The organism is Methylotuvimicrobium sp. (genome assembly GCF_050611805.1).
In the GTDB taxonomy this organism is placed as follows: Bacteria; Pseudomonadota; Gammaproteobacteria; order Methylococcales; family Methylomonadaceae; genus Methylotuvimicrobium.
This window is the reverse complement of the sequence record NZ_JBNGHF010000004.1, coordinates 57,672-115,342: the sequence shown is the minus strand read 5'-3', so window position 1 is coordinate 115,342 and position 57,671 is coordinate 57,672. Positions and strand designations below refer to the sequence as shown.

Here is a 57,671-nt window from a genome sequence, read left to right as displayed (position 1 = left end):
TCTGTCGCGCTTCGGTAAGAATGATGCGAACCATTCTTTACCAATGATTTCGTGCAACCGATAACCGGTTAACTCTTCGAAATAGCGATTGACATGCAGAATGAATCCATGCGGATCGAGGAGTAGTACGATGACCGGTGCAGTGTTGATCAAGCTGTTAGTGAAATCGCGTTCCTGCAATAGTTCTTGTTCCGCCTGTTTGCGACCGCTGATGTCGAGAAACGAGGCCATCATGCACAAAGGCGCGCCGTCTGGGTCGTTTACCATGCAGGCCGATAGTTGTACTTCAACCGTCGAACCGTCGAAGCGCTTGGCGATTAAGTCGCCTTGCCATTGGCCCTTAACGGACAGATTATCGATGACCGCTTCCGCCTCGCCGGGATCTTCCCAGAATTCGAGCGCCGAGCGGCCTATGGCCGATCGAGTGTCCGGCAAATTCCATAGCTCGGCGAAAGCCGGATTGACATAGGAAAGCTTGGCGTCCGGTCCGGCGATTGCGATCGGGGTTATGGAGGCGTCGACTGCTGCATTCTTGATATGTAAGCCGGCCTCGGCTTGCCGTCGAGCGGTATTGTCGGTAATTCGGCCTTCGATAAAAAGTAGCTTACCGTTTCTGCCGAAGACACCTCTTCCGTATTCGCAGACCCAACGAATTTCTCCGTTTCGAGTCAAAATTCGATAATCGATTTCAAATTCGCGGCGCTCGCTAATGGCGGTCTGAACTTCGTTCCAAACGCGCTCGGTGTCGTCCGCGTGAATCAGTTCGTTATAATTCAGGCTTCTCGGCGGTAGAAAGGCCTCTGGAGAATATCCGGTAAGCTGTTCGACGCCGCCGGTCATGAAATCGAGAGTCCAAGCCCGGTCGTTGCGGCAGCGGTAGACGAAGCCGTTGAGCGTATCGAGCACGCGCGATAGCGTATCGTTGGTCAATCGACCGGTCGTGCGTATCAACCACGCAAACGAAAGTGCGATCAAGATCGCGCATAGCGCTTTCGGCAATTGCAACGGCAGTCCTGTTATTTCGGCAAAGTGTTTCGCGGTCGGTATCCAGGGCAGCAAAGACAAACCGGTTGATAAGAATAAGGTCAAGAAACCGTAAACGGCGAATGCCGCGGCTCCTGCAAATAACCAACGAATGTTTATTTCGGCTTTGCCGCCGTACGCGGGATCTTGCCGGCTTGCCAATAGTACATAACTTGCCAAAAATGCTCCCGGAGCACCGGCAAAATAGCGCAGACTCAGTTCAATTCCCGCGAAAGGGTCGTTTGAATTAACGGCGAAAGCCGCGCTAACGACCGTTAATATGCCGTACAGCGGTAATGCCGGTAGGCGTATTGCAGCGGATATCGAATTCAATCCGCGCCGTCCGAATTCAAAGAGCGCGCAAAATGAGCCGGTTAAGAGTAAAGAGCTTGCGATAGTTAGCCAGTTCGCATCGTTGTGTAAGCGTTCCCCTTCGATGAGTTCCAGAAAACCGTGCAAAAAACCGAACCCCGCCAACCAATTTAAATGCCGGAAAACAAACAAGGCGTTGTTTGGTTTCGGTAATACGGAAACCACCGCGCCCAAGCAAAAAAAAGCCAAAGCGTAAATTTGAAAGATCAGGCCAAGATAGGTTTCGCTCCATGCGTTCATGATGAACCCCGGTCCTTTTTAATACGGTTGAGCAAACCGTCCAATATGCCGTTGAATTGCGCGATGTCCAACGGCTTGGTTAAATAGTCGGCGAATCCGGCCGCTTTACCCCGTTCAATATCGCGCGGCATCGCATTGGCGGTGATCGCGACGACCGGTGCGGACTTAACGATAGGGTCGTTTTGAAAAATGGATAATACCTGAAAACCGTTCAAATTCGGCATGTTGATGTCGAGTAAAATGAGGTCGGGGCGGTGCGCTCGGGCTAACTCGATGCCCAGTTCCGGCGTATGGGCCGTGATGAGACGAATGTGCCGTTGTCTTTCGAGTATTTGAGAGACGAGCCGGATATTGGACGGATTGTCTTCGATATAGAGCACGAGCTGTTGCCTCGAGCGACTCTGGAATGTCGGTGTTTCGATGGCTGCGGCTGTTTTAGGCGATTCCAATAAGGCCGGGTTCGAGGCCGCCGGAAGCGTGATCATGAAACGGCTGCCCACGCCGACTTCGCTTTCGACCTCGATCGCACCGCCCATCATTTCAACGATACGACGAGAGATGGTCAATCCGATGCCGGTACCTTCGATCGCGCTGTTTTCAGCGTCGAGACGGTTGAACGGTTGAAAGAGTTCATGTAAACGTTCCTTCGGGATACCGCGTCCGGTATCGGTTATGTGTATTGACAAGTATTCGCTGTCTTTAGGCATGGCCTCTACGGCCACTAAGCCGCCTTCGCGATTATATTTGATTGCATTGGAAATCAAATTGAGTAGCGTTTGTTTGAGCCGTGTTTGGTCGGCCTGGACAGTAAAGTCTTCTTGCGTATGGCTGCGGAGGCTTATTCGGCGTTTATCCGCTTGTGTGGATACCAGGCTCAGGCATTCCTCGATAATCGGTGCGACCCTAACGGGCTCTATGGATAGCGAAATCCGACCGGACTCGATCTTGGCTAAATCCAATATTTCGTTGATTAAATCGAGCAAGTGCCTGCCGGCCTTGAGAATTTCTTCCACATCCTCTTTTTGCGCATCGCTCAAGGTTTCGTCGTATTGCATCAGTTGGCCGAAACCGAGAATTGCGTTCATCGGCGTGCGCAGTTCATGGCTCATGCTGGAAAGGAAGTCGGATTTGGCCTGGCTGGCACGATCGGCTGCGTCTCTAGCGGTAATTAATTCCTGTTCGGCTTGTTTGCGCTCGGTAATGTCTCGCGCGAGGCCGACGAAGAGGAGGTCATCGGATAGTTTGACTTCGCTGACGGCAATCTCAAGCGGAAACTCGGAACCGTTGGCTCTGCGACCGATCAATTCCAGCTGACGATTGATAATTTTACCGGTTCCGGTCGCGTAATAACGCTGGAGATAGTTGTCGTGTTCGGATCGATGAGGTTCCGGCATCAGTTCATTGATTTTGCGGCCGACGATATCCGATTCTCGATATCCGAAGATAGCGCATGCCGCCGGGTTAAACGAGCGGATAATGCCGTCGGCGCCGATCGTGATGACGCCGTCGACGACCGAGTCGACAATATGCTGAAAGATGCGCAAATACTTTTCGCGTTCGGCTAGCGCCAGTTCCGCGCGTTTGCGGTCGTCGATGTCTTGTACCACACCAAGCATTTGCGTGGGCTTGCCCTGGTCGTCGCGTACTACGGCTCCGCGTTCGAGCAGCCAGCGTTCGGTGCCGTCCGGCCAGATGACGCGGTGTTCGATGATATAGGGCGAATCGCGTTTCAGGCAGGCGTCGACGGCATCGACGACCGATTGTCGGTCGTCGGGGTGTATCGCGTTAAGGAAGTTTTCATAGGAGGTTTCTAAATTCCCGTCCGGGTAGCCGAACAGCGGCGCGATGCGTTCGGACCAAAAGAGATCGCCGGATTGTATATTCCATTCCCAGGTGCCGATGTTCGCGAAAATTTGTCCGCGGCGCAGTCTTTCTTTGTGATATTCCACGGCGCGTTCGGCGCGTTTGATTTCGGTGATGTCGTGAAAGCTCCATACCCGACCGCCGATTTTTCCTTCCGAAACGAGCGGTTTTGAATGGCGTTCGACTATTCTGCCGTCTGCAAATTCCAATAGGTCTTGCGAATCTTGGCCGAATCGATAAATGTCTTGTACAGTCTTGCGGAACTCAAGCGGGTCGGCCAATTGATGCTCAACAGTATCCAGTAGGCGTTGGTCCGGTTGCCCGGGTAAGGCGAGTTCTTCCGGTATGCGCCACAGATCGATAAATTGCCGGTTAGCGAAAAGGATCGAGCCGGCATCGTCGACGGCCAAAATGCCGTCTTGTGTGGATTCGAGCGTCGCCCGTAGTTTTTCCTCGCCTTTTTTTAGCGCTTCGTTGCTGCGCACGCGTTCGCTAACATCCTTGATAATACCGATAAAATGCGTCAGATCGCCTTGTTCGTCATGGACCGGCGCAATCCGCAACTCGTTCCAAAACATCGATCCGTCTTTGCGGTAATTGCGTAATATGCCTTCGACTTTTTCGCCCTTTGATAAAGCCGAGCGCACATGATCCAGTCCGGGTTGATGGCGGTCATTGCTGTTGAGGAATCGACAGTTTTTGCCCAATATTTCCTCGCGTGAGTAGCCTGTAATACACTCGAACGCCTTATTAGTGAAAATGAGAGGCATATCGTGTTGGTTGGCATCGGCGATTACGATACCGCTGGTGCTGGCTTCGACCGCACGTTCCAGTAGTTTTAGTTGTTGTATCGACTTTTTGACATGACTGATGTCGGTACGGATCGAGACGTATTGATAAGGTTTTCCGTTGCTGCCGAGAAAGGGAGTAATCGTGGACTCGACCCAATATAGACTGCCGTCCTTGCGCCGGTTGCAAATTTCACCCTGCCAGACCTTGCCGCCGGCGATGGTTTCCCATAAGCCTCGGTAAAATTCGGGCGGATGTTCGCCGGATTTGACAATGCGATGGTTTTGTCCGATCAACTCTTCGCGCCGGTAGCCGCTGATCTCGCAAAACCTGTCGTTGACGTAGGTGATATTGCCGGAGCGGTCGGCGATGCTGACGATCGCGTGATGATTGATTGCCAGATGTTCTTGCTCGCGTTCGTACAGAGTGGTTTCGAGCCGTAGACGTAATGCGCTGTTTTGTCGAGCCCTGCGCGCTCTTGCCGAAACAGCGGCGACCAAATGCCGTGGCTGTACGGGCTTCACTAGAAAGTCGTCGCCGCCCAGGCTGAGCGCAATCAATTGTTGGGTCATATCGGTTTCGCCGGATAGAAATAGAATCGGCAAATGCAGATACTCGTCGCGCTCGCGTATGATAGCGGCCAATTCCGGACCGCTGGCTTCGGGCATGTAAACATCGAGCACCGCGACATCGGGCGAAAAAATGTCCAGTATATTCAATATGTCGAGGGGTTGGGTCGAGGTTTTGACTTCCATCCCGGCCGCTTGCAATTCAGCCGCGTGCGCATTGACTATGAGCGGATCGTCATCCATCAATAACACTCGGTAAGGCTTGGATGGTTGGCGTCCGGTCAGCGTATCCAAAATATCGACGATGCGTTCGGAATTGACCGGTTTTACAAGATATCGGGAGGCGCCGGCGCGAAATGCGGCGAGACGCCCAGCGATATCGTCGCGTACCGAGACGATAATGACCGGTATTTCGGATTCTTTGCCAAGATTGAGATTGCTGATGGCTTCCGCGCCTGCAAGGTCCCCGTCGGGGAATATCAGATCCATGATCACTGCGGCCGGCGGCTCAGCGTTTGGTTCCAGGAACAGGGTTTGAAATTGCGAGGGTTCGGAGAATACGCGTGTACGAAAACCGTTTTGCTGTAAAACGTTTTGCAAATGTAGCGCTTGGCCTGCATCGTCTTCAATCAAGTCGATCAAAGGCGAGCGGTTGGCGCGTTTCGGTGTTGGCGGCGGAGAAAGAGTAGGGGCGTTGGTTTGCAACCCTATGCTGACGAGACGGCTTAACCTGTCGAGCGCTATGCCAACGGCTTGCCATTCTGTTTCGACCGGGGGGAGGCCGGATCTCAGTAAATCCGACAAGCGTATTTCCATGTCGCGCGCGGCATCCGAGAGCGACTGCATGCCGAATGTCCCGGTCGAGCCACTTAGGCCATGAATCAGCCGATGCAAGATTTCCGCTTCTTCGGGGCGCCATGCGGACGGGTCTATGTGCTGAAACTGCGAACGGATAGCGTCGATTCGCTCTGGTAATCGGTCGATGAATTCAGTTCGTAATTCTTGCAGGGCGTCTGAAAATTCGGATTGCATGGCTTGATTTTAGAGATACTTTTGAAAATGTTATACCCATCGTAGATCAAAATTCGGCGCCTGGGTGTCCGCTAAAGGACGCCGTGAATACGTCCATGTAGGCTCTATGCCAGCTCCATGCTGGCAAAGCCTTTATCGGACACCCAGGTGCCTCCTCAGGCACTGCCGAAATTTGAAATGCGAAAGGTATATAAAGCATCAGGGTGCGCATCACCCACTTGGGTCGGAATCTGTTGTCGAGTTAGGCGCCATGGAAAGGTGTGCGATGCGCACCCTACTGGGTTTTCGGCTTAAACGGCTATGCCGACTTCCAGGCCTTCGAACCAATCCAAAAAGCGATTAACGTTATCGCCTTTAAAAATACGCCCGTGTTGCGGCGCCATGATTTCGATATCGAGTTTGCGAACGCGCTCGATCCAGTCTCTTTTTGCTTGATTCGATGGCATCCAGCGTTGATGAAAGAAGCGCATGTGATCGATGTGGCTATCGAAATTGTCGACATAAATCGGCGCGCCGGACGCTTCGAGTGCCGCGCCGACATCGCCGGACATCAGGATTTTCGCTTCCGCGTCGTAAATATGAAAATTGGCCGATGAATGTAGGTAATGTGCTGGGATTATTTTCAGCTCGGTAGAATCTAGCTTGATCTTGCCGCCGTTATCGGGAATGCCGACATAGTCGATCGATTCGCAACCGAAGTGGCGGATGAAACCTTCCCAAAGCGATGAGGCATGGAGTTTCGCTTTCGGCAGGGCTTGGTCCCATAAACCCAGAGAGGAAATAATGTCGGGGTCTTGATGCGATGCGAATAAGTCGGTGATTTCCTCGACCGGCGCATGATGCAAGACGGCTGCCAGCATCGGTGCGAACAGTTCGATACCCCCGGGATCCATTAATAAACAACGGTTCGCCGTTCGGACAATATATTGATTGGTATCGATAATGTTGGCGGGTTTATTGGTATCCCGGCCAAACATGATCCAGCGGTGCGCTCCCTCGTATATTTGGGTCATCTTCATGGTTTGCTCGCCTTAATTTTACTTGATTACGTATAAGCTTCAGTCTAATTGAAGTCCGAAGAAGGTTTTGTGTCGCTATCGCGACGCTTATGTGTAGTCGGTTCGCGGACCGACAACCGCGATACTTTTCTTTGCTTGTCCAAAGAAAAGTATCCAAAAGAAAAGACACCCGGAGGCCGCTGCATCCTGCGCGCTGACGATTTTGCCGAGGGTTTTCGGAAGGGCTATCCTTAGCCCTCCGAAAACGAGCGGCATCCCTGCCGCTCCCCTAGCGGGCTGTTCTCGGCAAAATCGTCAGTGCTCGGCGCGGCCTAACGGGACCCAGGCGGGCACCCTTAGCCAAATCAAATAGGCTGAATGTTCTAAGTAATCAGGTAATTTTATGCGGTTATTCGGTAATGTTAATGACATTTAACGCGCTACGGCAGCGCTGTACGTTATTGTGAATGATTTGCGCGGCGCGATCGACGCTTTCGGCAACCGCCTGTAAGCTAAGTAGGTATTCCCCCGCTTGCGACGCTTCTATTCGGGAATTGGCGGCAATGACGCGCGCGGCTCGGGCCGGATGCATGACTTCTTGTAATTGATCGAGCAATTGCCCGACATGCCGCTTAAATTGTTTTCGGCACTCCAGCATTCTTTGTTCGACAGCTTCTGTCGAAGTTTGCAGTGAGGATTGATATTGCGCGCCTTCCGCCATTTTTGTCGCGGCTTGGAATTTGTCGAATGCGGTCGAGGTCCGATATTCATTGACGGTCAAACGGTAAAGCAATAAGGCGTGTTCGTTGATGGCATTGACCAATGTAATCGTTTCCTTGGCCAATTCGTTGATGAAATCGGTGATTGGCTGAAATCCTCTGGCTTTTTCTCCTGCTCGGAAGGCGATGGCCTTGGCGTTTGCGGCGGCCAGCGAGATTTCTTTCGCAACTTCCATCACTGCGCTCAACTCCGCGGCAATGGATGCAACGGCAACGAATTGGGATTTGGTTTGTTGAACTGTATCGGTCATGGCGCTTGAACTGATTGATGGTGTTGGGAATAAAAAGAAATCGGTTTTGTTTTACGATGGTCGCACACTCGTTGTTTTATACTCATCGTAGATCAAAATTCGGCACCGGGGGCCCGTCAAAGGACGCCGTGAATACATCCATGTAGGCTCTATGCCAGCATCCATGCTGGCAAAGCCTTTGCCGAGCACCCCGGCGCCTCCTTAGGCACTGCCGAAATTTGAAGTGCCAATTGAGGAAGCCTGGGTGTCACCTAACGCTAGGTGAGGGATCGGACACCCAGGCGCCGAATTTTGATCTACGACGGGTATAAATCGCATAATCAAGCACATAAGTTGCCTTGGTTTTTTTTCTTATGATACCAATCATAGACTGCTTTGACTCGATTGCCGCAAGCGTTAAATTCGATGGTGCTGCACAATTGCGTGACTAATTGAATGCCCCGGCCGAAAAAACTTTGGTTGTTCTCGAGATCGGAAAAGATGTTGTCAATATTGAATCCTTCACCGCTATCTTGGACGTCAACGATGAATTGGCCGCCGTTCGATTTAGGAATAGAGTCGATCGCTATTTCTATCGTGCCGGACGTGGCGTTGTTCAACCGTTCTTGGCGAAGCTCGTAGAAATGTAAAAAGTCTTCGGCCGTTTGTTTTTGCAGGGAATCCATTCGAAGTAGTCCATGGTCCAGCGCATTGGAAAATAACTCGCTGACAATAGTGAAGATCATTTCTCGTTGCCCCTGCAATCCCTGTAGGTCCGTCAATCCGTCGACAATAGCCGGAATCGGATTCATTAGGCGTAATCCTTCGATATCAAATTGCATCGCGATGGCCCATTGGCAATTGCGAAGCTCGGTAGGCGAATTTGTTGTTTGCCTGAGCCGATGGCGGAGCAGTCTGGCTATTTGATTCTCGATGAATTCGGGATCGAACGACAGGGCGTGAGTCTTTTGTTTATCGTTGTTTAGGCAGCGATCCAGTATCGCTTGCGAGCCGGCCGGTTCAACAATGAAGATTGCTTGCGCGATAGCCGGTGTTAATGTCGAAATAATTGGTTCGTCGGCGCTGCTATCGGAGCGATGAGGTAACAATGGGGCGGTGACGATCAGATCGAGGTTTTGTCCGTCAATGATTGTAATGGCTTCTTGATGATTGAGTGCGATATAGACTTGGTATCCGTGTTTGACCAAAACTTTTTGCAGGATTTCGGTAAAAGCTCGGTTCAGGGACGCTATGAGAATTCTTGCGGATGCGGAAACCGGAGCAAGTTGATTGTGTGTCATCGAAGAAGCGTCCAATTTAATGAGGCGTTATCGGTTTGATGCTAACGTAAACAATTTCTGGAAATTAGCGATTTCCAGGATTTTTTTGACTTCCGGGTTGGCATTCAGCAAACGGATAGCTGATGGGTCGTTATTCATCTTATCTCTCAATATCAACAGCATGCCTAATGCGGAGCTATCCATGTATTCGGTGTTCCTTAAATCCACAGTGATGGTTTTGACGCGATCTCGATCCCATTCGGTTGCTTTTCTAAAGTCTTGATGGACGCTGAAATCGAAGCGCCCTGAAATGCGGACGGTCAATTCTTTTTTTTCCGGATGATGAATGATTTCTAATGCCATTGTTTGCTTCCTATATGAGAGCATCGTTAAAATTGACTGACTGATTTAGGTTAAAATAACTCGATGTCGCCTTCATTCATCGAGCCTTGCATAACAGCCTTATGGGTTTTTGTGTGCCATTGTTGCTTCATATCGTTAAGTCGCTTAATGCCGTGATTGAGTTCATTAGCGATATTTTCTTGATCGCTCGACGTCAATATTTCAAAACCGATGCGCATTTCATCGATCAACGCCTGGAAATGCTGCGTATTGGCTTGCATGTATTCTATTAATTGCCTTGTCATGTCTTCAAATTGAAGGGCTCTGACCGCATGGTTGACATTATTTTCTATCTGTTGGGTTAGCTCTGAAACATCTTTGACTTTCCGATCGATTAAAGTATTGAGTTTGGCAATCTCAGTCATCATTTCATCGATATGGGCTTTTGAATGGATCGTTGTTGTCATGTCTTTCGATGCCATCGACTCGATCATACGCTTGGCTTGACCGATATTGGTTTTCGAATCGCTGACGACAGTTTTGATTTCCTCGCTGAATTTATCCGAGTTTTTAGATAGTTTACGCACTTCGTCGGCGACTACCGCGAAACCGCGTCCGGCTTCTCCAGCTCTTGCCGCCTCGATCGCGGCGTTCAGCGCCAATAGATTGGTTTGATCGGCGATACCCTGAACATCGGCCAATAATTTGCCGATGACTTCCATGTGCGATTCGACATCGTTGACGACATTGACCATTTCGATGCTTTGTTTGCTAACCGCGAGAATATGGTTGATAAAATCGGTCAGTACGATATCGGTTTCCTTGGCGAATTGCTTAAAACTCAGGGTGTCCGACTCTTGTTTATCGCTCGATTCGCCCAGGTTATTTATCAGCGATAGCATGGTTTCATTTTGCCGAGAGGCAAGTGTGTGCATGCCGTTGAAGCTGTCGGACATAGTCACGACCGCGTCCGATACGACCGATTTGACTTGTTGCAATTCTTCGTTAAAGGTATTGAGTTCTTGCGCGGCACAGGCTTGCAGATCGTTGATATAACGTTCGAGCAATCGATTAGCCTCGTTGTTATCCGTTTGTCGTGAATTCGATTCATCGGTTTTTGCCGAAGATTTAGCGGCATAGATCGTCCACAACCAGCCTAGTGATAGGATGGGTAGGAATATCCAATACAGAGTCGTTAAGGCAAATAGAGCCGGTGAAATTCCCGCGACGATGGCCAATACGATGGGTAAGGCGGGTTTTTTCAGCAAATTATCCATTGATTATCTCCTATTGGATTAAAGCCATAATTTGATCCGCGACTTGGTCGAGGGGCAGAACGACATCGGCGGCCCCAATTTTATAAGCTTCGCCGGGCATACCCCAAACGACGCTGCTGGCTTCGTCTTGTACGATGTTGAAAGCACCGGCCTCGTGCATGGCCTTCATGCCGGCCGCGCCATCGACCCCCATACCGGTCAGCATGACGCCGATGGCTTGATCGCCGACTTGTTGCGCAACTGAGTGAAACATTACGTCGACCGAGGGTTTGTGTCGGTTTACAGGCTCGGAGTCATCGAGTTGGCAGAAATAAGCCTTGTGATCCCGAGTTATCTTTAAATGTCTATCGCCCGGTGCAATATAGATATGTCCGGACTCAATTTTTAACCCGGTTTGGGCCAGCTTGACCGTCATCGCCGATATCTCGTCGACATGTCTGGCAAACGAGGCGCTAAACGCTGCAGGCAAATGCTGCGAAACGACAATGGGCGGGGTATTTGCAGGAAGAAGACCCGCTATTCGTTTGATTGCTTCGGTTCCGCCGGTGGATGCGCCGAGTGCAATGAGCGTTTTTTGTCGAGTGCTTTTACGGTTCTGATCGATAAGTTCGGGTTTTACCGGCATGCAATTGGGCGCATTATCCTGGATTCGCGCGCCGGCAGCCATGATGACTTTGCCGATCATTTCTTCGGTGTATTCTTTCAGGGTATGCGTCAGATCCAGTTTGGGTTTTGCGACAAAATCGACCGCGCCGAGATTCAATGCTTCAAGTGTGACTTCGGCGCCCTGTTCGGTCAAAGTGGAAATCATTACGACCGGCATGGGCCGAAGACGCATCAAGTTGCGCAAAAACGTCAAGCCATCCATGCGCGGCATTTCAATATCCAGCGTCAAGACATCGGGGGCGAGTTGCTTGATTTTTTCACGGGCTATGTAAGGATCCGCGGCGGTTCCAACCACTTCGATATTCGGCGAGCTGTTGAATATTTCGGTCAACAGCGCTCTGATCAAAGCCGAGTCGTCGATTATCAATAATCGTATTTTTTTCATGCCCTGTTTCCTAAAACAATTCGATTTCGCCTTCGACAGCGGCATTTTTAATTTGGCTTCGGTAGTTGTTTTCGCGTAATGCGATTGTATCGTTGTGAAGATTTTTGATTTTTTTCATGCGGACTTTCCCTGTTTTCGGATAAAAGTTGACTTTGCGCGGATAAATATCGCCGAGATCCTGGGCTAATAAGTTCAATGCTTCGGTATCGATATAATCGAGCACGAAACCGATGTTGCGCAATCCGACATCACTCAAGCTCGGGATGATTTTTCCGCCGCCGAAAACTTTGACTTCGAGGTTTTTACGTTTACCGCCGGAGGCTAGTATCGTATTGATCAGATGCTCCATCGCGTAGTTGCCATAACGTGTCGCGCTACCTAGCAGCGCATAACCGGCGTTTTTCGCTTGTTCGGTCGAGGTTTCCGGCAACATGAAATGATTCATTCCGCCGATACCGAGGACGCTATCCCGAATACAAGCAGCGATGCAGGAGCCGAGAACTGTGGTAATCATTTCATTCTCGTTGGTTACGTAATATTCGCCGGGAAGCAGTTTGGCCGCGATGATTTCGTTTTCACGGTCCCAATAACGATTGATAGCAGCGAAACCGGGCAGGGCGGGCGGTTTAATCTCGTTAGACATCGTCATCCGATCTTACGATAAATCGTGTTACCGATTAATTCGAATTGATCGGTAACTTGTTGCAATGATTCCGAATGCCCGATAAACAAACAGGAGCCGATAGTTAATAAGTTCGAGTATTTCGCGGCCAATGTTTTTTTGGTTTCACGGTCGAAATAAATAAAAACGTTACGGCAAAAAATAAAATCGAAAGGAGTTTTAATCGGCCAATCCTGCATCAGATTCAGTTGCTTGAAGGCAATCATTTGCCGCAGCTCCGGTTTGACTTTGACTTTGTTGATTTGCGAGCCGGTGCCTTTTTTGAACCAACGTTTCAGACGTTCTTCGGGGATACCGTTGACGCGGTTCAATTCATATACGCCGTTGGCCGCGAAATCCAAAACTTGGGTGTCGATATCTGTTGCCAGAATCTTGACGGTCCAGCCGATAGGCAAATTTTCCAGCAGCGTCATGGCTATCGAATACGCTTCCTCGCCGGTCGAACAACCTGCCGACCAGGCTCTAACTTGCCGAGAAGTTTGATTTTTTTCGATCAATTCCGGGATTACGGTTTTTTGCAAATAGTCGAAATGATGGTTTTCTCTGAAAAATGCGGTCAGATTAGTCGTGATTGAGTTGATGAAGTTCGTGAATTCCTGCGTCGAATCGTCCTCCAGTAGTCGGCAATATTCCTTGAAACTGTTTAGTCTCAGTGCTCTGATGCGCTTGGTAAGGCGTGAATAAAACATGTCGAACTTGTCGTCCGGAACTAAAATGCCGGAATGCTTGTTCGACAAAGCTCTTAAGCGATCAAAGTCCGCACGAGTGTATTCGAACTCTCGAAATTGTTGTAGTGAGGACGGCTCTTGTCGCGGCGGCACGCTCATTTTTAGAATAAACCGGATGCGGGGTGGTCGATTTCGAGCAGTTCGGCCAAGCCGAGTAAGCGAGCGCTATCGATGAATTTTTCCGATGGAAAGTCGAAAACCACGTGTTTTCCCGATTTGACGGCTTCCTGTTTTAACACGGTAAGTAATTGTAATGTTGCAGTATCGACAGTGGTAACCGCCGATGCATCGATTTCCAGTGTGTCACGGGATTCGAAGGCCTTGAGTAGAGACTCGTGTAATTCGTTGATGTGACGGATATTTAACACGGCGTCCAGCATTATCGGACCTTCGGCCATTGTTAAATCCCCCGCATCGGTCGTGGTTGTGTCATGGTTCATGGCTGGCTTTTCAATGTGGAGGCGTTTTTAAAAATATCGCTCATAACAAATGGCCGATTTGATCGAGTTCGTCCGGATTCAGGAGTTTATCGGCGTCGAGTAGCATGATCATGCCTTGCTTGGCGACATACATCCCGCGCATGTAACGAGTATCGATGTTAGTGCCTAGGTCGGGCGCTTTTTTGATGTCGTCATGACGAATATCCAATACGTCGGACACAGCATCGGCGACGACCCCCATGACCATTTGTCCGGAGGCCGTTGCGACGTTAATGACGATGACGACGGTCGTCGGCGAATAGTCCACAGCGGCGATATCGAAGCGTTCGCGCAAGTCGAGAATCGGCACGATGGCGCCGCGAAGGTTTAGTGCGCCTTTGATATAGCCGGGCGTTTTGGGGATTTTGCGTATCGGTTCCCACCCCCGGATCTCTTGGACTTTGAGTATTTCAACGCCATACATTTCACCGGCCAGTTCAAAAGTCAAGAACTGTTCGGAGTCGGATGTTTTTCTCTCGGTGATAGGATTGTTCGTCATAATTTTTTGAGCCTTTTTTCCTGGAAAAAGCATTTCTTGTGCGGGACGGGTATTTACCCCATCCCCAACGTTTCGGATTGTCCTTCAAATATTTCGGCTTGTTTTAGCCCCAGTCGAAACGTTTAGGACGGAGTTGCAAACCCCGTACTGCCAAGTGCTATTCAATACGCGTCGCGAAACTCAAATTGATCCGTCCTCGGAGTCTGTTTAAGGTTTAAAACTCTTCCCATTCATCGTCGTCTTGTACCGGTGTATTGAGTGTGGGCGCCGGTTTTGCTTGTTTTGAATGTTGTATCGACTGCGCTGATGTTGTTGTTTTTCCAGTTGCGGGTTTAGGCTTATCCGTAATCGTTTCAAAAGTCTGTTCAGATTTGTTTATGTTGTGCCCCAGCTTGAAAAAACTCAATAAATTTGCCATCTGAGTGGCTTGATCGGTCATCGACATGCTGGCGGCAGATGCCTGTTCGGCTAGTGCGGCATTTTGTTGTGTGATCTCGTCCATTTCGGAAACCGCTTGATTGACTTGCAGGATGCCTTGCGATTGTTCCATGCTGGCGGCGGCAATTTCCGAAACGATATCGCCGACTTTTTTGACACCTTGCACGATCTCTTGTAGTGCGGAGCCGGTTTCATTGACGAACTCGGTGCCGGTTCTTACTTTTTGCACACTATTTTGAATCAGCTCTTTGCTTTCTTTTGCAGCGACGGCACTTCTTTGCGCCAAGTTCCGCACTTCGGTGGCAACGACCGAAAAGCCGCGTCCTTGTTCGCCGGCTCTTGCCGCTTCGACTGAAGCGTTCAAGGCAAGCAGGTTGGTTTGAAAAGCGATTTCATCGATGACGCCGATGATTTCAGCGATTTTATTGCTGCTGTCGTTGATTTCGGCCATAGCCGAGACGGCAGAAGCGACTACGGTTCCGCCTTTTTCCGCGAGTTGCCGGGCATTTCCAGAAACCAGATTGGCTTGTTGCGCATTGTCGGCATTGTTTTTGACGGTGCCGGTTAGTTGTTCCATGCTCGATGCGGTTTCTTCGAGACTGGCCGCCTGGGTTTCTACCCGTTGCGATAGGTTGTTGTTGCCGCTCGCGATTTGTTGAGAGGTATTGCTGATAAAGTCGGCCGAACTTCTAATTTGTTCGAATATTTCGCTGAGTTTATCAAGCGTTTCGTTGATATCGTTTTTACATTGCGCATAGACGCCTTCATAGTCGTTCGTGATGCGTTGGGTTAAATCGCCGGACGACATACTTTGCATGACGCGTGCGACATCGCTAAACGCGCGTTCGATGACGTCGGTTAATTCATTGATACCCTCGCTCAAGGTTTCGAAGAAGCCTTCCTTGCCGTCCATGTTGACGCGGCCGCTAAGTTCGCCTGACTTGACCTGTTGGACGATTTCGGCGATTTCATGCTGAATGCTGACTTCGTCGCTACGGTCGATCCATTCGACGACCGTGCCAAGCCGTGTTTCGCCGGCGAATACCGGTGTTGCGATGACCACCATCGTGCGGCCGCCAATCATCAATTCGGCTTTGTAGGTTTGCGTCAATTTTGCCAGCAAGCCGCGTTGATGGGCCGGGTTTTTATGAAAGCTATCGATATTCGTGCCGATCAATGTGTCGGCATTGAAATCGGGCAGATCGCGTCGGAAGTCGTTTTCATTACGTTTGAATAGGAATTTCGCGGCATGATTCATATAGATAATGTTGCACTCCGCATCGGCCATCATGACATTGCCGGTCACTTGGTCCAGTGCCTGTTTGAGTCTCTCGGTGACGGCTCCGGCTTCGAGCGTCGCGGACAAGTCGGCATTCAGTTTGACTTGCATCGATTGCAGTGCCCGATTGAGGTCTCCGATTTGATCCAAGCGGTCGATATCGACCTTATTACGGAAGTAACCGCTCGCGGCATTATGGCAAAATACGATCGACTGCTCGATTGAGCCAAGTATCAAACGGAAGGTATGAATGCCTAATATCAAGCCCAACACGGACGATAGCGAATAGCCGGCAAGGGCGATAATGTTGCCGTCGATCATGGCTTGATAGCCGGCATGAAGTGACGGCAATAACAGCAGCAATAGGGCGAGGCCGGCTTTTTTAGACAATCCGCCTTGTTTGATCGCGGCCAGCTTAGCCGCAATTCCGGTCGGTCTGATGGTGGCTCGATCTGCGGCGATCTTCTGATAAAGCTCTTCCGCGTGATCGATTTGATCGCGAGAAGGTGCTTGGCGAACAGACAAATAGCCGGCAACCCGTTTATTTTCGAAATACGGCGTGACGTTGGCTTCGACCCAATAATAATCGCCAGTTTTGGTACGGTTTTTGATGAAGCCGATCCACGGCCGTCCGGCTTTGATCGTTTCCCATAAATCTTTGAATGCAGCGGGGGGCATGTCGGGATGACGAACGATATTATGGTTCGAGCCGACGAGTTCGTCACGGCTGAAACCGCTGATTTCGACGAAGGCGTCGTTTGCATAGATGATGCAGCCTTTCAAGTCGGTTTTGGTGACCAGGATCGTGCCCTGCTTCATCATGATTTCACGATCGGTGACAGGCATGTTCATTTTCATTGTAAGCTTTCCCCGTAAACTGTGGCATTCAATCGAAAGCGGTTAAGTTTCATCGTTATCCACGCCTTCTAATTTAAGTAATTTGTTGACATCCAGCAGCATCACCATGCGTTCGTTGAACGATGCTAGGCCGTTGATGAATTCGGTGCTGACTTTGGCGCCGAAATCGGGCGCGCTTTGAATTCTGGTTTTTTCAATGTCGATTACGTTTGAAACCGAATCGACGACCACTCCCATTACCCGGGGTTTACCGCCGATGAAGGCTTGCAGGACGACGACGACGGTCAACGGCGTATAGTGGGAGTGGCCTAGGTTGAAACGTTCGCGCAAATCGATGATCGGCACGATTGCGCCGCGCAGATTGACTACGCCTTTTTCATAAGCGGGGACATTTGGAATTCTGGATACCGGTTCCCAACTGCGGATTTCTTGTACCCGCAAAATATCGACGCCATATTCCTCGTCGCCGAGTGTAAAACTCAAATATTGCGCCATATCGGACGGCTTTTTGCTGTCCATCTGTTGTTGGGACTGATCGTCTGTGTTTGCCATTTTGGTATTCGTTCGGTCAATGGTTCGATAAACGGACGAGCCCTGGAATATCCAGGATCAAGGCAACCGAGCCGTCGCCGAGAATGGTTGCGCCCGATATGCCTTCGACTTGTCGGTAATTGGCCTCGAGCGATTTAACGACGACTTGTTGTTGCGTTAAAAGGTCGTCGACGAAAAGGCCGCAACGGATGCCTTGGCCTTCGACGACTACCAGCAAGCCTTCGGTTAATTTGGTCGCTTTCGCATTCGGAACCGAAAAAATTTCATGCATGCGGATAATAGGCAAATACTCCTGGCGTAGCCGGAAGGTTTCGCCTTTGCCTGCCACGCGATTGATCATGCGCTCGGTGACATTGATCGATTCGATAATAGAACCGAGCGGTATGATATAGGTTTCATCGCCGACCGCGACCGATTGGCCGTCCAGGATCGCCAGCGTCAACGGTAAATAGATCGCCATGGTCGAGCCTTTGCCCAACTGCGAAACGATATCGATATTGCCGCCGAGCGATTGAATATTACGTCTAACCACGTCCATGCCTACGCCGCGCCCAGATACGTCGGTTAATTGTTCGGCGGTCGAAAATCCGGGCATGAAGATGAGTTCGTAGGTCTGTTTATCGCTCAACACGGCATCGTCCTGTATCAGTCCCTTTTCCAGTGCTTTGGCCCGCAATTTGTCTTTATCCAGTCCGCGGCCGTCGTCACTGACTTCGATAACGATATTACCTCCTCGATGATAGGCTTCGAGTGTTACGGTGCCGGTTTCTTGTTTTCCTGCCGCAATGCGTTCATCCGGTGTTTCGATGCCGTGGTCTAGGCTATTTCGAACTAAATGTACCAAGGGGTCGCTAATGAGTTCGACAACGGTTTTATCGACTTCGGTATGTTCGCCGATTAGTTGTAGCTCAATTTTTTTGCCCAGTTTTGAGCTCAAATCATGAACCAGGCGAGGAAAGCGGCTGAACACGAAGCTGATCGGCAGCATTCTTATATTCATGACGCTTTCTTGCAGTTCGCGCGTATGCCGTTCGAGTTGTGCGAGGCCGTTTTTGAGTTGATCCAGTTTATTTAGGCTGAAATGTTCGCCGATTAAGCTCAGCATCGATTGGGTAATGACCAATTCGCCGACCATGTTAATCAGTGTGTCGATTTTGGCGGTATCGACACGGATCGAGGCGGAGCTTTTGCCGGCGCTTGGGGTTTTGTCGGCGTTTACTTTTTCGTTTTGACCAGATTCGCTGACAATGGGAGGGTTGGTTGCCGAAGAAGGAGGCGTTGTTTCAATTGCAGCGGATTGAGGTGGTTCGTCGAATGCCGGTGAGGAAGCCTGTGTCGTTTGTTCGATGTTTTGCACGGCAAGGTCGCAATGTTCCTCGACCCAATCGAAAATATCGTCGATTTCCGGGCGAGGGATGTTGCCATGCACGGTTATTTGCCAGGAAAGATGGCATTCCTCGGGGTCGAGTTCGTAAAGCCCGGGTACGCCGTGTAGGTCTACGGTAATATCGATGCCCCCCAGTTCGGCCAATTCACGAAACATTCTGACCGGGTCGTTGCCGGTTTTAAGCAAATCGGCATGAGGGCTAAAGGCAATACGCCATCCTGCATTATCGTTGTTGAGTTCGATAGGTTGCTTTGGTTGTACAGGGGGCGATGCAGTATTGTCGGCACCGTTTAATTCGGTGTCGAGCGCTTTTTTATGCTGCGTGACTTTTTCTTGATCTAAGGTTTTTTCGTCTTGAATCGCGGTTAGCATTTCACGGAGGCAATCGACCGACCCTAGCAACACATTGATAGCCGGTTGAGTAACTTTTCGGCGGCCGTCGCGCATTTCATCAAGCAGTGTTTCCATTGCATGCGTGAAGTCGGCTACTGCGGAAAACCCGAATGTTCCACTTCCGCCCTTGATGGAATGCGCGGCTCTGAAAATCGTATTGATGGTTTCGGCGTCGACATCGCCCATGTCTAGATTCAATAGGCCGGATTCCATGATATCGAGTCCTTCGAAGCTTTCTTCGAAGAAAATCTGGTGGAATTGCGCCATATCAATAGACATTGAGTGGTCCGTATCTGAAGGATGTTGTTAAAAATGATGTTGATTGAAACGGATGCGACAGTAGCAAAAGAAAACGTCAATAGCTGATATCTATTTGTTACGAATTTCGTCTCGTTAACTATGGCCAACGGTGTGTAGACGATTAGTAATCGGATCGAGGCCGCTTAACCAAGCACTTTTTGGATCGTTTTCAGTAATTGATCCGGATTGAATGGTTTGACGATCCATCCGGTTGCTCCCGCTTCCTTGCCTTGTTGTTTTTTGTCGGTGCCAGATTCGGTTGTTAACATAAGCATAGGCACGAATTTGTAATCGGGCAAGGCTCTCAAGTCTTTGATCAAGGTGATGCCGTCTTTATTCGGCATGTTGACATCGGTTACGACACAGTCGAATTTTTTGCTTTTTGCCTTATTTAACGCATCCACGCCATCGACGGCTTCGACAACGTCGTAGCCGGCCCCTTTTAATGTAAACGAGACCATTTGTCTCATCGATGCGGAATCGTCGACTGCAAGAATACTCGCCATGATGTTCTCCTAAAGTGTAGTAGTCGGATTTGATTGGGCTAAGGAAAAATAGTGATCCCTAGTCTTTAAGAATTATAGCTTTCGCACTTCAAATTTCGGTAGTGCCTCAGGAGGCACCGGGGTGCCTGGAAAAGCTCAACGGCGGCTGTCCCTGCCGCCGACGCCTGCCGGTCGAGCAACCGCACCCGCTTCGGCTCGCATACTGTCAAAGTAACGTTCATGAAGGCCTGGCCATCGCCCCGGCAAATGAAAGTTCTCTGGTGGCGGAGGGTGCGGTCCTCGTCCGACAGGACGCCGTGAACCCAGCACCTAAATTATCCAAGGTAGTTAACCATAGGCAATGCGCTATGGAATTTAGGTGCTGGGTGAATACATCCATGTAGGCTCGGCGGCGGGTCGAACGCCAAGGATGGCGTGAATGCAGATTTTGCATGGAGCAAAAATCTGCCCTGCCGCCGACGCCTGTCGATAGAGCAACCGCACCCGCTTCGGTTCGCATACTTTCACAGTAATGGACGAATAATAACTAAAAACGAGTTCGTTTATTTCAATATGATGCCTACAGGGCCTTGTTGGGTGTGAGGTAGGTAAGGCAGCGCTCGAGTTTTATACCTATTACCCATTCCTATTAGATAAAGTTTTTCGGCATTTTAGCGCTTTTTGTTTGGGAAGCGATTGCCATATCATCGATTTTTTGGGTTATTATCAAAAAATGCGATTCCTGTCTCGTTTTTTGCAATGAGATTGATAAGGCGTTTAGGATTTGCTCGTAAATAACCTCCCTATTTTACGGAGGGTTCGGGGTTGCTCGTTTGGTAGGTGTCGGCGGCAGGGAAAGCCGCCGCCAAGCCTACAAGGACGTATTCACGGTGTCCTGCCAAACGAGTTACCGAACCCTCAACAAAGCGCATAGTTCCAGGACGTTATTTATCACGAAATCCTTAGTTATTAAAATAGCTCAATGTCGTCGTTTTCGCCGGCGTTTTTGATGAGCGTATCGGTGTTTTCGTAGATCACGGCTCTATTTCTTCCGTTTTCCTTAGCGTAATACAGTGCTTTGTCGGCGCGATCGAGTAGCGTTGTCGGCATACACATGCTGTCGATATGCGTAATGCCGATGCTGACTGTAATGCGTCCTACCGTCGGAAAGTTATGGTTGGCGACCGTTTCGCGAAATCGGTTAAACGTGTGCTCGGCACCTTCCATATCGGTGAGGTTGAGAATGACGACGAATTCTTCGCCGCCGAAGCGAAATAAAAAATCGTTATAGCGAAAGCATTTTTCCATCAGCTGGCTGAAAATCAAGAGGACTTCGTCGCCGTATAGATGGCCGAAATCATCGTTGACTCGCTTGAAGTGATCGATGTCGAGTAAGGCAATCCAGGAGCTTTTTTGATGGTTTGGATCGGTGACCGGGTATTTCAAATAATGTTCGCAAACTTGCAATAGACGAGTATCGAACGATTGGCGGTTAGGCAACTTGGTCAATACGTCGCGTTCCTTGCTGTCGTGTAATATAACTTGGTTTCTAAATATCGAAAGGAGTTGACGGAATAATTCTATCGTTTGTCGGTCGAAAAGGCCGTCTAAAGCAATCGCGCGATCGGGGCCTTTCGTCTCTTTGAGCGAGAGATAGACTTGGCGATAACGCCCGTTGGCATCGGACATTTTCGGGATGACGCGTAATTCGTTGTCGAGGATGTTGATTAAGTCGTTATGATCGTTGCTTTCGTCACGAGTAAAATCCAATGGGAAGCGTCTCACCAATTGTTCGCAAGGTGCTATGGCTTCGCCGGTTTTTTTTCGGCTCCGGTTGTAAATCTCATAAGCCGCAGCTTTTTTCACCCCGGGTATTTCAAGCAGAATGTCCAGAAATTGGTGTGTCAGCGCCTGATAATCGGGCTGCTCGGTTAGCGAAGCAGCCCAGGTAAATACTTGTTCTACGGAAAGGTTGATAGTCATCAAGCGCTTATTATGGCATTAAAATATAACTTTTTCGGATTTTAATGTGGCATAAATATCATCGATCGAGTCGGCCTCGCTATCGAATTCAATATCCGCAGCTTCGTAATTCAAACCGATGCATAGAGCGATCAAGCCGGCATTATTAATAAGTTGAGCAAATTCGTCCGGTTCGCTGAACAGCGTTTCGACGACCGTTGCGGCATGACCATTGTCGAATAGCTTCCTTTCCAACAAATAAGCTGTTTCATGTGCCTTGTGGCCTTTCAATAAAATGACTGTGGCTTTTTGTCCGAATCGTGCAGCGCGGTCTTCCGGTGAAACCGGTTGCAGATTGAATTCATCGGCATTGTCGGTGATCATGCCTGCGCCGACCGTTACATTGCTTAGTCGGTCGATGACGATGAACGAGCCGGTGCCTTTGCTGCGTTTGTATGGGTCGAAGACGACCGGTGCGTTCAGGTTGACCGTGCATAGGCCGATTTCATTGAGGTTGAGCTCGCTTGCATCGTGATGTTCCAGCGTGTTGACGTCGACTCGGTGATGAATCATGGATATCGATCCCGAAGCGGTTCGCGTCGCGAGCTTGATAATGTATTGTCGGCCCGGTGTCAGAGCTTTTTCAGTCATCCAGACGATCATCGCTTTAAATTTGTCGGCGACGGTCGGTGATGCCGTTTGTTTGCTGATGATCATGTCGCCACGGCTGATGTCTATTTCATCCTCGAGCGTCAAGGTAACGGCCATCGGCGGGAAGACTTGTTCCAGTTCACCGTCGTAAGTCACGATGGATTTAATTTTGCTGGATTTTCCGGAGGGAAGAGCAGTAATACGATCGCCTTTGTGAAAAACGCCTGATGAAACAGTGCCGCAGAAACCGCGGAAATCTAAATTGGGTCGATTGACGTATTGCACCGGAAAACGGGCGTCGCTGAAATTGCGATCGGAGGCAATTTCGATCGTGTTCAAGGTTTCCATCATTGGCTTGCCGGTATACCAAGGCATGCTTTCGCTGGGGTTGACGACATTGTCTCCGTTCAGCGCCGAAATTGGGATGAAGCGAATATCGTGCAGATCCAGGGCTTTGACGAAATTCAGATAATCTTCTTTAATTTGATTGAATTTCTCTTCGCTGAATTCGATCAAGTCCATTTTGTTGATAGCGACGATAATCCGTTTGATGCCGAGTAACGAAACGATGAAACTGTGACGTTTGGTTTGTGTTTGCACGCCATAGCGGGCATCGATCAAAATAATCGCCAAATCGCAGGTCGATGCGCCGGTCGCCATGTTGCGCGTGTATTGCTCATGCCCCGGTGTGTCGGCGATAATGAATTTGCGCGTCGAGGTGGAGAAATAACGGTATGCGACATCGATCGTGATGCCTTGTTCGCGTTCGGCCTGCAAGCCGTCGACCAGCAAAGCTAAATCGATCTGTCCGGCGCCGGTAGTACCGGATTTGACGCTGTCCGCTTTTACTGCGGCCAGCTGATCTTCGTAGATCATTTTTGAGTCGTGCAACAAGCGGCCGATCAGCGTGCTTTTGCCGTCATCGACATTGCCGCAGGTTAAAAAACGCAATAACTCCTTGCGTTCATGTTGGGCCAAATAGGCGTTGATATCGGTGCTGATGAGTTCTGATTGGTGGGACATGGGTTAGGTTCAAGGTTCAAGGTTCAAGGAATAAGGTTTGGGATGCGTGAGCTAAGCTGAGCGGGCTTTGATTAGGCCGGATATCATCATCGATATTTCTTGGGCTTCTTCTAGCCAACTTGATCCAGTTTGTTTGTGGATACAGCCGATTTCCATGCCAATATAAATTTGGGTGCGCAATTCGCCTGCTGAGCCTTTTGCATAATATACTTTGCACGGCCACATTTGCGGTTTTCTGACGCGCTCTTTTGTCCGGTAGCGGCGTTGCGAAAACAGTTACATAGCTTGCTATGCGCCTGTTTTCGCGCCTTGCTACCGAACAAAATAGCATTGCCATAAAATCCGCAAACATGCCCGCGCGAAGTATAAAAGAACTTTATAGCATCTTTATTGGTGTTTCGTTCATAACCTTCGGCTATGTTGCAGGGTATGGATAACGCGCTACGGGTTATTTGGTCTTTAAAACCGAGGTCTGTGCATTCTTTGAGGTGCCGATAAACATTAACACACAACCTACACGCGCGTTTCCATACAACTAAATCTTCAAAGCTCATGGGTTTTAAGGGCAAGAGATAAGGTTGAGGATTCTTTCCCTTTCATCTTTCGTCTTTCTCCTTGCCTCTCAGAAATACCCCTCGCGCTTTTTTTGTTCCATCGAGCCGGCCTGGTCGAAGTCTATCAGCCGTCCTTGACGTTCGGAACTGGTCGTCAACAACATTTCCTGAATGATTTCGGGTAGCGTTGTGGCAGTCGATTCGACCGCGCCGGTTAAAGGATAGCAACCCAAAGTTCTAAACCGAACCATTTTCATTTCGACTTTGTCTTCAGGGCCTATCGGCATGCGGTTGTCATCGACCATGATCAGCATGCCGTCTTTGTTGACGACAGGGCGTTCCTTGGCGAAATAGAGCGGTACGATCGGGATGTTCTCGAGATGAATGTATTGCCAAATATCGAGTTCGGTCCAGTTCGACAACGGAAAGACGCGGATGCTTTCGCCTTTGTCGATTCTGCCGTTATAGATGTTCCAAAGTTCGGGTCTTTGATTTTTCGGATCCCAACTATGGTTTTTATCGCGGAACGAGTAGACGCGTTCCTTGGCGCGGGATTTTTCTTCGTCGCGACGAGCGCCGCCGAATGCCGCGTCAAACTTGTATTTATTGAGTCCTTGTTTGAGCGAATCGGTTTTCATTACTTCGGTGTGCTTCTTGCTGCCGTGTGTAAAAGGTCCGACGCCTTGTTCGACGCCATCCTGATTGATGTGAACCAGTAACTCCAAGCCTAAATCTTTCGCTAATTTGTCGCGAAACTCGATCATTTCTCGGAATTTCCAGGTCGTGTCGATATGCATCAATGGAAAAGGCGGTTTGCCGGGATAAAAGGCTTTTAACGCCAATTGCAGCATGACGGCCGAATCCTTGCCGATCGAATACAGCATGACAGGTCGTTCGAATTCGGCCGCGACTTCACGGATGATGTGAATACTTTCAGCTTCGAGCTGCTTGAGGTGGGTAAGTTTATAGTCAGTCATCAATGATCCGTTATATTAAATTCCACGGATTGTCCGTGAAGAGTCAATGCGAAAATAATTTACATTTTATGTTGAAAGCGGGCAATTTGCCATACTAGTTATGAATTTAGAAAAATGCCGATGGGTTGTTTCTATTCCTTAAGAATCAAAAATTGACTCACCATTTATTTTTTGACGGTTTTTCGGTCAAAAAGTAGTAGTTATTTATTCGCTCTATGATCGATGATTTCATCTACAACCGATGGGTCTGCCAGCGTAGAGGTATCGCCTAGGCTGTCGATTTCGTTCGAGGCGACTTTTCTTAAAATACGCCGCATGATTTTTCCTGAGCGCGTTTTCGGTAGGCCCGGTGCCCACTGAATGATATCGGGGTGGGCGATGGCTCCGATTTCTTTTCTGACCATATCGACCAATTCCTGCCTGAGAGTTTCGCTCGGTTCGACTCCGGCGTTCAGCGTAACATAAGCATAAATACCCTGGCCCTTGATAGGATGCGGGTAGCCCACCACGGCGGCTTCGGCGACGTCTTCATGCAAGACCAGCGCACTTTCGACTTCTGCGGTTCCCATGCGATGGCCCGAAACATTAATTACGTCATCGACACGGCCGGTGATCCAGTAATAACCGTCCCTGTCGCGGCGAGCGCCGTCGCCGGCAAAATAATAGCCCGGAAAATTTTTAAAATAGGTGTCGATAAAACGGTTGTGATCGCCGTAAATACTTCTGGCCTGGCCCGGCCACGGGCGGCTCAATACCAGAATGCCTTCCGCTTCGCCTTCGAGTACATTACCGGCATTGTCGAGAATTTCCGGTTTAACGCCGAAGAACGGCAGTGTCGCCGAGCCCGGTTTCAATGCTATGGCGCCGGGCAGCGGCGTGATTAAAATGCCCCCGGTTTCGGTTTGCCACCAGGTATCCATGATAGGACAGCGTTCGTTGCCGACGATGTGATAATACCATTCCCACGCTTCGGGATTGATCGGTTCGCCGACCGTGCCGAGGATTCTTAAACTACTGCGGTCGGTGCGATTGACGAAGTCGTTGCCTTGCGCCATCAAGGCGCGAATCGCAGTCGGTGCGGTATAGAAAATATTGACTTGGTGTTTATCGACGATGCGCCAAAATCGGTCGGGTTCGGGGTAGGTCGGAATACCTTCGAACATCAAAGTCGTCGCGCCGTTGCAGAGCGGTCCGTAAATGATATAAGAATGGCCGGTGACCCAGCCGATATCGGCGGTGCACCAATAAATATCGCCGTCGTGATAATCGAATACATATTTATGTGTCATCGCGGCGAATAATAAATATCCGCCCGTGGTGTGCAGTAGGCCCTTCGGTTTACCGGTAGAACCCGATGTGTAAAGAATGAATAACGGGTCTTCGGCAGATAGGGTTTCGGGCGGGCAGTTGTCCGATGCGTTTTTCATCGCTTCGTGATACCAAATATCGCGTTTCGGTGTCCACGGAATATCATTTCCGGTGTTTTTGATGACGATGACAGTTTTGACATTCGGACAATGCGATACCGCCTGGTCGACACTGGTTTTGAGCGGTATCTTTTTGCCGCCGCGAAGCCCTTCATCGGCGCAGATAACAGTGTGGCAGTCGGCGTCTTGTATGCGGTCGCGTAAAGATTCGGCGGAAAAACCGCCGAATACGATCGAGTGGACTGCGCCGATTCGGGCACAGGCCAGGGTGACGACAGCGGCTTCAACGATCATCGGCAGGTAAATACAGACCCGGTCGCCTTTTTTGACGCCTTGGCTTTTTAGAACATTGGCGAATTTGCAAACTTCTCGATGTAATTCGCGGTAGCTGATTTTTTTGTCTTGAGCGGGATCGTCGCTTTCCCAGATAATCGCAGTTTGGTCGCCTCGTGTGGCTAAATGCCGGTCTAAGCAATTGTAGCTGACATTGAGTTCGCCGCCTTCGAACCAGCGGATGTAGCCTTTCGAATAGTCGTAATCCATGACGTTATCCCAAGGCTTGAACCAGTCGAGAAATTGTTCGGCTTGTTCGGCCCAAAAGGATTCCGGTTCATCGATCGATTGTCTATAAAGTGTTTCATAGCGTTCCGGTGTAATGTGAGCTCGGGCTGACAGTTCGGGATCGACAGGATAGGTTTTCACTTCAGTCATGATGAGTCCTTATGTTCTTTAGACGTACAAGAGGCGTCAAGGTCGGCAGCGGGGCAAATAGCGGTCATCGTTGATAAATGCCCGGGTTGCCAATGGCTGATGGCCCAGTCCAATATTTCGGATAAAGACGCATCGGCCAGTTCTTGCGGCGGCGCTTGCTTTAGTAATTCCAGTAAACTAAATATAACACGCGACGGATGGTCGGTAGCAACAGGCCGAGCAAACGATTGCTTGCTGAGTTTGATGCCGTTCGAGTCGGTAATTAACGGAACATGCATATAGCTCGGTTGCTTAAAGTCCAGCTTTTGTTGCAGATAGGCCTGTTTGATCGTCGAGTCCAGTAGGTCGACACCGCGAACGATATCGGTAACGCCTTGTAGATGATCGTCGATGACGACCGTGAATTGATAGGAGAAGATCGCATCTTTTCTTCTTAAGATAAAGTCGCCGTGTTGGGTGGCGAGATTTTGGGACTGCGTGCCCTGCAAGCGATCGTTGAATGTCGAATGGATAGCCTCGACCCTAATGCGAACGGCATGAGGCGATTTTTCCGGAAAAGTTCGGTGTCGGCACAATCCGGGATAAATTGCGGAATGTTTTATCTCTGCGAGCGATTTACGGCTGCAGAGGCACGGATAAAGTAATTCTTGGTCTTTTAATAGATCGAGGTAGTAGCGGTAGTGTTCAAGATGGCGGCTTTGGTAATAAACATCGCCGTCCCAGGTTAAACCAAACCTTTCTAATGTCTTGAGTATCGAGTCGGCGGCGCCTGCGACATTGCGTGGCGTATCGATGTCGTCGATTCTAACCAGCCATTGTCCTTCTTGATTTCGAGCATCGAGAAAGCTTGCCAAGGCTGCATAAAGAGAGCCAAGATGAAGAGGGCCGGAAGGCGAGGGTGCGAACCGGCCGATATAGCGGGTGAGAACGGGTGAAGCCGGGGTTATCCCATTTGCTTTTCCCGAATTTCGTCGAGTGTTTTACAGTCGATGCACATCGTTGCGGTGGGGCGGGCCTCCAGTCGGCGTATACCGATTTCAATGCCGCAAGACTCGCAAAAACCGTAATCGCCCGATTCAATATCCTTTAACGCCTGATCGATTTTTCTAATCAGCTTGCGTTCGCGGTCGCGGGTCCTCAATTCCAGGCTAAACTCAGACTCTTGCGTCGCTCTATCGTTAGGATCGGGAAAATTCGCGGCATCGTCTTGCATATGATGCACAGTTCGATCCACTTCCTCCATTAAATTGGCTTTCCATTTATTGAGAATGCTTTCGAAATGACGAAGCTGGGCTTCGTTCATATACTCTTCGTCCGCTTTTTCTTGATAAGGTTTAAAACTGAAAGGTGAGGAATCAGTTTTATTGCTATCGCTCATCCGTTAACTCCCGGGAAGATTCAATTAAAAAACTGCGCATTTTTATCAGAACGGGAAGCGCATAGCAAGAATTATTGATATTATTTGTCAGTTTGTAATAAACCAAGAAAAAATGAATAAACAACCGGCGGATAGAACCGAAACAATTAGCGCTTTTTATGTCATGGCAATTTTAGAGCGCGCCAAGGAATTAGAACGGCAGGGCAGAGATGTCATTCATATGGAGATTGGCGAGCCTGATTTTTTGACGCCGCGAACTATTACCGATGCATCGATTGCTTATCTTGAGGCGGGGAATGTCAAATACACGCCTGCCGCCGGACTTTCAGAGCTTCGGGCAAGCATTGCAAAATTCTATCGCGATCGCTACGGCGTGACTGTCGATGACGAGCGAATTTCTATTACGCCGGGGGCGTCGGGCGCCTTTTTGCTGGCCTTGGGCGCGAGTCTCAATGCCGGCGAAAAAGTGCTGATGTCCGATCCTTGTTATCCGTGCAATAGCAATTTCGTTAAGTTTTTGGGGGGGCGAGCGCAAACGATTCCGGTCGATGCGTGCAGCGATTTTCAATTGAATTCGGCGTTGATCGAAAAACATTGGTCGAGCGACTGCAAAGGCGCGGTTATTGCATCGCCGTCGAATCCGACCGGTACAGTGATTGCTCCGGATGTTTTGCGGCAAGCGATCGAGACGGTCCATGAGCGTAACGGCGTGTTTTATTCCGATGAAATTTATCACGGTCTGGTTTACGACGGAAACGATGCTGTTAGCGCATTAGAGTACAGTCCCGATGTTTTTGTGATTAACAGTTTTTCAAAATATTTCGGCATGACCGGTTGGCGGGTCGGTTGGTTGATCGTGCCTGAAGCGTATGCTGAGGTAGTCGAAAAGCTTGCGCAAAATATTTTTATCGCGACGGCCAGTCATTCGCAATATGCGGCATTGGCGGCATTTGATACCGCGACTTTGGATGAATTGGAAAAGCGCCGATTAGAGTTTCAAAAAAGGAGAGATTTCCTCTACGGTCAGTTGCACGATTTGGGATTTATACTCCCGGCCAAGCCGGACGGCGCATTTTATATATATGCCGATTGTTCGCGTTTTACCGACGACAGTTACCGTTTCGCGTTGGATTTGCTCGAAGCCGAAGGTGTTGCTGTGACGCCAGGCAAGGATTTTGGTGTTAACCAAGCAGAGCGTTTCATACGCTTTGCTTATACTACGTCGATTGAAAGAATGGGCGAAGCGATGGCGCGTTTGGCGCGTTTTATTGGGGAAAAGTGAAAGGTTTAAGGTTTAAGGTTTAAGGTTTAAGGTTCAAGGGGAAAGAGGAAAGAGGAAAGAGGGTGCGCCATGGGCATGGCGCCAACTCAAGGAAAAAACGCGTCATTCCGCCATGGACTGACGGAATCCTTTAGCCGTAGGATGGGTAGCAGCGAAGCGGAAACCCATCGCTTTGTTTGAGCGCAGGTACGGTTGCGGTAACGCCGACATCAACCAACCCTGCGATTTGTCACAATGGCGCTCATGACTTTCCTGCCAATAGCGATTTAGCTGCGGCGGAGAGCGATGTTTAGGATTCGGTCATAAGTACTTCCCTATTTTTAATGCACGGTAAGCAGGTTCGGTTGCTCGATTGACAGGTGTCGGCGGCAGAGAAAGCCGCCGTCAAGCCTACACGGACGTATTCACGGCGTCCTATCAAGCGAGTTACCGAACCCGCTACAAAACTCATAGTTCCAGGAAGTTATTTTTCACGAAATCCTTACTCCCTTTTGATCGAAAAACCGCCGAAGAATAAAAGGTATGGGATGTGTCTATCAAGGACCGCCGTAAACCCATCCATGGGGGCTTGACGGCAGCAGTCCCTGCTGCCGACATCCTCGCTAGCCACACCCCATACCTTCATAAGGGTAACCATTTTTTGAGTATAAAGGGAGTAGCTTGATGCGTATAGGTTTATAACCCCGTCCGAAACGTTTCACCCTAGCCGACGCAAGTCGAAACATTGGAGACGGGTTAAATAACCCGTCTCGCAGAAGTGCTTTTTTGGGTCAAAGCTTTTTAACTTTCTCCAGCACCGCTTGTGCATGGCCTTCGGGGTTGACTCCGTATTCGACATCGGCCAAATTGCCTTGCTTATCGATAATAAACGTCGATCTGAAAATCGCCATGCTCTTGACGCCGTTTTTTTCTCTCTCGCGCCAGACGCCGTAACTTTCGCAGAGTTCTCCGCTGGTGTCGGCCAGTAAATCGACCTTGAGACCGAATTTATCTATAAACGCTCGATGGCTTTCGCAGTTATCCTTGCTGACGCCGATGACGACCGTATCGTATTCGGCGAATTCCGATGCCTTTTGAGTGAATTCATTGGCTTCTATCGTACAGCCGGGTGTATCGTCCTTTGGATAAAAATAAAGGACCACGTTCTTTTTGCCGAGATAATCGGACAGACTGACAGGTTGATCGTACTGATTAATCGATTGAAAATTCGGTGCTTTTTGCTGTGCTTCTAACATGAGATACCCCTGAATTTAAATTTGGTGGAATATACTTCGCGTATTGTAAGCAATACGTTTCGCGCCCAACTAGGATGCGCAGTGGCATCCTACGACTGATGATACTCGATAATCCGGTCGACTTCGCTTTTCGAACCAAGAATCAACGGAACGCGTTGATGTAGGCCCTTCGGTTGAACGTCGAGCATGCGCTCACGTCCGGTTGAACAGGCGCCGCCGGCTTGTTCGACGATAAAGGCGACCGGATTGGCTTCATACATCAAGCGCAATCTACCTGGCTTAGCAGGATCGCGCAAATCATAGGGATATAAAAATACGCCGCCGCGAGTTAAAATCCGGAAAACTTCGGCCACCAAGGATGCCACCCAGCGCATGTTGAAGCTTTTGCCGCGCGGGCCATTTTCGCCCGCCACGCATTCGTCTATATAACGTTTGACCGGCGCTTCCCAAAAGTGTTGGTTCGACATATTGATTGCGAATTCGGAGGTTTCGCTTGGAATGGTCATGTTTGGGTGTGTGAGGATAAACTCGCCGATGTCCTGGTCCAGCGTAAAGCCGTTGACGCCGTGACCGGTTGTTAAGATCATCATCGTTGACGGGCCGTATAAAACGAATCCGGCGCAGACTTGTTCGCTGCCTTTTTGTAAAAAATCGTCGAGTTGCGGCTCGTCGGTTCCGTTATAGCGCAAAATGGAAAAAATGGTTCCGACAGTCAAGTTGACGTCGATGTTGGAGGAGCCGTCCAGCGGATCGAATATCGCTAGGTATTTACCACGCGGATAATGATCGGGAATTCGGATGATGTCGTCGACTTCCTCGGAAGCCATACCCGATAGGTGTCCCGTCCAAATAAGCGAATCCACCATGATGTCGTTAGTGATGATGTCCAGTTTTTTCTGTACCTCGCCCTGTACGTTTTCCGAATCTGCGCTGCCCAGAACGCCGATTAAGTCTCCTCGATTAACTAGGTGCGATATCTGTTTGCAAGCTTTGACGATGTCGTTCAGTAATAATGTAAACGTTCCTGATACGCCAGGGAATTCGCGTTGTTGCTCGATGATGAATCGGGTTAGGGTAACATTTTTGGTCATGTTCTTTTGGTCTCCATTTGAGTAGGGTTATACCCATCGTAAATCAAAATTCGGCACCGGGGTGCCCGTCAACGGACGCCGTGAACCCAGCACCTAAATTCCATAGGCCTTTGGCAATAATTCAAAATCATGGCTTATTTAGGTGCTGGATGAATTATCCAAGGCAGTTAACCATAGACAATGCGCTATGGAATTTAGGTGCTGGGTGAATACATCCATGCTCTATGCCTGCTCCCTGCTGGTAAAGCCTTTACCGAGCACTTCGGCGCCTCCTTAGGCACTGCCGAAATTTGAAGTGCGAAAGGTATAAAACTCGTAAGCTACTGTCTGCCGCGTAATGTATTGTAGACTTTGAAAGACAGTATCGATAAAGCCAATAAAAATGTTATTGAATTAGCGAAGATAATAGCCTTGTCTGAAATCGACAACCCATAGATAAGCCAAAGTAAAACGCCGGTTGTAAAGAGGCTATACATGCTTAATGATAGCGATTCGGTATTGCGCGTTTTGAGCGTCAATAGTGCCTGAGGTAAAAAAGACAGGGTAGTGAGTGTCGCGGCAATATAACCGATGACTTCAGTTGTTATTTGCATGAATTTTATAGGATTTGCCGGTTAGCGGGTCGGCGTTAAAAACGTAATTATTCAGCCCCCAATCATTTTAGGACAATAAGCCTGGGAGCGCGGGCGTCCCGCCCTCGCTGAATGCGGCCAGGATGGCCGCATTACCAGGAAAATGTTCAAGGAGTATGAATAATTACTTAAAAACAGTTTATTATCGACATTATAGGTTTTTCGGTTCAGGTTCGAAACAACTTCTCGCGAAGTATGCTAATCCAAGGCTTCGAGCCAGGCGGTTTGGTATGGATACAAAACCAGTTCGGCGGTATTTTTATGGATTGCGGTACGTTCGATCAAATCCCGCCACAATCCTGACCCTTCGGGGCGGGGATGATTCGGCAAAGACATGGTTTGTCGTTGCGGTGTAATGTTGCTTACCACCAGGATACGTTGTCGATGATCCGGGCTAGTACGCCAAAATGAAAACAATGCCGGGCTATTGCTTAGCGTTTCCTGAGCCGCGTCCGGATGAAAGGCGGCTTGCCTTCTTCGGATACCAAGTAACCGTTTGAATTCATGGAATATAATCGCATTCGGGCTATGAGGGTTGTTCAACAAGTCCATCAATTCGCTATATTCCCATTTATGCCGGTTGATCGATCGCGTTTTGCCCGATTGCTCGACGCCATGATAATCATTAGCGGTTGCAATCAGGCTATTAATGTAAATGGCCGGAATCCCCTGCAACGATATCATGATGGTATGAACGCAAATAAATCGTTGAATCTGCCATTGATCCAGGCCTAAAGACGTACCTTTAAGGGCGTCGAACAACGCGATATTGATTTCGTAAGGTGCGGGGCGCCCATCCAAACCGGTGCGCGTGCTGACATAGCCGCCGTATTCGTGCATCGCATCGACCAAAACCTTGACTTCCTGCTCAGGCAATATGCCTTCCGCCGGACGTAGGCCAATGCCATCGTGAGATGCGATAAAATTTAAATAGGTGCAATTTTTTTGTGGGCGCGGCATATCCTTGGCCCAACGGGTTAAGTAATGCGAGTTGCCCTGGTACAGAGCATGCAATAATAGCGGTGGTAGCGTGAATTGATAGACCATGTGTGCTTCGTCGCTATTGCCGAAATAGCTTAGATTCTCGCCGTTCGGTACATTGGTTTCGGTGATCAATACCGTGCCGGGTGCAATTAGATCGACAATGTCGCGTATTAACTTGACGATTTCGTGCGTTTCGCGCAAGTTGATACAGCGGGTTTCCAATTTTTTCCATAGAAACGCGACCGCATCCAGACGAATGAATCGGGAGCCTTTTTGGATATACAACAGCAAGATGTCGATGAATTCGAACAACACGTCGGGATTGGCGAAGTTGACGTCGATTTGGTCTTCGCCGAATGTCGCCCAAACATAGCGTAAGCCCTGATGGGTATGAGCAGGCACTAGCACCGGCGTGCTGCGCGGACGCACGACTGAGCTAACATCGGTATTTTCCGGCAATTCGATAAAATAATCGCAGGCCGGTTTTTTATGACTGAGGTAATCGATAAACCAAAGATTTTCGCGGGAAACATGATTGATCACCAAGTCGGTCATCAAGCTAAAGTCAAGCGCAAGGCGCTCAATGTCCCGCCAGTCGCCTAATTGAGGATCGACCGTTTTGTAGTCGATCACTGCAAAACCATCGTCGGAACTAAACGGAAAATAAGGCAAAACATGTATGCTATTGATGCAATCTTTTAGATGGAGTAATGAAAATTCGTAGAGCGTCGCTAAAGGTTTTGCGTCGGTTTGCCGGATGTTATCGCCGTAGGTGATCAGAATGACATCCTGCTCGTTCCAATATTCGGTAAGAGGTTGCGCCTTCGGGACCGAAAAATGCTGCATACGGTCGAGTAAACGGTTCATCAAGTCTTTCGTACGTTCTTCGCCGTAAAGAAATATAAGCCGTGATTCCGCGCGTTGCGTGAACCAAAAAGGAAATTCTTGGATAATGGATTGAGATTTCGCCACGCTTTCACCTGTTTCAGTTAACTATCTTTTCCGTCTCTGCGGGACGGGTTGTTTAACCCGTCCCTCCAAATCGAATGTGCGGTTCCGATTTTAATCAAGTTTAAAAAATCATTGTTGCTTAATATTATCTATGTAAGCAGTATTCATGCCTGCGGCCGAACAAATAAAATGGTTAATTATTTGCACTAAAATTGTGCGTTAATAGTTATCGTGCTCTATTTTAGGGATATGATAAATAAAATTCCGGTCGCATCGATGTCAATAGGTTTTTTGCGATCGGAAAAGTTTGCGTTTCATCTGTTTAATGCAGGCTCATTTTATTGAACATTGATGGTGTCCACGCATCTATTGTTTAGGAACGAGCATGAAATAACTTCGACAACTTCTGGGAGGGGGGCCGGTGGCTCGATTGACAGGCGTCGGCGGCAGGGATAGCCTCCGTCGAGCCTACATGGATGTATTCACGGCGTCCTGTCAAGCGAGTCGCCGAACCACCACAATGCCTAAAACTTGTAGAAGTAAATTTGTGCATATTCCTTAACTATTTTTGAGTATAAAGGGAGTAGCATTAAATAACTTCGGCAACTGTTGGAAGGAAGTTCGGTGGCTCGATTGGCAGGTGTCGGCGGTGATGTATTTCAATAGGTTATAGACTTCGAGTAACCCTTAAGGATTGCAAAAATTTTTGCAAAGGCATAGCAAGCTATTGAATTAACTTCTTATTCTTCATGATCTTCATGGTGAAATGCTTTTTCTAGGGTTAACAATATTTCACTTTCAAGAGCGCATTCCGTACAATCAATATTAGCATTTAATTATAGACTGACTCATTGCTTCGGAGACTCGCCATGATTTTTAGACAACTTTTTGAACCCGATACCTTTACCTACAGCTATCTGCTGGGTTGCGAACGTACCCGAAAAGCCATTATTATCGATTCGGTCGAAAGCGAAGCCGATATGTACATGGAATTATTGGACGATTTGGATTTAACGCTGATCAACACCCTTGAAACACACGTTCATGCCGACCACATTACCGCGGCCGGCCTGTTGAGAGATAGGGTGGGCAGCAAAAGCATCGTACATCGCGATGCTGGAGCGATGTGCGCAGATTTGCTCGTTACCGACGGCGTGGAATTGCAGGTCGGCGATATCGAAATCAAAGTTCTGCATACGCCAGGCCATACTTCAGGTTGCGTCAGTTATGTTATCGGCGACCGGGTATTTACCGGCGATGCCTTGCTTATCAACGGCTGCGGACGCACGGATTTTCAGGAAGGCGATGCCGCTACCCTATACGACAGTATTACTAAAAAATTGTTTTCGTTGCCGCCCGACACGCTGGTATTTCCCGCTCATGATTACAACGGTAAAACCGTTTCGACGATACGCCAGGAGATCGATTCGAATGCTCGGCTCGGCGCAGGCAAAAGCAAGGCCGAGTTCATCACTATCATGCATAATCTGGATTTACCGTACCCTAAGTATATCGATGAAGCGCTGCCGGCCAATCAGGCCTGCGGTCAACCGGGCAGAGATGCTTTGATTCGGCAGGGTTAATCATGTATTTGCTGATCGCACTGGCGATACTGATCGGTATTCTGCTCGGTTTGTTGGGCGGCGGCGGTTCGATTTTGACCGTGCCGGTGCTGGTTTACTTTGCCGGTTTGGAGGCAAAAGAGGCGATCGTCACTTCTTTGGTCGTGGTCGGTTTGACTAGCATCATTGCGGTAATCAATCATGCTCGGCATGGGTTCGTGTGCTGGAAAACCGGTTTCACGTTCGGTGCGGCCGGTATGGCCGGCGCTTTTTTGGGCGGGCGCAGTTCCGCTTTTATTCCCGATCCGATTTTGTTGGTCCTGTTTGCTGTCGTGATGATTGCTGCTTCGTTTTCAATGTTAAGGGGAAAGCGCGTGGCATCCGAAACTGCCGTAGAGGAGGCCGATGCCACGAAAAACCTTTGCCCGATTCATTTGCCGGTCATGGCGATTTTGTTCGACGGGTTTTTGGTTGGGTTCGTGACCGGCTTGGTTGGCGTCGGCGGCGGCTTTTTACTGGTTCCGGCATTGAACTTTTTGGCCGGTCTGCCGATGCACGCCGCGATCGGCACTTCCTTATTCATCATCGTGCTGCAAGCCGGCGCAGCGTTGGCGGGGCATGCCGATCACATGCATCTCGATGTGGAATTAACTGCATTGTTCGCAGGTTTTGCAATACTCGGTAGTCTAATCGGTAGCTTTGCTTCCAGCAAAATCGACGGCCGTTATCTAAAACCGGTCTTTGGCTTGTTCGTTTTGGGACTGGGCAGTTTTATTTTGTATCGTGAAACGGATATGGCCTTGATCGAGCAAATCCGTCAGCTAGCCCAAAAACACCAAGATTTTCTATTCGGCGGCTTGGCTATGGTAGCTATTATGCTTTTCTACCGGCTTTGGCTTTTTCTGCATTCATTTCGAAGTGAAAAATGATGACAAAATTACTGATTGCCGGTTACGGCGATATCGGCGCTAGGCTCGCCTCGATTCTCGATAGAAAGCATTATCAAGTTTTCGGCCTTAAAAGAAATCCACCTTTAAGCGATGCCGGTGGAACCCGTTTTCTCAAAGCCGACCTGACTCGGCCGGAAGATCTCGAACGGCTCGATTGCGATTTCGATCAGGTACTTTACTTACCAACGCCCGGCGGACGCGATGCTGAAGCCTATCGTGCCGTTTTCGATACGGCATTAAACAATCTGATACAACGGTTTAAAGCCGACGGCCGCATGCCGCAATGGTTTTTTGTTTCATCCACCGGCGTTTACGGGCAAACAGCCGGGGAATGGGTGGATGAATCTTCGGATGCCCAACCGAATTCCGTAACCGGGCAAATCATCCGTAAGGCCGAGCAAACGCTATTGGAGCATGATTCCAGCGCGGTCGTCGTGCGGTTTTCCGGTATTTACGGCCCGGGTAGAGAACGCCTTTTACACATGGCGTCGCGGCAAGCCGCCATTCAAGCCGACCCGCCTTATTACACGAACCGAATCCACCAAGATGATTGTGCGGCTGTGTTGGCTTTTTTAATGAAAAAGCACATTGAAGGAGAGCGTCTCGACAATCTTTATTTGGCCAGTGACGACAATCCCGCGCCAATGTGGGACGTGATTTCATGGCTCGCTCAACAAATGAACAGCCAGCCGCCGATTGCAAAACCTGCCGATAATGTTCCGGATCAAAATAAACGATGTCGGAATAGTCGCTTGAAGACCTTGGGATTCCGGTTTAAATATCCGACTTATCGGGAGGGTTATGGGGAGATGTTTAATTTAGGTTAAAGGTTAAAGGTTAAAGGGGAAAGAGGAACGGTGGATGGGTTCCTTTGTGGGAGCGATCCCCTGATCGCGATTTCGAAGTCGAGCGTGTTAAGCAGCAATAAATGGTATCGAAGACTCATTGGCTAAGATTCACTGCCATCAAGTTAAGGACTTTTCCGTTCGCCCTGAGCCCTTCGGCTCTCCTGAGCTTAGCCGAAGGGCTCACCACGAATGGCTTAACTTAATGGCAGTGCCCCCGGTGCCTCCATACGCTAATGCCGAAATTTGAAGCATGAAAGGTATATGTTATTGAATTTTGCTGTTTCCCAAGCACTATGGAAAATGCTCCCCGGAAGCTCCCTCTTCGACAAGCTCAGGGCAAGAGCTTCCTGAGACCGATACAACCTCAATCAACCCCGACTCGCTCGTTCAATCTTTCTTGATTGTCGGGAAGCTAGAGCTTCCTGAACAGGTTACCCAAGCTGGAGCTTGGGTAACAGCATATTTTAGTTTTTGCGACTACCACTGCTCCCCTGCTCGGACACTTGGCTTCGGCAAGCTGAAGCATCTTGCTAATCAGGTTATTTTTTATGCCTGATCTTTATCAAGCACAGCCATGGTTTCCCGGGCAATTTGCAATTCTTCGTCAGTGTTAATGACTAGAATACGGGTTCGACTTTCGGCATGCCCGATTTCGGCGATAGCTCCGGTCACGCCGCTATTGGCCACTTCATCAATGGCGATGCCCAGACGCGACAGGCCTTCGCACGCTAAACGGCGTACTTCGGCCGCGTTTTCGCCGACGCCGCCGGTAAAAACCAGAGCGTCGACTTCGCCGAGTACCGCGTAGTAAGAGCCAATATATTTCTTGATTCGATAGCAATACAGATCGAGAGCCAAGCGGGCTCGTTCATCGCCTGCATTTTTTTGTTCGAGCACGGTTCTTAAGTCGTTGGTGCCGCACAAACCTTTTAAGCCGGATTCGCGGTTCAAGGCCCGGTCGATAACGTTCGCCTCGGTATTTTCGGTTTGTTCGACAAATAGCGGTATTGCCGGGTCCAAATCGCCGCTACGCGTGCCCATCACCAAACCTTCCAGCGGCGTAAACCCCATCGACGTATCGACGGAGCGGCCGTTTGCAATCGCCGTTGCACTCGCGCCATTGCCCAAATGCAAAGTAATCAGATGGCTGCAATCGAAAGGTTTGTCGATAAACTCGGCGGCTCGTCTCGCCACATAATGATGAGAGGTGCCATGAAAACCGAATCGGCGTATGCCGTAATCGCTGTACCATGTTTCCGGAATCGCATAACGATAGGCGTGAGGCGGCATCGTTTGGTGAAATGCCGTATCGAATACCGCCACCTGAGGTACGCCCGGGAAATGAGCCAAGCAACTCACGATGCCAAGCAAGTTAACCGGATTATGCAGCGGCGCTATTCGGCAGAGCGCGCGTATCGACTCGATCGTATCGTCATCGACCAAGGCAGGACCGGAGAACCGATCGCCGCCATGCACGACGCGGTGGCCTATTGCATCGACCGAGCAATTTCCGCCCAAAATCTCGAAGACTGCCTTAAAGGCTTGGTGATGATCGGCAGCGGCGACCGACTGCTTGATTTCATTTAAACGACCCGAGTCGCCGGCGGTTTTATGAATGATCCGGCTTTCCTGTTCTCCGATGCGTTCCAGCAAGCCGTCTGCCAGTACCTGTTCTTGCGGCAGAGCAATCAATCGATACTTGATTGAGGAACTGCCGCTGTTGATAACGAGAATGTTGCCCTTTGGTATCGTCATATCCTTAAAATGATTTTGGTGAACGCCGTTTTACAAATAAAAATCAAAAATAGACATTTGCCGTTTCTATTAAAACGGCCATTGCCAACCGGTGATTTCGGGTTTATCGGTGCCGTGTTTATGCGCATAACGAAGATTCTCGATGATTTCGTTTTTCATACGCTCCTTGAGATGGGCCGCTCTGATTTGCAATTTCGGAACCCGATCGATCACATCGATGACTAAATTGAAGCGATCGACTTCGTTCAGAATCGCAAGCTCCATCGGCGTATTGATATTGCCGCGCTCCTTATAGCCGCGCACATGCAGATTTTCATGATTCTTGAAGCGATAGGCCAGTTTATGGATCAACCAAGGATAGCCGTGGAAATTGAAAATGACCGGCTTATCGACCGTGAACAGGCTGTCGAATTCGCGATGACTCAAGCCGTGGGGGTGCTCGGTATTCGGTTGTAATTTGAATAAATCGACCACATTGACAAAGCGGACTTTAAGATCGGGCAAATGTTCGCGCAAAATGGCCGTGGCCGCCAACGCTTCTAGGGTTGCGACATCGCCGCAGCAAGCCATGACTACGTCCGGGGCTTCGCCCTGGTCGTTGCTAGCGCGTTCCCATAGACCGACGCCCTTGGTGCAATGAACAACGGCTTCTTCAATCGTCAAAAACTGAAGATGTTTTTGCTTGTCCGCGACAATGACGTTGATATAGTCGGTCGAGCGCAGGCAATGATCGGCGACCGACAGCAGGGTGTTCGCATCGGGCGGCAAATAAACGCGGGTTACCGACGGGCTTTTGTTCGTAACCAGATCGATGAAGCCGGGGTCTTGATGTGAGAATCCGTTATGATCCTGGCGCCACACGGTCGATGACAACAAGATATTTTGCGAAGACACCTTCGCTCGCCATGGCACATGGTTTTTGCTGGTGTCGAGCCATTTTGCATGTTGGTTGAACATCGAATCGACGACATGGGCGAAGGCTTCGTAAGTATGGAAAAAGCCGTGCCGTCCGGTCAGCAAGTAGCCTTCGAGCCATCCAACCAGGGTATGTTCGGAGAGCATTTCCATGACGCGTCCGTCCCGGCTCAATTCTCCGCCGTCTTCGTCTTCGGGTAAAAAATCCGCCATCCAAGTCTTTTTAGAAGCGCCATAGACCGCTTGCAAGCGGTTTGATGCGGTTTCGTCCGGACCGAAAATCCGGAAATTGTTCATGTTGTTCTTGAGAACGTCCCGTAAAAATTCGCCCAGCGGCTTGGTGTTTTCGTGTTCGACTTGTCCGAGCCGGTTGACTTCGACCGCATAATCGCGAAAGTCGGGTAATTTGAGCGCCTTGCGCAATAAGCCGCCGTTGGCGTGAAGATTGGCGCTCATTCGGCGCTGGCCTTGTGGGGATAGTTCTTTGAGTTCTTCCACTAGGCGGCCGTTGTCGTCGAATAGCTCTTCCGGTCGATAGCTTTGCAGCCATTCCTCCAGTAAGCGCAAGCCGGACGAACTGGTGCCTGCGTCGGCAAAGGGCACTTGATGAGATCGCCACGAGCCTTCGGATTGATGGCCGTTGATTGTTTTCGGTCCGGTCCAGCCTTTCGGAGACCGTAACACGATCATCGGCCAACGCGGACGCTCTGCGATTCCGCTTTCTCGGGCGGACTTTTGAATGGTTTTGATTTCGGCGATGGCTTCATCCACGACGGAAGCCATTTTTTGATGCATTTCGGCCGGATCGCTGCCTTCGACGAAATAGGGGCGGTAACCGTAACCAATAAACATGGCCTCCAGTTCTTCGTGACTGATGCGGGCGAGGATTGTCGGATTGGCGATTTTGTAGCCATTCAGGTTGAGAATCGGTAAGACCGCGCCGTCGCGTATCGGATTCAAGAATTTATTCGAATGCCAAGCAGTCGCCAACGGGCCCGTTTCCGCTTCGCCGTCGCCGACCACACAGGCGACGATCAAATCCGGATTATCGAAAGCCGCGCCGTAGGCATGTGCGAGACTGTAGCCCAATTCGCCGCCTTCATGGATCGAGCCGGGCGTTTCCGGCGTGACATGCGAGCCGATCTGGCCCGGGAAGGAAAATTGTTTGAAGAATTTACGCATGCCTTCCGTGTCTTCGCTTTTATCGGGATAGACCTCGGAATAAGTGCCTTCCAAGTAACTTGGCCCTAAAACGCCGGGGGCTCCATGACCGGGACCGGCGATAAAAATCACATCGAGCTCGTCACGTTTGATCAAACGATTGAGATGCGCCCAGGCAAACGACAACGCGGGACTGGCTCCCCAGTGGCCTAATAAACGATGTTTGACGTGTTCGGTCGACAAGGGTTCTTTCAGGAGAGGATTGGCTCGGAGATAAATCATGCCGACCGACAAATAATTGCAGGCGCGCCACCAAGCATCGATTTTTCTTAATTCTTCGGCATCGAGAGTGCCGGAAATAGATAATGATTCATCAGTGCTCATAGAGTTTCTCCTAAGGTTTAGGGTTGTCCGAAAATTTCAGGAAACAGAGATTCAACTCATTTTTCAGGTTCACGGCTACAATATAACGCAGATGTGACCGCAATGTGACCGTTTTGATGTATCGTGCGTCGAATGTTCGCTATGAATTTTCTGTCTGAAGCATCCTGCTCGATGCTTTGTAAAAGTCCGTTTCATGGATTAAATGGAATAGTCTACAATGCATCATTTACATAATTCACAGGAACGCGAGGTATGCGGTAGCGTTGCTGTCTGATGAGAATTTTAGTTGGCACTATGAAAAAATTAAAATGTGCGGTTATTGGAACCGGTTATCTCGGAAAGTTTCATGCCGAGAAATATGCAGCGCTGCCCGACTGCGAATTGACGGCAGTCGTCGATATCAACGAAACGGCCGCGCGTAATGTCGCTGAAAAACATGGTGCAAGGGCCTTGACCAAATATCAGTCTTTGTTGGGTCAGGTCGATGCGGTCAGTATCGTTGTGCCGACAACCTTGCATCATCGGGTTGCCAAAGATTTTCTCGAGGCCGGCGCGCATGTGTTGGTCGAAAAGCCGATTACCGTGACGGTCGATGAAGCCGATGACTTAATCGCCATTGCCGAGCGTAACAAAGTCATTCTGCAAGTCGGTCATCTGGAACGCTTTAACCCGGCTGTACTAGGTCTTGGGCAGGCGGAGGAAAAACCCCTATTTATCGAATCGCACCGCTTGTCTCCATTCAATCCGCGCGCCAACGATGTTAGCGTCGTGCTGGATCTGATGATTCACGACATCGATATTATTTTGGCTTTGGTCGATTCCGAAGTCGAGCGAATCGATGCGAGCGGTACGGCGGTGCTGACTTCCGATATCGATATCGCCAATGCCAGGTTGGTGTTTAAGAGCGGTTGCGTCGCCAATGTTACGGCCAGCCGGATTAGTATGAAAATGGAACGTAAAATGCGTATGTTCAGACCGAGTTCTTATATATCGGTCGATTTCCAAAATCGGGTGCTGACCAAGCATAAAACGGGACCGAAAGAAATGTTCCCCGGAATCCCTGAGATATTGACCGAAGAGTCGGTGTTCGAAAACGGCGATGCGCTGCTTGAAGAAATCAAACATTTCGTCAATTGTATCCATTCAGGAAGCAACCCGCTGGTGTCTGGTGAGGCTGGTAGACGCGCATTGGCGACAGCATTGGCAATTTCCAAGGCGTTGAATAAATAACAGTAAGATGGTAATTATTCACACCCCCTATCGTTCCCACGCAGAGCGTGGGAACGATAATTTCCGGGTGACTGAATAGTTACGCAAGATGGGCGCGCAGATTTTTGTCCGGTCTATTCGGCCTGAGCGATTCAAGTTAAAAAAAATTTATAGTTCTACAAAGAGGCGTTAATCGACATGATCCCTATGGTAAATTTGAAGGCCCAATATGCCGAAATCAAAGATGAAATCGAGCAAGGGCTTGCGCAAACGATTGAAAATTGTTCCTTCATATTGGGGCCGAATGTTCAAGGTTTCGAGAAGGAAGCGGCCGATTATTTAGGGGTTAAGCATGCCATCGGCGTGGCTTCAGGAACCGATGCGCTGCATTTGGCGCTGGCCGCCGAAGGCATCGGCGCCGGCGATGAAGTGATTACGACGGCTTTCACATTCATTGCCACGGCCGAGGCGATCTGCTATGTCGGTGCAAAACCGGTCTTCGTCGATATCGATCCGCGCACGTTCAATATCGACCCGGAAGCGATCGAGCAGGCGATCACGCCGAAAACCAAGGCCTTGATGCCGGTACATTTGTTCGGACAGCCGGCCGATATGGCAAGAATCAAAGAAATTTGCGCCAAGCATCATCTGAAATTGATTGAAGATTGCGCGCAATCGTTCGGTGCGCGCATCGACGACAAACAAACCGGCAGTATCGGTAATGCGGCCGGGTTTAGCTTTTTTCCGAGTAAAAATCTCGGCGCATTCGGCGACGGAGGCCTGGTCACGACGAATTCGGACGAGACTGCCGCGAAAGTCAAAATGCTGCGCAATCACGGCTCCGATGTACGCTATTATCACGATGTGATCGGCTATAACAGCCGGCTCGACGACATGCAGGCCGTGATTCTGCGCGTCAAATTGAAACGCATCGAACAATATAATCAAGGCCGCCGCCGCGCCGCTCACTTGTATTCGAAATTAATGGCCGATTTGCCGTTGACCGTGCCTTACGAAGACGGCTTGGGCGAGCATGTCTACCATCAATACACATTATTATGCGATCGGCGCGATGACGTGTTGAAAGCCTTGCAAGATAAGCAAATCGGCTGTGCGATCTATTATCCGGTGCCCTTGCACCGGCAAAATGTCTTCAAAGAAGCCTATGCCGATGTGTCGCTGCCGGTAACCGAATCGGTTGCCGCGAATTGCATGGCGCTGCCGATTTGTCCGAATTTGTCGGATGAAAACATCGAAACCATCGTCGGCGTGATTCGTTCCGTGCTGACGGCTTGATCAATCGCTGAGAGACCTGCTTTTGACATCTACCCAGTCTTTTAAGGTCATGTTCAGCGCCGGCGAATCCTCCGGCGACCGTCATGCAGCGCATATGTTTCTCGAATTGAAGAGCCTGCATCCCGGCATCGAAGGACTTGGCATGGGCGGTGCGGCGATGCGCGAAGCCGGAATCGATATTCGTTTCGATTCGTCGAATATCGGGGTGATCGGCGTCGTCGAAGTGCTTAAGCATTACCGGGAAATCCGGCAAGCCTTAAAGCAAATGCAATATTTATTGGTTGACGAACGGCCCGATTTGTTGGTTTGCGTCGATTATAAGGAATTCAATTTTAAATTGGCTAAATTTGCAAAAAGCATCGGTGTTAAAGTGTTGTTTTATGTAAGTCCTCAAGTGTGGGCTTGGCGCCCTGGGCGAGTTAAGCAATACGGTCGAGTGATCGATAGGATGGCGGTGATTTTTCCATTCGAAACAGCCTATTATGAAGCGGAGAACGTGCCGGTAAGTTATGTCGGGCATCCTTCGATCGACAAAGTGCACCCTCGGTACACGAAACATGAGGATTTGGAGCGTTTCGGCCTAGACGTTGAACGCCCCGTCATTGGGTTGGTGCCCGGCAGCAGAAAACAAGAAATTGAACGATTGCTGCCGGTGATGCTGGACGCTGCGTCGATTGTGCTTTTCCGTGTGCCCGGTGCGCAATTCATTTTGCCGCAAGCCCAAAGTGTCAGCGACGAACTGCTTCGGTCATATCTCGATCGTTCCGAGTTGGCCATCAAGGTTATTAAAAACGAAACCTATGATGCGGTTCAATGTTGTACGGCGATTATGACGAGTTCAGGAACCGCTACGCTGGAAATTGCGTTACTACAGGTACCGATGGTCATCGTTTACAAACTATCCGAATTGACTTACTGGCTCGGAAGGTTGTTAGTGAAAACTCCTTTTATCGGTTTGCCCAATATCGTTGCGGGTAAGGCGGTGGTAAAAGAATTGATACAGCACGAAGCTAACGCGAAAAATATTGCCGATGAAATCGTCAAGCTATTGAGCGATCGAGCTTATTACGATGGAGTAAAGTCCGATTTGATTGGAATTAAAAATACGCTAGGCAGCGGAGAAGGGTCGAAAAAAATGGCGATCTTGGCTTTAGAAATGTTGACCGACAAATAAGAAAGACGGTTCGGTTTTAGCTATCGAACAATGATTGGAGTCTGTATTTCCTAGTAAATAACTAGGATTTGCTTATAACGCAGCGCGCGATAAACTATAAAACAAATTTTAGTTTTCATATACTTCGCGCGGTCATGTTTGCGGATTTTATGGCAATGCTATTTTGTTCGGTAGCAAGGCGCGAAAACAGGCGCATAGCAAGCTATGTAACTGTTTTTGCAAAGCTTCCGCTCCTGCTCACGCCCCTTACCTACATCCATGTAGGTAACGCAGCTATCGGACAAAATAGTGCGTCAGAAAGCCGAAAATGTGGCCGTGCGGTATAACTACTGCGTTAAATTCGGTAAAAAGCTAGGAGTAGAGGATATGAGTCATCTGTTCGACAGCATCAAACAAACGGTTTTTGCACGATTAAACCATTATAGCGATGACATAGATAATGAGTTGCCCGAAGAGTCGTCACAAACCGCCGCGGTAACTTGTCGCGCTGAGTCGAAGGCATTACATCCGGGCAGAAGGCGCTTAAAAGAAAACTATACCAGTCATTGGGATTTGGATTATTTGCCTAGAGAAGAAATGAATCAATTGATTGAAAAGTCAAAAGATAAATCGGATATTAAGCCTGATTGATTTATTTTTGGGTGTAGGCTGTAATGGGTTGGAATGATGTCATTGATGTGAGCCAGTGTCGGGTGGGTTGGGTGAGAAACGGCCTATAAAAGGCGTTAATTATAAAGTGTCGTTTAGCGCCTTGCTCTCTACTGCCAGCGCCTTGCATCTGGCGTTTAAAAGCCTATGAACACCAACAATCTCAAAAATATTTCAGTTTAAAAGCGCGAATACAGCAATTAGCTAAAATGGCTTTTTACGATGCCCAAACTTACATTGTTGTATGTGTCGACTGCCATTTTCCGACGCAGTCTACCGCTCACATTTCCTGTAAGCGTCGAACAAAACAACATTGCCATAACCAAGTAACGTTCATGAAAGCCTAGCCATCGCCCCGGCAAGTGAAAGTTCTCTTCTGGTGGCGGAGGGTGCGGTCACTCACCCGACAGGACGCCGTGAATACGTCCATGTAGGCTCGACGGCGGCTGTCCCTGTCGCCGACGCCTGTTGGTCGAGCAAACCGCACCCTCTTCGGAACCGGAATTGCCAGAACGGAGACTTGTATATCGAAAAATTAGATAAAGAGTCCAAATCTACGAACTTTCAGAGTAAATAGTTAGTAAGTCGTTTAAATTGAACGAGACACATTAGCTGTGCCAAATAAAATACGCTATGTCATAATAAGCCCTTTTTAGCGATGGCTGTTACCGCTTAATCAAAAGGCGATGACTAGCAATGCCGATTCTTCCAATGGCAAAGATCGGATAGGTGGTTTTTTAAAATTTAGGATTTGGTCATAAATAGCTCCCCTATTTTTTGATTCAGGGCAGGGAGGTTCGGTAACTCGACTGACAGGTTGTCGGCGGCAGGGCAGATTTTTGCTCCTCGGCAATTGCTCCTGCATTGGCCTAATACAAGCCATCCATGGCGTAATGCAAAATCTGCATTCATGCCATCCATGGCAATCAGTAGCCGCCGTCAAGCCTACACGGATGTATTTACCCAGCACCTAAATTATCTATGTAATCAATCATGGCCAATAGGCTATGGAATTTAGGTGCTGGGTTTACGGCGCCCTGTAAAGCGAGTTTCCGAACCCGCTAGAAAGCTCATGATTCCAGGAAGTTATTGGTTACGAAATCCTTAGTATAAATTGTACTTTTGGAAAGAAACAGCGAACGCCTAACAGAAGACATTTTGACGCAGAGTGTTTTCTAAATAGAAACCAGTTTAAATGAGGGCAATATAAATGGATGAGAACAAGAAAAAAGCACTTGGCGCTGCCTTGATGCAGATCGAAAAACAATTCGGCAAAGGCTCGGTGATGCGGATGGGCGATGTGGCCGCTTCTCGAGATATCCAGGTTGTCTCGACCGGTTCTTTATCCTTGGATATTGCTTTAGGATGCGGAGGTTTACCGCGTGGAAGGGTGATTGAAATTTACGGCCCTGAGTCGTCAGGTAAAACCACATTGACTTTATCGGTTATCGCGCAAATGCAAAAACTGGGCGGAACCGCCGCGTTCGTCGATGCCGAGCATGCGCTCGATCCCGGTTATGCCGAAAAGATCGGCGTCAACGTCGACGATTTATTGGTTTCTCAACCCGACACCGGTGAGCAAGCGCTCGAAATCACCGATATGCTGGTTCGTTCCGGAGCGGTCGATATCGTCGTCGTCGATTCGGTTGCGGCGCTCACCCCGAAAGCCGAAATCGAAGGCGATATGGGTGATTCGCACATGGGCTTGCAAGCCCGCTTGATGTCTCAGGCGCTCAGAAAATTGACCGCTAATATCAAGCGTTCGAATACCTTGGTGATATTCATCAATCAGATTCGCATGAAAATCGGCGTCATGTTCGGCAGTCCGGAAACGACGACAGGCGGCAATGCATTAAAATTCTATGCTTCGGTGCGCTTGGATATTCGACGCATCGGCTCGGTTAAAAAAGGCGATGAAGTGATCGGCAACGAAACCCGCGTCAAGGTCGTTAAAAACAAAGTAGCGCCGCCTTTCAAGCAAGCCGAATTCGAGATTTTATATGGCGAAGGCGTGTCGTTTTATGGAGAATTAGTAGACTTAGGCGTGTCTTACGGTTTTATACAAAAAGCCGGCTCATGGTACAGCTATAACGATGAAAAAATCGGGCAAGGCAAGGACAATGTTAAACAGTTTTTGAAAGAGCATCCCGAAAAAGCGGCGGATATCGAAGCGAAAATCAGAGCCGAAGCTTTTGCTGCGTTACGCGTGCCGGCTGAAAAAGCCGATGAAGAGGTTCTTCCGGAAAAATAAAATTGGGCGAATTATTGAGGGGCTGTCACGCCTCAGTAAGTATTCAGTCCCCCTCTTTGAAAAAGAAGGGCTAGGGGAGATTTTTTAAATAAATCCCCCTCAATCCCCCTTTTTCAAAGGGGGAGGCCAACAATTACGCCTGAATTGCGGTAATTTGCCAATGGGGTCTGAATACTTACACGCCTCATGCCTTCATAAAGCCAGCTATTATTTTTTCAGTATAAAGGGAGTAGCATGGACGCCGATCTTAAATCGATTAAAGATGTATGTTTACGATTGTTGGCGCGTCGTGAACACAGTCGTCTGGAATTGAAAAACAAATTATTATCGAGAGGATTCGATAAAGATAGGATAGATCGCGTGCTGTACAATTTGGTCGAGCAAGATTGGCTGAGCGATAGCCGTTTCGCCGAATGTTACGCGCGTCAACGAATCGAAAAGGGCTTCGGCCCGAATCGTATAGATTACGAGCTTCGACAATTAGGAATAGAAAACTTTGATTTGCAAGAAACCGTTACGGAAACAGCGGGTAGTTGGTTAAATGTTTTGCTAGAGGTGTATCGAAAAAAATATCGGCAAGAAGATGCGATAACGTTGTCTGAATGGAGTAAACGAAGCCGGTTTTTATTGCAACGAGGGTTTTCCGGTGGCATGATCGCCGTCTTGCCCGAACACTTGAACATTAAAATTAACCCAGCTTTAACATTTAGGGATGGTAAGGCATTGAAAAATAAATGATAATATTTAACTCTATAGTCCTAGTCACTACATTTGTTAAAGCTGGGTTAAGTAATTCCAAGAACATTTAGTATTCGAAGATGATGAAAAACATGAGCAGTTCGGAATTGCGTTCCGCATTCCTGGATTTTTTTCGCCAACGCGGACATTCCATCCAACCCTCCAGTTCGCTGGTTCCGGGTAACGACCCGACATTGTTGTTTACCAATGCCGGTATGGTGCAATTCAAAGATGTGTTCCTCGGCCGAGAGCATCGCGACTACACGCGTGCCGCGACCAGTCAGCGTTGCGTTCGTGCCGGCGGCAAGCATAACGACTTGGAAAATGTCGGTTATACGGCGAGGCATCATACATTTTTTGAAATGCTCGGCAACTTCAGTTTCGGCGATTATTTCAAACAGGATGCAATACACTTGGCTTGGGATTTTTTGACCAAAGAATTAGGCATTCCGGCTGAAAAATTATGGGTGACGGTTTTCAATGAAGATTCCGAAGCCGAAAAAATCTGGCTGGAAGACGTCGGTGTCGATCCGAAGCGTTTTTCCCGTATCGGCTCCAAAGACAACTTTTGGGCGATGGGCGATATCGGTCCGTGCGGTCCGTGCAGCGAAATTTTCTATGACCACGGCGAATCGATTCCTGGAGGGCCGCCGGGATCGCCGGACGAGGATGGCGATCGTTTCATCGAAATCTGGAACCTGGTGTTTATGCAATACGATCGTGACAGTGAAGGCAATCTCCATGCATTGCCGAAGCCGTCGGTCGATACCGGTATGGGCCTGGAGCGAATCGCCGCAGTCATGCAGGGCGTGCATAGCAATTACGAAATCGATTTATTTCAAGACTTGCTGAAAGCGGCCGCAAAACTGGCCGGCATCGAGGACCTGAACAAGAGTTCGTTACGCGTGATCGCCGACCATATACGCTCCTGCGCGTTTTTGATCGTAGATGGTGTCTTACCGTCTAACGAAGGGCGGGGCTATGTGTTACGACGGATTATCCGAAGGGCTATTCGCCACGGTTACCGCTTAGGTATCCGTGAAGTTTTCTTTTATCAATTGGTAGCGCCGCTTGTCGAGCAAATGGGCGAGGCTTACCCCGAATTAAAAAATGCTCAAGAACAAGTCAAGCGTGTACTAAAAAAAGAAGAAGAGCGCTTTGCCGAAACACTCGAGCAAGGGATGAAGATTCTAGAGGCTTGCGTGGCCAAGCTGGAAGGTTCGACGATACCCGGAAATATCGTGTTTCAGTTATACGACACCTACGGATTTCCAGTCGATTTGACTGCCGATTTTGCGCGCGAACATCAGTTGACGATCGATCACGCCGGCTTCGAGACCGAAATGGCCGAACAACGCAATCGGGCGCGGGCGGCAAGCAGTTTCGGCGCCGATTACAACCAGACATTAAAGCTGGACGGTCAAACCGAATTCACCGGCTATCAATATCTTGAAGACAGCACCAAGATCATCGGCTTGTTTATGGAAGGCGAAGCGGCAGAAAGCTTAAAAGAAGGCGATGAAGGCATTGTCGTCTTGGAAAAAACGCCGTTTTATGGCGAGTCCGGCGGACAAGTCGGCGACTGCGGGAGCATTTCGACCGAGCAAGGCGTATTCGAAGTCGTCAACACGCAAAAGCAAGGCGGCGACTTGTTCTTGCATCGCGGCAAGCTGTTGTCGGGAAGTTTGTCGATCGGTGAAAACTGTACCGCAAGCGTCGATAAGATCAAACGAAAAGCGACCGAGTTGAACCATTCTGCGACACATCTATTGCATGCGGCCTTGCGTGAAGTCCTGGGCGATCATGTTGCTCAGAAAGGATCCTTAGTGAATGCCGAACGCCTACGTTTCGACTTTTCTCATTTCGAGCCGGTGACGCCCGAGCAAATCGCCGTGATCGAGCGCTTGGTCAACGAACAGATTCGTTTGAACGAGCCGGTATTGGCAGAAGTCATGGCAAAGGAAGAGGCGATGCAAGCCGGGGCAATGGCTTTGTTCGGCGAAAAATACGGCGACGAAGTCAGAGTGCTTAGAATCGGCGGCTTTTCCACCGAACTGTGCGGCGGCACGCATGTCGATCGGGCCGGCGATATCGGCTTGTTCAAGATCATCGGCGAAACCGGTGTTGCAGCGGGCGTCAGAAGGATCGAAGCCGTTACCGGCAGTGCCGCATTGGATTGGATCGACAGTCGCGATAAGGCCTTGGCGATCATTGCGGGATGCTTGAAAAGCGCGCCGGAAAAGGCGGCCGATAAGGTCGAGCAATTGCTGGAAAAAAATAAGCAATTGGAAAAAGAATTGGAACGTTTGAAAGCGAAGTTAGCCAGTTCTGCCGGCGGCGAACTGAGCAGTCAGGCGGTCGAGATCGAGGGCATAAAGGTCTTGGCGGCTAAAATCGATGACAGCGATCCGAAAGCGCTCCGCGACATGCTTGATCAATTGCGCAATAAGCTTGGCAGTTCCGCAGTTGTGCTTGCGACCGTCAAAGACGATAAGGTCAGTCTGATTGCGGGAGTATCGAAAGATCTGGTTTCTAAAATCAAAGCCGGTGATTTGGTCAATGTAGTAGCTACGCAAGTCGGTGGTAAAGGTGGCGGCCGACCCGATATGGCTCAAGCGGGAGGTAATAACCCGGCGGCATTGCCGGAGGCGCTCAACTCAGTTGCGCAATGGGTTCGGGAACAACTCGGCGCTTATTTTAAAGGTTATTGAATAATGGGATTATTCGTATATAAATTCGGTGGAACATCGGTTGGTTCAGTCGAGCGAATCAAAGCGGTAGCGGAAAAAGTAAAAAAAGTTCATGACCAAGGGGAACAATTGGTTATCGTCGTCTCCGCAATGAGCGGCGAAACGAATCGATTGATTGCTTTGGCTAATGAAATCCAGAAATACCCGAACTCCCGAGAGATGGATGTTTTATTGTCGACCGGCGAGCAGGTGACGACGTCTTTATTGAGCATGGCCTTGCATGAGCTGGGTTGTCCAGCCTGTTCCTATACCGGCGGTCAAGTCAAAATACTAACCGATAGCAGCCATACCAAGGCCAGAATTATCAATATCGACGATAAAAGAATGCGCGAGGATCTGACAGCGGGACGCGTGGTTGTCGTTGCCGGCTTCCAAGGTGTCGATGATAAGGGGAATATTACAACCTTAGGGCGCGGCGGTTCGGATACGACGGCAGTTGCATTGGCGGCGGCCTTGAAAGCCGATGAGTGTTGTATATTTACCGACGTCGACGGTGTTTATACGACCGATCCGAGGGTCGAGCCGAATGCTAGGCGATTGGAAAAAATTACTTTCGAGGAAATGCTTGAAATGGCAAGCCTGGGCTCGAAGGTCCTGCAAATCCGATCGGTCGAGTTTGCCGGCAAATATAATGTGCCGCTGAGAGTTTTATCATCATTTACAGAGGGCAAAGGTACGTTAATTACCTATGAGGACGATCAAATGGAACAAGCTTTAATTTCAGGAATTGCGTTTAATCGGGACGAAGCGAAGCTAACTATTACCGGTGTGCCCGATTTGCCTGGTGTCGCCTATAAAATTTTGGGACCGATCGCCGATGCCAATATCGAAGTCGACATGATCATTCAAAATATCGCCGGCGACGAAACGACCGACTTTACATTCACGGTGCATCGCAACGATTACGAAAAAGCCAAAGAGCTGCTTGATTCGATTTGCGCCGAATTAGGAGCCAAGGCCGTTACCGGAGATGTCAAAATCGTCAAAATATCGATCGTCGGCGTCGGCATGCGTTCGCATGCGGGAATCGCCAGCACGATGTTTAAAGCCTTGGCAGACGAAGGTATTAATATTAGAATGATCTCGACCTCGGAAATTAAGATTTCGGTCGTCGTTGATGAAAAATATCTGGAATTGGCGGTCAGAGCCTTGCACTCGGCCTTCGAGCTGGATAGAGAGCCGGTAGAAAGTTAGTTTTATTTATCAATAAAACCTGGTAGAATATCGCTCTTGGTTGGTTACTGCATGCAAAGCAGTAGAAATTACATACAATATAGGGAGAAGCCATGCTTATCTTGACTCGTCGGGTAGGGGAGACTTTGATGATTGGTGACGAGGTAACCGTCACTGTTCTTGGAGTCAAAGGAAATCAGGTTCGCATCGGTGTAAATGCGCCAAAAGAAGTCTCGGTTCATCGAGAAGAGATTTACGAAAGAATTAAAAAGGAACAATCGGAATCTTCAGACAAAAGCGATTCCGAATAGCCTAACGCAGTTTTGGAGAGTTGGCCGAGAGGCTGAAGGCGCTCCCCTGCTAAGGGAGTATGGGCTTTATCTCCCATCGAGGGTTCGAATCCCTCACTCTCCGCCATCGATTTTAAAATCGATTATTTTTAAAAATAAAATATTGACAATTTAAAAAAAAGAAAAGATAATAAGCGGCTCAATAAGGCGCCCGTAGCTCAGCTGGATAGAGTACTCGGCTACGAACCGAGCGGTCGGGAGTTCGAATCTCTCCGGGCGCGCCATTTGAACATACCGAATTAATCCCCTGTAGCTCAGTTGGTAGAGCGGGTGACTGTTAATCACTAGGTCGGCGGTTCGAGCCCGTCCGGGGGAGCCATATAAATCAAGGCCTGTAGAGTTTTTCTCTACAGGCCTTTTTTATTTGTAGTGCCTTTTATAGTGCCTTTGAAAAAATACAGTATTACTCCACTAAATATCGAATTTTATTTGGTCGCTTTTTGCCTCTCTTGATAATAGCTTTCAAATTCGGATTTTCTCCAACGCAAAGGACTTTTAATGGTTGGTTCAGGGACGTCACCTCTTTTCCTCATTCGCCAGAATGTCGTTTTTGAATTGACTTTCAGTGTTTGCATAAGCTCGGCAGCTGTTAAAAAAGAATCTGTCATGGCTGTTTCTCCTAAATAAAGTATCTAAAGAAAAAAGTGAAAAGGGAGCCTATTTTCAATAAGCTCTTGGTGGAGAGGTCATTTACTGGTGGAAATATAATTACCCAAATAGGTTTTTCCTAACCCAGTTGGAGTAATAATTTCAGAAATTCCCATAATGGCCCATAAAAAACCGTTTTTTTCTTTCGATGAGTTTAAGATTTTTGGATCCTCTAAATTGAGTGTTCTCGAGAAGATAATTATTAGTAATTGGGCATTTTCATCAAGCAATGCCATTTATAAAGCCTCTTGGATTCAAAACTAAAGGATGATGCTATAAAAAATCGATTTTCTACGCTAATGCTGAGTTGCTTTTTTAGAATGACTGGCTATACTCCAGGCAAAGCAATTGTTTTTGAGCAGTTATTGCTTTGCAAATCCATGGCCTACTGCTAAGTTGACTCGGTCATTGCCGTTTGTGTGAATGGTTTGTCTGTTGAATAGGCCTATGTGAGTCGTATCAGTTCCGAACTTTCATTAGGAGCTTACTATCATGACGACAACGCTTAAGGCAGCATTATCATTTTCACTGGCCTTGCCGCATTTCGTTTATTCAGATGAACTCGATGATTTTCGTCATTTCTATGGCGATGAACAAACGGTAGGCATCGCGACAGGCTATGCCCGACCCTTGGCCGAATCCCCGTCGGTCGTCACGGTCATCACGGCAGACGATATCAGAAAAAGTGGCGCTGTATCGTTTGAAGAGTTACTGGAAACCGTGCAGGGATTCCATGTGTCTTCGGCCAACGGTTTTGTCCCGGCCTATGTCGTTCGAGGGATTTTTTCGCCACTGAGTTCTCATGTTTTAGTGATGCAAGATGGCGTGCCGGTCAACGATCCGGTCAATTCGGGTAAGCTGTTCAGTTACACGCATCTGACCAAAAATATCTCAAGAATCGAAATCATTCGCGGCCCGGGGTCTGCGCTCTACGGTGCGGATGCCTTTTCAGGCGTCATCAATATCATCACCAAAACCGGTCGGGAAATCGGCGGCGGCGAAATCGGCGCGTTGGCCGGCAGTTTCGACAGCTATGGCGGTTGGGCATTATTGGGTAAACAGTTCGGTGATTTTGATCTGGCTTTTTCAGCACAAGGCCGAACTGCCAAGGGTCAGCGGGAGACCGTCAAAGCCGATGCGCAAACGCGAATGGATCGGCTGTTCAATACGCAGGTGTCATTGGCGCCGGGGTCGATCAATGTCGCGCGTAACGACATTGATGTGGGTGCGTCGCTACGCTATCGTGACACGGTTAAACTGCATCTGCGCTATCAGGATTTCGAATCCGCCAATGGTGTAGGCACAACCTTGGCGTTGGATCCTGACGGATCAATCCGCTATCAATCCTGGACTTCTGGGCTCGATCTCAAACAACGGTTTGGCAATTTCGAACCGCAGTTCAATCTGAACTATTTTTTCTACAAAGCCACCGGTCTCAATCATCATTTTCCGGCCGGTGCCTTCGGCGGAAACATTTCCGATCCGGTGACCTCGACATACCGGTATTTTTCTCATACCGTCGATGCGACCTTCAAGACACTCTATGACGGGTTCAAGCATCACCGAGTCACTGTCGGGGCGGGCTATAAATACGCGGTAGCCCACGATCTCACCGAAAACCGTAATTTCTTGATCCTGCCGAATAACCTTATCGTGCCCGCAGGGCGGCTGCAAAGCACCGACAACCTCGGAGTCGAAGCCTTATCCGACGACGCGGACCGACACATCTTATTCGGCCTCGTCCAGGATGAATGGAACATTGCCAATGACTGGACCTTGACCACCGGGCTCAGGCTCGATCATTATTCCGATTTCGGTTTGACGGCCAATCCCAGAGCCAGTCTGGTTTGGCAAGTCGGTCCCGCGTTGTCGGCCAAACTGATGGTTGGGCGCGCCTTCAGGGCGCCGTCTTTCATCGAACTCTACAGCAATGAGGGTCTGCAATTACAGGGCAACCCGAACTTAAAGCCTGAAACCATCGATACCGTGGAGTTGTCGATCGCCAAAAAATGGAAATACGGCCTCTCCACCGGTGTCAATCTATTCGGATATTCCAGCGCCGATCTGATTGCCGAGACGAGTAGTACGCTACGCACCTTCGAAAATTCCGCCGGAGCGATCGGTTATGGTTTCGAGTGGCTCGGTCAATACCGATACAACGAAAGTCTGACGTTCGATCTCAATTACACCTATCTGCGACTCGAGCCGAAGAACAGCGCCAATGACAGTTTCATCATCGGCGCACCACAGCATGACATTTTTGCGCAGATCAACTGGCAATTCGTGAAGGATTGGCATGTCAATGTACGTTCCGATTGGATCATCGGCCGGCAGCGGGCGGCGGGTGACGAACGTGATGCGATCGGCGATTATGTCCTGGTCGGATTCAATTTGCGCCGCGAGCAGATCATGCACGGCTTGGCGCTCAGCTTCAAGGTCGATAACCTATTCGATGTCAAAGCGCGGCATCCGAGCATCAACGGCCAGGCGGTCCCATACGATTATCCGATCGCAGGGGTCGCCTTTCTCGGGCAAGCGGAGTTAAGCTTTTGAACCGCACAAGCGACCCGCAAAACCGCCTGCGTGAGGCGCCGGGACCGCGAGGCTGCCCGGTAACCGGTTCGTTGCCGATGCTGGCCTCGAATATATTGCGGTTTTTTGAACGCGTGACGGCCAAGCATGGCGACATCGCCTTATTCACCTTGGGCCGAAAGAAGGTCTATCTGATCAGTCACCCGAAAGACTTGGCGACGCTGTTCGCCGATGAAAGAAAAGGGCGCTACAGCCGGCAATTTTTTCATGAGGTCTACAAGCCGTCGTTCGGCAACGGCATCTTCAACAGTTACGGAGAAACCTGGCAAAAGCAGCGCCGGATTTTGCAGCCCTATTTCCAGAAGCGGGCAATCGAAGCCTGGTTTCCGATTCTGCGCGAGGAAACAGAGCTAACGATACAGCGTTTGACAACGCGGCAACAACCGCACATTCATGTGGAACGGGAGATCTTGCCGCTGGTGCAATCGATCATGTGCCGGATACTGTTTGGCCGATCGTTGGATGACGACGATTCGCGCCGCGC

General features: G+C 49.2%; 46 protein-coding genes, 3 tRNA genes and 1 pseudogene (2 of these 50 cut by a window edge). 18 read left to right on the top strand and 32 right to left on the bottom strand.

The genetic code is table 11. The annotated features are described in order from the left end of the window. The 24 genes and pseudogenes from ACRJJO_RS03620 to dksA form a co-directional block, all read right to left on the bottom strand. On the bottom strand, nt 1-1,635 hold the beginning of the coding sequence (locus ACRJJO_RS03620; protein ID WP_431064557.1) for a PAS domain S-box protein. Its footprint begins 2,172 nt before the window's first position; the window shows 1,635 of its 3,807 coding nt (coding positions 1-1,635); the start codon lies at nt 1,633-1,635; its stop codon lies off the left edge, out of view. Continuing rightward, on the bottom strand, nt 1,632-5,888 hold the full coding sequence (locus ACRJJO_RS03615) for a PAS domain S-box protein (protein ID WP_431064556.1): 4,257 nt from the start codon (nt 5,886-5,888) through the stop codon (nt 1,632-1,634). The genes ACRJJO_RS03620 and ACRJJO_RS03615 overlap by 4 nt, the downstream gene beginning before the upstream one ends. A 290-nt stretch (nt 5,889-6,178) precedes the next feature. Further along, nucleotides 6,179-6,907, bottom strand: a complete 729-nt coding sequence (locus ACRJJO_RS03610; protein WP_431064555.1) for an MBL fold metallo-hydrolase — start codon at nt 6,905-6,907, stop codon at nt 6,179-6,181. Between the two features lie 388 nt (nt 6,908-7,295). After that, on the bottom strand, nt 7,296-7,916 hold the full coding sequence (locus ACRJJO_RS03605; RefSeq protein WP_431064554.1) for a chemotaxis protein: 621 nt from the start codon (nt 7,914-7,916) through the stop codon (nt 7,296-7,298). 320 nt (nt 7,917-8,236) lie between these two features. After that, nucleotides 8,237-9,196, bottom strand: coding sequence for a hypothetical protein (locus ACRJJO_RS03600; RefSeq protein ID WP_431064553.1), 960 nt, complete (start codon nt 9,194-9,196; stop codon nt 8,237-8,239). Between the two features lie 27 nt (nt 9,197-9,223). Next, entirely contained in the window at nt 9,224-9,538 is a 315-nt protein-coding gene (locus ACRJJO_RS03595; RefSeq protein WP_341325966.1) for an STAS domain-containing protein, read from the bottom strand. A 50-nt stretch (nt 9,539-9,588) separates the two neighbouring features. Next, a complete protein-coding gene (locus tag ACRJJO_RS03590; RefSeq protein ID WP_431064552.1) occupies nt 9,589-10,794 on the bottom strand; it encodes a methyl-accepting chemotaxis protein in 1,206 nt (401 codons plus the stop codon). Between the two features lie 10 nt (nt 10,795-10,804). Next, a complete protein-coding gene (locus tag ACRJJO_RS03585; RefSeq protein WP_431064551.1) occupies nt 10,805-11,845 on the bottom strand; it encodes a protein-glutamate methylesterase/protein-glutamine glutaminase in 1,041 nt (346 codons plus the stop codon). A 10-nt stretch (nt 11,846-11,855) separates the two neighbouring features. Further along, nucleotides 11,856-12,494 (bottom strand): chemoreceptor glutamine deamidase CheD, encoded by a 639-nt coding sequence (gene cheD, locus ACRJJO_RS03580; protein ID WP_431064550.1) that lies wholly within the window; start codon nt 12,492-12,494, stop codon nt 11,856-11,858. Then, nucleotides 12,491-13,354 (bottom strand): CheR family methyltransferase, encoded by an 864-nt coding sequence (locus ACRJJO_RS03575; protein ID WP_431064549.1) that lies wholly within the window; start codon nt 13,352-13,354, stop codon nt 12,491-12,493. Before ACRJJO_RS03575 ends, cheD begins: the two co-directional genes overlap by 4 nt. A 2-nt stretch (nt 13,355-13,356) precedes the next feature. Next, nucleotides 13,357-13,695: an STAS domain-containing protein gene (locus tag ACRJJO_RS03570; RefSeq protein ID WP_431064548.1), complete on the bottom strand. Its 339-nt coding sequence runs from the start codon at nt 13,693-13,695 to the stop codon at nt 13,357-13,359. Between the two features lie 40 nt (nt 13,696-13,735). Then, entirely contained in the window at nt 13,736-14,233 is a 498-nt protein-coding gene (locus ACRJJO_RS03565) for a chemotaxis protein CheW (RefSeq protein ID WP_431064547.1), read from the bottom strand. Between the two features lie 214 nt (nt 14,234-14,447). After that, on the bottom strand, nt 14,448-16,808 hold the full coding sequence (locus ACRJJO_RS03560; protein ID WP_431064546.1) for a methyl-accepting chemotaxis protein: 2,361 nt from the start codon (nt 16,806-16,808) through the stop codon (nt 14,448-14,450). 42 nt (nt 16,809-16,850) lie between these two features. Continuing rightward, on the bottom strand, nt 16,851-17,360 hold the full coding sequence (locus ACRJJO_RS03555; RefSeq protein ID WP_431064545.1) for a chemotaxis protein CheW: 510 nt from the start codon (nt 17,358-17,360) through the stop codon (nt 16,851-16,853). A 16-nt stretch (nt 17,361-17,376) separates the two neighbouring features. Next, nucleotides 17,377-19,419: a chemotaxis protein CheA gene (locus ACRJJO_RS03550; RefSeq protein ID WP_431064544.1), complete on the bottom strand. Its 2,043-nt coding sequence runs from the start codon at nt 19,417-19,419 to the stop codon at nt 17,377-17,379. 164 nt (nt 19,420-19,583) lie between these two features. Then, nucleotides 19,584-19,946, bottom strand: a complete 363-nt coding sequence (locus tag ACRJJO_RS03545) for a response regulator (protein WP_014149299.1) — start codon at nt 19,944-19,946, stop codon at nt 19,584-19,586. A 948-nt stretch (nt 19,947-20,894) separates the two neighbouring features. Further along, on the bottom strand, nt 20,895-21,908 hold the full coding sequence (locus tag ACRJJO_RS03540; RefSeq protein ID WP_431064543.1) for a GGDEF domain-containing protein: 1,014 nt from the start codon (nt 21,906-21,908) through the stop codon (nt 20,895-20,897). Nucleotides 21,909-21,926: 18 nt separating this feature from the next. Further along, a complete protein-coding gene (cysN, locus tag ACRJJO_RS03535; RefSeq protein WP_431064542.1) occupies nt 21,927-23,561 on the bottom strand; it encodes a sulfate adenylyltransferase subunit CysN in 1,635 nt (544 codons plus the stop codon). A 51-nt stretch (nt 23,562-23,612) separates the two neighbouring features. Next, entirely contained in the window at nt 23,613-23,786 is a 174-nt protein-coding gene (locus ACRJJO_RS03530) for a four helix bundle protein (protein WP_431064541.1), read from the bottom strand. 185 nt (nt 23,787-23,971) lie between these two features. After that, a pseudogene (locus ACRJJO_RS03525) lies at nt 23,972-24,115 on the bottom strand (four helix bundle protein); the annotation flags it as partial. Nucleotides 24,116-24,183: 68 nt separating this feature from the next. Beyond that, a complete protein-coding gene (gene cysD / locus ACRJJO_RS03520) occupies nt 24,184-25,092 on the bottom strand; it encodes a sulfate adenylyltransferase subunit CysD (RefSeq protein ID WP_404360343.1) in 909 nt (302 codons plus the stop codon). A gap of 200 nt (nt 25,093-25,292) precedes the next feature. Then, on the bottom strand, nt 25,293-27,230 hold the full coding sequence (gene acs / locus ACRJJO_RS03515) for an acetate--CoA ligase (protein WP_431064540.1): 1,938 nt from the start codon (nt 27,228-27,230) through the stop codon (nt 25,293-25,295). Continuing rightward, nucleotides 27,227-28,144, bottom strand: coding sequence for a tRNA glutamyl-Q(34) synthetase GluQRS (gene gluQRS, locus ACRJJO_RS03510; protein WP_431064615.1), 918 nt, complete (start codon nt 28,142-28,144; stop codon nt 27,227-27,229). Before gluQRS ends, acs begins: the two co-directional genes overlap by 4 nt. A gap of 29 nt (nt 28,145-28,173) precedes the next feature. Beyond that, nucleotides 28,174-28,608: an RNA polymerase-binding protein DksA gene (gene dksA / locus ACRJJO_RS03505; protein ID WP_404360345.1), complete on the bottom strand. Its 435-nt coding sequence runs from the start codon at nt 28,606-28,608 to the stop codon at nt 28,174-28,176. Nucleotides 28,609-28,720: 112 nt separating this feature from the next. On the opposite strand from dksA, the gene ACRJJO_RS03500 reads away from it, so the two are divergent. Next, a complete protein-coding gene (locus ACRJJO_RS03500; RefSeq protein WP_431064539.1) occupies nt 28,721-29,890 on the top strand; it encodes an aminotransferase class I/II-fold pyridoxal phosphate-dependent enzyme in 1,170 nt (389 codons plus the stop codon). 770 nt (nt 29,891-30,660) lie between these two features. On the opposite strand, the gene ACRJJO_RS03495 is transcribed toward ACRJJO_RS03500, so the two are convergent. The 4 genes from ACRJJO_RS03495 to ACRJJO_RS03480 form a co-directional block, all read right to left on the bottom strand. Beyond that, entirely contained in the window at nt 30,661-31,125 is a 465-nt protein-coding gene (locus ACRJJO_RS03495) for a peroxiredoxin (protein WP_431064538.1), read from the bottom strand. Between the two features lie 89 nt (nt 31,126-31,214). Further along, nucleotides 31,215-32,216, bottom strand: coding sequence for a class 1 fructose-bisphosphatase (locus tag ACRJJO_RS03490; RefSeq protein WP_431064537.1), 1,002 nt, complete (start codon nt 32,214-32,216; stop codon nt 31,215-31,217). Nucleotides 32,217-32,536: 320 nt separating this feature from the next. Then, nucleotides 32,537-32,809, bottom strand: coding sequence for a SemiSWEET transporter (locus tag ACRJJO_RS03485; protein ID WP_431064536.1), 273 nt, complete (start codon nt 32,807-32,809; stop codon nt 32,537-32,539). Between the two features lie 237 nt (nt 32,810-33,046). After that, the gene (locus ACRJJO_RS03480; protein ID WP_431064535.1) at nt 33,047-34,804 is read right to left on the bottom strand and encodes a sugar phosphorylase; all 1,758 of its coding nucleotides are present in this window, start codon (nt 34,802-34,804) and stop codon (nt 33,047-33,049) included. Nucleotides 34,805-35,652: 848 nt separating this feature from the next. On the opposite strand from ACRJJO_RS03480, the gene ACRJJO_RS03475 reads away from it, so the two are divergent. The 3 genes from ACRJJO_RS03475 to ACRJJO_RS03465 are packed head-to-tail and all read left to right on the top strand — an operon-like array spanning nt 35,653 to nt 38,122. After that, nucleotides 35,653-36,366 (top strand): MBL fold metallo-hydrolase, encoded by a 714-nt coding sequence (locus tag ACRJJO_RS03475; protein WP_431064534.1) that lies wholly within the window; start codon nt 35,653-35,655, stop codon nt 36,364-36,366. 2 nt (nt 36,367-36,368) lie between these two features. Next, nucleotides 36,369-37,274 (top strand): sulfite exporter TauE/SafE family protein, encoded by a 906-nt coding sequence (locus ACRJJO_RS03470; protein ID WP_431064533.1) that lies wholly within the window; start codon nt 36,369-36,371, stop codon nt 37,272-37,274. Then, nucleotides 37,271-38,122 (top strand): sugar nucleotide-binding protein, encoded by an 852-nt coding sequence (locus ACRJJO_RS03465; protein ID WP_431064532.1) that lies wholly within the window; start codon nt 37,271-37,273, stop codon nt 38,120-38,122. The genes ACRJJO_RS03470 and ACRJJO_RS03465 overlap by 4 nt, the downstream gene beginning before the upstream one ends. 567 nt (nt 38,123-38,689) lie before the next feature. Here ACRJJO_RS03465 and ACRJJO_RS03460 read toward each other — a convergent pair. Both ACRJJO_RS03460 and ACRJJO_RS03455 read right to left on the bottom strand, forming a co-directional pair. After that, nucleotides 38,690-39,898, bottom strand: coding sequence for an acetate/propionate family kinase (locus ACRJJO_RS03460; RefSeq protein ID WP_431064531.1), 1,209 nt, complete (start codon nt 39,896-39,898; stop codon nt 38,690-38,692). A 69-nt stretch (nt 39,899-39,967) separates the two neighbouring features. After that, on the bottom strand, nt 39,968-42,358 hold the full coding sequence (locus tag ACRJJO_RS03455; RefSeq protein WP_431064530.1) for a phosphoketolase family protein: 2,391 nt from the start codon (nt 42,356-42,358) through the stop codon (nt 39,968-39,970). 294 nt (nt 42,359-42,652) lie between these two features. Between ACRJJO_RS03455 and ACRJJO_RS03450 the strand changes: the two genes are divergently transcribed. From ACRJJO_RS03450 to ACRJJO_RS03395, 12 genes are all read left to right on the top strand, one after another. Further along, nucleotides 42,653-43,588 (top strand): Gfo/Idh/MocA family oxidoreductase, encoded by a 936-nt coding sequence (locus ACRJJO_RS03450; RefSeq protein WP_431064529.1) that lies wholly within the window; start codon nt 42,653-42,655, stop codon nt 43,586-43,588. A gap of 177 nt (nt 43,589-43,765) precedes the next feature. After that, a complete protein-coding gene (locus tag ACRJJO_RS03445; protein WP_431064528.1) occupies nt 43,766-44,863 on the top strand; it encodes a DegT/DnrJ/EryC1/StrS family aminotransferase in 1,098 nt (365 codons plus the stop codon). A gap of 22 nt (nt 44,864-44,885) precedes the next feature. After that, nucleotides 44,886-46,037 carry a lipid-A-disaccharide synthase gene (gene lpxB / locus ACRJJO_RS03440; protein WP_431064527.1) on the top strand — a complete coding sequence of 384 codons (1,152 nt, stop codon included), beginning with the start codon at nt 44,886-44,888 and terminating at the stop codon, nt 46,035-46,037. A 366-nt stretch (nt 46,038-46,403) separates the two neighbouring features. Beyond that, on the top strand, nt 46,404-46,667 hold the full coding sequence (locus tag ACRJJO_RS03435; protein ID WP_431064526.1) for a hypothetical protein: 264 nt from the start codon (nt 46,404-46,406) through the stop codon (nt 46,665-46,667). Nucleotides 46,668-47,895: 1,228 nt separating this feature from the next. Continuing rightward, nucleotides 47,896-48,936: a recombinase RecA gene (recA, locus tag ACRJJO_RS03430; protein WP_125218625.1), complete on the top strand. Its 1,041-nt coding sequence runs from the start codon at nt 47,896-47,898 to the stop codon at nt 48,934-48,936. A 234-nt stretch (nt 48,937-49,170) separates the two neighbouring features. Then, entirely contained in the window at nt 49,171-49,674 is a 504-nt protein-coding gene (locus tag ACRJJO_RS03425; RefSeq protein ID WP_431064525.1) for a regulatory protein RecX, read from the top strand. Between the two features lie 83 nt (nt 49,675-49,757). Then, nucleotides 49,758-52,385, top strand: coding sequence for an alanine--tRNA ligase (alaS, locus tag ACRJJO_RS03420; RefSeq protein WP_431064614.1), 2,628 nt, complete (start codon nt 49,758-49,760; stop codon nt 52,383-52,385). Nucleotides 52,386-52,388: 3 nt separating this feature from the next. After that, nucleotides 52,389-53,618, top strand: a complete 1,230-nt coding sequence (locus tag ACRJJO_RS03415; protein WP_431064524.1) for an aspartate kinase — start codon at nt 52,389-52,391, stop codon at nt 53,616-53,618. Nucleotides 53,619-53,710: 92 nt separating this feature from the next. Next, complete coding sequence (gene csrA / locus ACRJJO_RS03410; RefSeq protein WP_014149273.1) at nt 53,711-53,908, top strand: carbon storage regulator CsrA; 198 nt, start codon at nt 53,711-53,713, stop codon at nt 53,906-53,908. 14 nt (nt 53,909-53,922) lie between these two features. Next, a tRNA-Ser gene (locus ACRJJO_RS03405) sits at nt 53,923-54,014 on the top strand. An 80-nt stretch (nt 54,015-54,094) separates the two neighbouring features. Continuing rightward, nucleotides 54,095-54,171: transfer RNA gene (locus tag ACRJJO_RS03400), tRNA-Arg, on the top strand. A 19-nt stretch (nt 54,172-54,190) separates the two neighbouring features. Then, nucleotides 54,191-54,266 (top strand) — tRNA-Asn (locus ACRJJO_RS03395). A gap of 106 nt (nt 54,267-54,372) precedes the next feature. On the opposite strand, the gene ACRJJO_RS03390 is transcribed toward ACRJJO_RS03395, so the two are convergent. Both ACRJJO_RS03390 and ACRJJO_RS03385 read right to left on the bottom strand, forming a co-directional pair. Continuing rightward, entirely contained in the window at nt 54,373-54,555 is a 183-nt protein-coding gene (locus tag ACRJJO_RS03390) for a helix-turn-helix domain-containing protein (RefSeq protein WP_141899371.1), read from the bottom strand. Between the two features lie 78 nt (nt 54,556-54,633). Further along, on the bottom strand, nt 54,634-54,831 hold the full coding sequence (locus tag ACRJJO_RS03385; protein WP_431064523.1) for a hypothetical protein: 198 nt from the start codon (nt 54,829-54,831) through the stop codon (nt 54,634-54,636). Between the two features lie 256 nt (nt 54,832-55,087). Here ACRJJO_RS03385 and ACRJJO_RS03380 point away from each other — a divergent pair, with 256 nt between their 5' ends. Together ACRJJO_RS03380 and ACRJJO_RS03375 are read left to right on the top strand one after the other, a co-directional pair. Further along, nucleotides 55,088-57,148 (top strand): TonB-dependent receptor plug domain-containing protein, encoded by a 2,061-nt coding sequence (locus tag ACRJJO_RS03380; RefSeq protein ID WP_431064522.1) that lies wholly within the window; start codon nt 55,088-55,090, stop codon nt 57,146-57,148. Further along, on the top strand, nt 57,145-57,671 hold the 5' end (the start) of the coding sequence (locus tag ACRJJO_RS03375) for a cytochrome P450 (protein ID WP_431064521.1). The gene runs 826 nt beyond the window's last position; the window shows 527 of its 1,353 coding nt (coding positions 1-527); it begins with the start codon at nt 57,145-57,147; its stop codon lies off the right edge, out of view. Before ACRJJO_RS03380 ends, ACRJJO_RS03375 begins: the two co-directional genes overlap by 4 nt.

Excerpts from the sequence above, each read along its gene's own strand:
- ACRJJO_RS03615 (WP_431064556.1), bottom strand. The coding sequence starts at position 5,888 with ATGCAATCCGAATTTTCAGACGCCCTGCAAGAATTACGAACTGAATTC.
- ACRJJO_RS03610 (WP_431064555.1), bottom strand. The coding sequence starts at position 6,907 with ATGAAGATGACCCAAATATACGAGGGAGCGCACCGCTGGATCATGTTT.
- ACRJJO_RS03605 (WP_431064554.1), bottom strand. The coding sequence starts at position 7,916 with ATGACCGATACAGTTCAACAAACCAAATCCCAATTCGTTGCCGTTGCA.
- ACRJJO_RS03600 (WP_431064553.1), bottom strand. The coding sequence starts at position 9,196 with ATGACACACAATCAACTTGCTCCGGTTTCCGCATCCGCAAGAATTCTC.
- ACRJJO_RS03595 (WP_341325966.1), bottom strand. The coding sequence starts at position 9,538 with ATGGCATTAGAAATCATTCATCATCCGGAAAAAAAAGAATTGACCGTC.
- ACRJJO_RS03590 (WP_431064552.1), bottom strand. The coding sequence starts at position 10,794 with ATGGATAATTTGCTGAAAAAACCCGCCTTACCCATCGTATTGGCCATC.
- ACRJJO_RS03585 (WP_431064551.1), bottom strand. The coding sequence starts at position 11,845 with ATGAAAAAAATACGATTATTGATAATCGACGACTCGGCTTTGATCAGA.
- cheD (WP_431064550.1), bottom strand. The coding sequence starts at position 12,494 with ATGACGATGTCTAACGAGATTAAACCGCCCGCCCTGCCCGGTTTCGCT.
- ACRJJO_RS03575 (WP_431064549.1), bottom strand. The coding sequence starts at position 13,354 with ATGAGCGTGCCGCCGCGACAAGAGCCGTCCTCACTACAACAATTTCGA.
- ACRJJO_RS03570 (WP_431064548.1), bottom strand. The coding sequence starts at position 13,695 with ATGAACCATGACACAACCACGACCGATGCGGGGGATTTAACAATGGCC.
- ACRJJO_RS03565 (WP_431064547.1), bottom strand. The coding sequence starts at position 14,233 with ATGACGAACAATCCTATCACCGAGAGAAAAACATCCGACTCCGAACAG.
- ACRJJO_RS03560 (WP_431064546.1), bottom strand. The coding sequence starts at position 16,808 with ATGAAAATGAACATGCCTGTCACCGATCGTGAAATCATGATGAAGCAG.
- ACRJJO_RS03555 (WP_431064545.1), bottom strand. The coding sequence starts at position 17,360 with ATGGCAAACACAGACGATCAGTCCCAACAACAGATGGACAGCAAAAAG.
- ACRJJO_RS03550 (WP_431064544.1), bottom strand. The coding sequence starts at position 19,419 with ATGTCTATTGATATGGCGCAATTCCACCAGATTTTCTTCGAAGAAAGC.
- ACRJJO_RS03545 (WP_014149299.1), bottom strand. The coding sequence starts at position 19,946 with ATGGCGAGTATTCTTGCAGTCGACGATTCCGCATCGATGAGACAAATG.
- ACRJJO_RS03540 (WP_431064543.1), bottom strand. The coding sequence starts at position 21,908 with ATGACTATCAACCTTTCCGTAGAACAAGTATTTACCTGGGCTGCTTCG.
- cysN (WP_431064542.1), bottom strand. The coding sequence starts at position 23,561 with ATGTCCCACCAATCAGAACTCATCAGCACCGATATCAACGCCTATTTG.
- ACRJJO_RS03530 (WP_431064541.1), bottom strand. The coding sequence starts at position 23,786 with ATGTGGCCGTGCAAAGTATATTATGCAAAAGGCTCAGCAGGCGAATTG.
- cysD (WP_404360343.1), bottom strand. The coding sequence starts at position 25,092 with ATGACTGACTATAAACTTACCCACCTCAAGCAGCTCGAAGCTGAAAGT.
- acs (WP_431064540.1), bottom strand. The coding sequence starts at position 27,230 with ATGACTGAAGTGAAAACCTATCCTGTCGATCCCGAACTGTCAGCCCGA.
- dksA (WP_404360345.1), bottom strand. The coding sequence starts at position 28,608 with ATGAGCGATAGCAATAAAACTGATTCCTCACCTTTCAGTTTTAAACCT.
- ACRJJO_RS03500 (WP_431064539.1), top strand. The coding sequence starts at position 28,721 with ATGAATAAACAACCGGCGGATAGAACCGAAACAATTAGCGCTTTTTAT.
- ACRJJO_RS03495 (WP_431064538.1), bottom strand. The coding sequence starts at position 31,125 with ATGTTAGAAGCACAGCAAAAAGCACCGAATTTTCAATCGATTAATCAG.
- ACRJJO_RS03490 (WP_431064537.1), bottom strand. The coding sequence starts at position 32,216 with ATGACCAAAAATGTTACCCTAACCCGATTCATCATCGAGCAACAACGC.
- ACRJJO_RS03485 (WP_431064536.1), bottom strand. The coding sequence starts at position 32,809 with ATGCAAATAACAACTGAAGTCATCGGTTATATTGCCGCGACACTCACT.
- ACRJJO_RS03475 (WP_431064534.1), top strand. The coding sequence starts at position 35,653 with ATGATTTTTAGACAACTTTTTGAACCCGATACCTTTACCTACAGCTAT.
- ACRJJO_RS03470 (WP_431064533.1), top strand. The coding sequence starts at position 36,369 with ATGTATTTGCTGATCGCACTGGCGATACTGATCGGTATTCTGCTCGGT.
- ACRJJO_RS03465 (WP_431064532.1), top strand. The coding sequence starts at position 37,271 with ATGATGACAAAATTACTGATTGCCGGTTACGGCGATATCGGCGCTAGG.
- ACRJJO_RS03460 (WP_431064531.1), bottom strand. The coding sequence starts at position 39,898 with ATGACGATACCAAAGGGCAACATTCTCGTTATCAACAGCGGCAGTTCC.
- ACRJJO_RS03455 (WP_431064530.1), bottom strand. The coding sequence starts at position 42,358 with ATGAGCACTGATGAATCATTATCTATTTCCGGCACTCTCGATGCCGAA.
- ACRJJO_RS03450 (WP_431064529.1), top strand. The coding sequence starts at position 42,653 with ATGAAAAAATTAAAATGTGCGGTTATTGGAACCGGTTATCTCGGAAAG.
- ACRJJO_RS03445 (WP_431064528.1), top strand. The coding sequence starts at position 43,766 with ATGATCCCTATGGTAAATTTGAAGGCCCAATATGCCGAAATCAAAGAT.
- ACRJJO_RS03435 (WP_431064526.1), top strand. The coding sequence starts at position 46,404 with ATGAGTCATCTGTTCGACAGCATCAAACAAACGGTTTTTGCACGATTA.
- recA (WP_125218625.1), top strand. The coding sequence starts at position 47,896 with ATGGATGAGAACAAGAAAAAAGCACTTGGCGCTGCCTTGATGCAGATC.
- ACRJJO_RS03425 (WP_431064525.1), top strand. The coding sequence starts at position 49,171 with ATGGACGCCGATCTTAAATCGATTAAAGATGTATGTTTACGATTGTTG.
- alaS (WP_431064614.1), top strand. The coding sequence starts at position 49,758 with ATGAAAAACATGAGCAGTTCGGAATTGCGTTCCGCATTCCTGGATTTT.
- ACRJJO_RS03415 (WP_431064524.1), top strand. The coding sequence starts at position 52,389 with ATGGGATTATTCGTATATAAATTCGGTGGAACATCGGTTGGTTCAGTC.
- csrA (WP_014149273.1), top strand. The coding sequence starts at position 53,711 with ATGCTTATCTTGACTCGTCGGGTAGGGGAGACTTTGATGATTGGTGAC.
- ACRJJO_RS03390 (WP_141899371.1), bottom strand. The coding sequence starts at position 54,555 with ATGACAGATTCTTTTTTAACAGCTGCCGAGCTTATGCAAACACTGAAA.
- ACRJJO_RS03385 (WP_431064523.1), bottom strand. The coding sequence starts at position 54,831 with ATGGCATTGCTTGATGAAAATGCCCAATTACTAATAATTATCTTCTCG.
- ACRJJO_RS03380 (WP_431064522.1), top strand. The coding sequence starts at position 55,088 with ATGACGACAACGCTTAAGGCAGCATTATCATTTTCACTGGCCTTGCCG.